Genomic DNA, 57,671 nt, shown 5'->3' with positions numbered 1-57,671 from the left:
GCTAGCGGCGAAAAAACGCGGCTAGTCGGGCGCTCACATCTTGCAGCAGTTGCGTTATTGCAATTTTTGTAAGGTGGGCACTGCCTAGAGTTCGCTCAAAACCTTATTTTTACGTTGTGGGCAGTGCCCACCCTACGGTGATTGAGAATGGTGCAAGATCTCAGTTGAAATGGACTGAAATTCTTACTCAGTCTTCTTTAGAAGACTTTAGCTATTAGCCTGGGGTTTAAACCCTAGGCGGGTAATGCGACTGGTGCAGGATCTGAGTTAGCGCAATGACGGGCATTCAAGCGGACATGATATGACTCAAAATTCCTTCTGGTGCGAGATGCACTCGCGCTCGGAACCTCACCCTGCCCTGTCGGGCATCCCTCTCCTTATTAAGGAGAGGGAAAGATTTTAGCGCAGCATTCCCTCTCTACGAGACGCACTCGCGTTCGGAACCTCACCCTGCCCTGTCGGGCATCCCTCTCCTTACCAAGGAGAGGGAAAGATTTTAGCGCAGCTAAAAGCTAGGGTGAGGTTTTGCAGCGAATGATATCAAGTTGCCTTCTGTTATAGTAATTTGTGGTTAGGGGAGATTGCTTCGCTGCACTTCGTTTCGCTCGCAATGACAGATGCTACGTTTGATTGCAACTTGGTATGAGTGGGTAAGTAGAACGGCGCAAAAAAACCGAAGTATGTAACGGAAAGTAAAGTTGCCCAAAAAGCTCTTCTCTTCTGCCTTCTGCCCTCTGCCTCCTGCCTTGTCATAACGACAATTTTCAACACCGACCTACTTAATTCAAGAACTTGTGTGTACACCGTAGCTTTTTAAGGGGAGCCAGTGCGCTGTTGTGGGCTTCGGCCGTGAGCTCAGCCAAACGGTTTCCTGACAAAGCAAACTTTGCAAGACGAATTTTGAATTGTTAAGCCATTTGCCTCGCCATCAACTGAGCAAACAGCCCCTCAACTTTAGCCAGTTCTTCAAAACGACCCTGCTGCAAAATTCGACCTTCTTGGAGTACATAGATGCGGTCAGCGTTACGGATTGTACTCAGTCGGTGGGCGATGACGATTCGGGTAACTTGCAGTTTATCTAAACTTTCACTGACGATCGCCTGAGTTCTGTTATCAAGCGCACTGGTAGCCTCATCAAATAACAAAATGCGGGGTTTTAATGCGAGTGCGCGAGCAATCAACAGCCGCTGTCGTTGTCCGCCGGAGAGATTACTACCTCCCTCACTCACGATTGTATGCATTTGCATCGGCATCGCCGCAACATCATCTGCAAAACCTGCCATTTGAGCTGCTTGCCAAGCTTCATCCATCGTAATCAATGCATTACTGGCAATATTCTCAAAAATTGAGGCTGACATCAAGCGACTATTTTGCAGTACTACACCTAATTGGCGGCGCACAGCATGGACATCTAACCCTGCCAAGTCTTGTCCGTCGTAATAAATCGTGCCAGACTTTGGGAATTCAAATCCCAAAAGTAACCTTAATAACGTTGATTTCCCGCTACCTGAAGACCCGACAATGGCAATAAATTCTCCTGGTTGGGCGTGGATACTGACATTCTCCAAGATTAATTGACCATCATCGCGGTAGCGGAAAGATAACCTGTCTACATCTAATTTACCCGATAGTCTTCCTGGATCTGCCTGATGAGACTTGACTTCTAGTTCACCTTGCAGTATAGGTTGAGCACGTTGCCACAAAGGCAAGATTTGTAAAACTTCCACAACTGTGCTACTTAAACTGGTGGCTCCGTTGACAAAAGTGCCAAAAGCTACGTTAAATGCTAAAAAAGTACCAGTTGATAAACCAGAGCCTCCAGGAACTTGGGACTGCCCAATTAAGCTAGTAGCAAACCAGAAGAGGGCAGCAGTTGTTAATGCAGGTAACACGTGATTGATAACGGTGACAGTGTCTTCAATGACTTGGGTACTTAGGATTAATTTCAATTGATGGGTATATTGTTTTCCCCAATAACCAAAGGCGCGGGCTTCAGCTTTAGCGACTCGGAGTTTGGTAACTCCATTAATTAACTGCACCATTACACCAAAGATTTGTCCTTCTTGCTCTAGCAGAGGGCGAACTTTGCGGACAATCAGAGTACCAGAGATGATTGTGACAGCAATATTTACGAATGCTACCACACAAGCTATCAAAGCTAAGGGAAGACTGTAGTAGAACAATAGTCCCAGATTGAGTAGCGAGAACAAACTGGAGAAGATTGTTCTTAAGATTGTACTACCTAGTCTTTGGCGAATTTGAGTAATCGCCGTAACTCTAGAATCCAAATCACCAACTGAGAAGGAGCGGAAAAAGGAAGCCTTTAACTTTAACAATCGATCCCACACTGCGGCTTGAGTAGAGGAATCGGCAAAAGTTTCTAGCCTAATGGTAGCAAATCCAAGGGCTAGTTGAAACAGCATTCCGCCAAAGGCAGCAGCTATCAAACCAAAAGCAATTTGGCTTAACAACCCCCGATTAGCATCTGGGATAGCTTTGTCGATCAGGATTGCTGTAGCTTGAGGTGTTAGCATTCCTAATAAGCTGATAGTCATGCCCATCACTAAAACTGTAATGAGTTCTTTGTAATGACCTTGAAGGGCAAACCGAAGCAAATCAAGAGTTTTGAGCTGTTTATCAGGCAAAGGTCGATAGAATACATAGGCAGTCGAAGCTAACACTCTTGCTATGGGGGTATCCACAGGAATGCGCCTTTGTTCCGAAGGGGCGTAGAGTTCGTAACGCGTAGCAGACACTGGTAATAGTGCTACTGGCAGTTTGTCCTCAATCGTAAATGCCAACATTGCCCCGGAATCCTTTTCCCACCACTTGTCTCGCAACTGAATTCGCCGCACACGGATATGGGAAGCACGGGCGATCGCTTCCACAGGATCTTGCACTCGTGATAAATCTTCTGATGCAGCTGGGGGACAAATCTTAATTCCTAATGCTCGTCCTACGGCACCAGCAGCAATTAGTAAGGCTTGATCTGGATCAGTTGAATCAAGACTACTACTGAATTCTGAAGGATTATTTAGTCTGTCTGAGTTTGGCTGTGGCAATACAGATGCTAATTCTGCTAACGTCTCTTGCATCACTTGCCTTTCAAGACGTTCTCTGGCTTGAAATCTCAGTAATTCTGCATCCACTTCCTGCCGTTGAAGCAGATTAATACAATAAAGAAAATAAGTTTGTAATTGGGACAAACCGCCTAATAAGGAATTGATATCTTCGATTTCTAAGGTGTTAACACTTTTTAGCTCAACAGCGTTATCTGCTTGTAGCCACATATTCGCACCTAAAGGCAAGATTGCTGATGCACGAGTTAACGAGAGTTCCTCAAACCCCATCCATCGAACACGTCCTTGCACGACTTGCACCCACGATATTTGATGCGGCTGGAATATTTGGTCTTTGACTAAGGAGATGTCGCGGGTTTCCGGAAGCGATGTTGGTATCGTTGGTGTAGTGATGCCAGCAAGCACTGAACCTAATTGATAAATCCAGTGTTCTATCAGAGTTACGACTTCTTTATTAGCGTTAGCAAACAATTGGTTAAAGTCGGCTTTGGATACTTTGAGAATTTCTGTCTCCTCAAGCGACACCGCTAAGATTTCTTGCTCGTTGTCTTGTAAACTTGGTGCAGTCGCAAATATCGCCTGTCCTGCTGTGCTACTAAATAAATAGCGACGGGTATCTTTTGGAATGCTATTGTTATTTGCAATCGCAAATAACGCCAAGCAACCAGATTTCACTAGCCAAATTGTCTCAGGCTCATTTAGCTGTAGCGATTCATTGCATCCTAAATAGTAGTGTTGTCCTTTGAGATTTGAAAAAGACAACAAGGAAGAATTTATTTCTCCCCGAGCTCCCCGGCTCCCTGCTCCCTGCTCCCTGCTCTCTACTCCCTGCTCCCTGCCCCCGGCTCCCTGCTCCCTGCTCCCTGCTCCCTGCTCCTCTCCATCACTGCGGATTAATTCTAAGTACAGCCCTTCAACTTGCTGTAATTCTTCATGGGTTCCCCGTTGGACTATCTTGCCGCGATCAAGAACAATAATTTCATCACAATCTCGGATGGTTGAGAGTCGATGCGCCACAATGATGCAAGTGCAACCACGCAACCGCAGATTACGAGTGACGTTCTTTTCTGTTTCGCTATCCAGGGCGCTTGTGGCTTCATCCATAATCAGAATACTAGGATTATTCACCAAAGCACGTGCAATTTCTAGCCGTTGTCGCTGACCACCACTCAAATTGGTAGCACCTTCCAAAAGGTCGGAATTGTACCCATTTGGCAGTGAAAGGATGACATCGTGAAGTTCTGCGTCTTGACAAGCCCGAACCAGATGACTGTCAGGAATAGTAGTATCCCAAAGCGTCAAGTTATCTCTGACGCTACCAGCAAATAACAAAATCTCTTGCTCTACAACAGAAATAGAATTGGCTAGTACTTGACGAGAAATTTCCTGTCTGGGGTTTTCGTCAAATCGAATTTCTCCTTCCCACGGTTGGTATAAGCCACACAAAAGTTTGGCAATGGTAGACTTTCCAGAACCACTTCCACCTACCAAAGCAACTCGTTGCCCTGGCCTGAGCAAAAGATTAAAATTTTCAATCTGCGGTGGAGCAATTTGGCTATAGCCAAATGTCAAATTGCGTAATTCTACGTACCCCCTGAGTTTGGGCAGAAGATAGGGGGATGTTTGCGATCCGACGAGCCGTAAGCTGGAAGACAAGGAAGGTACATAAGGCAAGGAAGAATTTATTTCTCCCTGAGATTCCCTGCCCCTGTGGTCCCTTACTTCCCTGCTTTCCTGCTCAAGCTGCCGATCAATTGGATTACGTAGGATATCATCAAGGCGAGTGAGATTACCTTCCATCTCTTGGAGTTGGCTTCCCAAGTTGATGAGATTACTTACTGGAGCGAAAAACCTTTCCATCATACCGAGAAAGGCGATTAACATTCCGATGCTCAAAGCTCCATCCATAACTCGCAAACCGCCCATAGCTAAAAGTAGCATGGAAGCGATCGCTTCGAGAAAACTTGGTAAAACACCAATTGTCTGGTTTGTTTCCTCTAATTCTTGGTCGGTGTTGATGGCTTTGGCATAGTGACCGGCCCAGCGGGAAAAAAAATCTGATTCTAACCCAGATGCTTTTAGCGTCTCCATACTCTGAAGACCAGAAATCTCTACGCCGCTGACTTTTCCTTGTTCTTGGATGAGTTTAATGTTGGCATCTACGCGCCGCCCTCTCACCCACTGCAAGGCTGCAAGGTTTATAATCACAAAAGCGATCGCAACTAAGGTTAGCACCACATCATATTGCAACATCACTATTACATATAGAAATACAGACGCTGCTGCAATGACTGTAGTCGCTAACTCACCCGAAAGCATATCAGCAACACTATTGTTGAGCTGTATACGGCTACTGATTTCCCCAGCATACCGCTGATCATAAAAACTCAGGGGTAGGCGTAAAATGTGCCACAGATACCGACTCTTCATCCCCACGGACAACTTGATTTTCATCTTCCGCAAGAACTGCAACTGTAACAGCGTCAAAAACCCATTCAGTGCAGCTGTAAATAGCATGCCTAAAATTAGCGGACGCAACCATTCATACCGATGCTCAATCAATACGTTGTCTACAAATACCTGGGAGAATGCAGGTAGCGCCAGTCCGGGAATGACTAGCAAAAATCCTGCCACCACGCAGTAAATCAATGCACTAATAGAACCTCGCAGCCGTGACCACAAAGCTAAGATTGTGCTGGGCTTGCGTCCTCCGCGTTTAAATTCTGCACTAGGTTCTGCAACTAGTACGACACCTGTGTAAGCACCACTAAATTCTTCTAGGGAAACAGTCCGCCGTCCCATAGCGGGGTCATTAAGAAAAACTTGCTGTTTGCCGAATCCCTCTACAACTAGGAAATGGTTAAAGTTCCAAAATATAATATAGGGAAATTTCAACGACTCCAACCCAGCTAAGTTGGTCTTAAAGCATTTGGCGCTAAGTTTATAGTTTCTAGCAGCCTTGAGGATATTTAAAGCACTAACTCCGTCCCGCGATACACCGCAGGCTTGCCTCAGTTCCGTCAGTGGGACAATACGATGGTAATAACTTAGAATAATTCCCAAAGCAGCAGCGCCACATTCTACTACCTCCATTTGCAGCAGAGTAGGAGTGCGACACCGCTTTTTTTTAGGCAATTGCGCTAATGTCTTTTTTAAATTTTCCCAGAACATAAAAATATTTTTTAAAAATTTGAACTGTGATTTAATTTTTAGTCATCAATTATGTAAGGGAACACCAAAAAATAAATTATCCAATTTAGTGAAGTGCGTTATAGCGATCTGCGCACCGCGCAGCAGCGAAGCTATCGCGCTTCTGATGCTGTCTATTTATATCAACATTGAAATGAAAGGGTATAATTTGTGTTCTGCTGGACATGATATTATACCAGATCACGAAATACCACTCCAGGATTTCAAAAGCGGCAGAACAAATGTAATCGGGGCGCGTTCTTCCACAGTGACTTGTACTGAGGTAGTAGTTCCTGAAGTGACTTTCATCTGTGGTCCAGTTGAAGAAGACCATTTGTAGCCGCTAAAGCTCGAAGAGTCTGATTGCAGTCGGGAAGTCATTAAGATTTGCGGTCCTTGTGACATTAAAGCTTCCACAAATTCGGAATTACCTACTACACTTAATGCACCCTGTTTAGTCACAGGAAAGGGTGAGACATCTGTGACACCACCAATGATGCCACCAAAGCGTTCCCGTTGCACTGTACTAGGCGTGACTTGTAACTTCATTCCCTTTTGAATTTTCTTGCCATCGCCAACAGGAAAAAATGCCACACTCATAGGTTGAGTTGATCGCTGTTGTGCGGCTATTGTTCCTATGGCTGTACCCTGTGAGACAACTTGTCCTGGAGTTGCCGAAATTTCTAAAATCCGTCCAGAGTAGCTACTCTTGATTAAACTGCTACTCGACAATTGCAGTGCTAATTGAGCAATATTGCGCCGGACTTCCTGAATTTCTTTTTTGCGAATGGTTACTGCTTCTAAATCTTGTTGCGCTGCGGTTGCTTTTTTACTATCTAGTTGTTTTAACTGCGCTTGCAAATCTTTAATTGAGTTTAGGTTCTCTAAATATTGTCTTTGTGCATCTGCTTCTTTGACATCCAGTTGCTTGAGTTGCGATTCGGCTTCATTAATTTGTGTCACAGCATTTAAATAATCCTGCTGTGCCTGTAGTACCATATCGCCAGCAATTGCTCCTTCGTTTAATAACTGCTGACGGTTGTTCAATCTCTGTTGGAAAGTCGGTAGCAGTTTTTGCAGTTGTTTTAAAGTTTGTGTTTGGTTAACGCGATCGCGTTGAATCGAATTTAGCCCTTTGTCTCTTAAAATTGGTGTTAATTTCTGTACTGCCTGGAGGTTTTGCCGCAAAGATTCGCTTTGCTGCTTCATCGCTTCTTCGTCTGCTTTTTGCCGCTGTAGTTGCACTAAACTAGCAAGGCGATCTTCTGTTTGTAGTTGCCCTAATTTAGAGCGTTGTAGTTGTAGCTGTTTGAGAAGTTCGCTTTGGTCTAGCGTTGCCAATATATCTCCTCTATTTACAAAATCGCCAACCCGGATGTTAACTGTTTGTAATTTACCACCAAGCGGTGACTGAAATGAGGTAATTGTACTGGGATAGACTATAATTCCAGTACCCGTGACCGTAATTGGGATTCGACCTAAAAAACTCCAAGTCAGCCCCATCGCCACCAACGAACCAACTGCAACTATAGGTAGCCACTTTTTCGGGCTGACTACCTGCATGATGTGATCTAATTCTTCAGGCGAAGAAGCACGGTCTAAAGCTTCTTTGCGGAACAAGTCGCTTCTTTGATTAATCACCACAGACTATCCCATTCTGCTACCGCAACTTTAGAAGTTGCAGCTTTAATTCAGCATAAACAAGCAGTGGCTCTTGTCAGAACCACATTTTATTGAATTATTTAGGAGAATATTGACGGGTAGGTAAGAAGTAAGGGATAATAGACGAAGGTCTCTTACCATTTGACCTTTCACTTTTATCCAGCTTACACCCGCCAATGTTTAAAGTAACATTGTAGCAGGTTTGGCAGCCAGAAAATACCAGATCACTATGTTATAAGATACTCGTATACTTATTCGTAAGGGTCGTTATTAGTCCTTTGTCAGTTGTTGGCAGCATCTGACAAAGGACTTCTGGTTAATAACTGTCTTAACGAAATAATCTATAACTTGCATATCTTCTAGCTTAGTGTTGTTTTGATTTGTACTGATGACACAAATCATGCATGATAAAGGAATTTTTGGCAATACAAACTGCTGTAATGGCTTTTGGTTGAGGTGCTCACTCAACATGAGCATACTATAAAGATAAGCTAGTAACCCTACCGAGTCAGTCAAAAGTCAAAAAATTTACAGTATAAGCTTTTCGTTGATTTTGTAGACATGGAGGAGCTTACCACAGGGTATGAGTGTTTTATCGGCGTTTCGGCTGAATAATCTTTTGAGTTACATCTTGTTTAACACTAGCTTTCCCCTCACCAATTACTACTGCAGTACCAACTTGAGTGGCTTGTTGGACGTTTACAACTGTGCCATCAATTTTCACTTTAGTGGGAGCTTTAACACCAACAGCGACGTCTGCACCTCCTCCTCCTACAATTCCATTGACTTCTTCATCAGTTAACTCGGTGAAAACTGCGAGTGTTTGTTGCTCAAGTGTTACAAATGACATAAAAGTTCCTTCTTTGTACAAAATAGTTTTGGGAGAGTGAAATTATTTTCTTTACTTAACCAATCATTGTTAATAACAAAAATCGTTAGAGCCTTCCATTCATGATTCTCTACTGATTTTTTCTTTTGTCGTTAAACATGATTTTTTTACATTAAACGACATTTTTTGGTTAAGTATTGCACTTTCACTACATTTTAAATATTACATCTTTTTCGAGTATCTTTTATAAAGTAACTATAAAAATAAGATATTTTTTTTATAGATTAGGATTGCTATAAAATTATCAGATACCAATCAGACTTTCAAAGTAAGAAAGATAGGAAAAGTAGGAATAGTAAACTATTAGAAAATTTTCCAGATTAATTTAGAAAGTCTAACCAAAAATTGTAAAATCAATTAATGTTTTCTGACAGACCTGAATAAGTGACTACCTACTTAGACCTAAAAGATCCCAAATGACTCATGAAAGTACATATTTCTGACTTCTAAAGAAGGCAGAAATATGTACTTTCATTGGATACCATAAAGTGTGAGTTGAAATGTAACCGTTTACGGGGAATAGGTCTTTTACCTAAATGCTTAAAACACAATTAGCCGCCCACTTAACACTGTTTTTTATATTCAACATCATCCAGAAAGCATTAAGTATAGTCTAGTTTTGGTAGTGATTCAGTGTCATTTCATGTTAGATATTTTTTATTCACTCCATGAACAGTTAGAGTTTCAAGAGAGTCGTCGTGAAACCTAAGTGGACACGGTTCTTTTATACTTAGTTCGTTTTTTAACTTTGGTTACAATTTTTTTTATGTTTTTTGAATCATTTTTTATGTCTATCTTCACGTCATTAATACTGACGTCATTTCCATCAGTTGAAACTGCAGTTACATTTGAAACCAACGTAGAAGTTACTCCTCCCACTATTCCTTCTAATTCATTTTCTATCAGTTCCTCAACAATAACTTTATCATTACTGCTGAGTCGTATATTCATTTTATTGACATTACCCATGACTTCACTCCAGAAAAATTATGCAATACAGGCAATTTCGTCACCGTGCCTTAGTTCTAATCCATATATGAACGGAAATGAACCTACCATTTAATGAGAGGTCGAAGGCTGAGGAAACAAAAAATTTTGATGCGTCAATAGCGGATAAACAAGGAACATTTCCTGTTATCACCACAAATTTATTAATTGTTCAAGGGGGAAGTTGACGGGTAGGTAAGAAGTAAGGAATAACAAACGAAGGTCTCTTACCCTTTGACCTTTGACTTTTATCCAGCTTACACCCGTCAATGTTCAAAGTAACGATGTAGCAATTTTTGCAGCCAAAAAATACCAGACCACTATTCTTATAAGATGCTCGTGCAGTTATTCGTAAGGGCCGTTATTAGTTCTTTGTCAGTTGTTGGCAGCATCTGGCAAAGGACTACTGGTTAATAACTGTCTTAACGAAGTAATCTATAACTTGCATACCTTTTAGGTTAGTGCTGTTTTGACTTGTACTGATGATACAAAATCATGATACAGGAATTTTTGGCAATACAAATTGCTGTAGTGACTTTTGTTGAGATGGTCACTTAACTAAAGCGTACTATGGAGATAACTTAGTAGTAGTACTTAACGACCGCAACATCGCGGCTATTATCAATTGATTGATTGTTACCTTGGTAAGAGCTAGCTTTTGTCTCGCTATATTTTCCACCACCATTTGCTACGTTAGTAGCAGATTGATTGTTAGATTGTGAGTTCTTACCTTCGGAACTGCTCTTACCAGAAGTATAGGCTTTTGTAGCACCACCAACAATTCCGCTGATTTCTTGTTCGGTTAATTCGGTCACAATTGTTACTACTGACATAAAGATTCCTTCCTGGTAAAAAATAGTGTTGGGACAGTGGGATTATTTCGTTTTGAACGTACTATGGAGATAATTTCTTATCAACCATAATACTTGATGTACGCTTGGTCTGCGCTATTATCAATCGATTGAGAGTTACCTTGATAAGAGCTAGCTTTTGTCTCACTCTTTTTTCCACCACCATTTGCTACGTTAGTAGCAGATTGATTGTTAGATTGTGAGTTCTTACCTTCGGAACTGCTCTTACCAGAAGTATAGGCTTTTGTAGCACCACCAACAATTCCGCTGATTTCTTGTTCGGTTAATTCGGTCACAATTGTTACTACTGACATAAAGATTCCTTCCTGGTAAAAAATAGTGTTGGGACAGTGGGATTATTTCGTTTTGAACGTACTATGGAGATAATTTCTTATCAACCATAATACTTGATGTACGCTTTGTCTTTGCTATTATCAATCGATTGATTCGACTCTTGATAAGAGCTAGCTGTTGTCTTGCTTCCTTTTCCTCCACCATTAGCTACGTTAGTAGCAGATTGATTGGATGATTGTGAGTTGTAACCTTCGGAACTACTGTAACCATTAGTCTTAGCAGTTGTTTTAGCACCACCAACAATTCCGCTGATTTCTGCTTCGGTTAATTCGGTCACAATTGTTACTACTGACATAAAGGTTCCTTCCTGGGAAAAATAGTTTTGGGACAGTGAAATAATTTGATTGACTTAACCAAATATTGTTAATAATAAAAATCTTTAGATAGCTTGATAATTATCTGCTGATTTTTTACTATCTTAATTGCTAGATTTTACTTTCATGTAACTTCTAACAAGTTTTTGTTTGGAAAAGCTTTGTTTTTCACTATGTTTAAATAATACTACGTTAATCATTTAAATAATATAAATTTAAGATGAAGATAAGCAATACTTTTATGAAGATTAGATTTTATCTAGTTATCAAATAGCAACAAAAACCTCAAAGAAAGAAAAGTAAAAAAGGTGGAATCAATAGGAAGAAAAACTCTTATAAAAAATAAAACCTTGATATGTAAAGTAGTGAATAAATCTACAAATAAAGTTTTTTAAAGTTATTTACAGATATTGCAAGCTTTTACAGCTTAAGCAAGCTAAAACATACTAAGTTATTCATAAAAAACAATATCCCCGACTTCTAAAGAAGCTGGGGATATATACTTTTCTTGGATGCACAAAGGCTGAGTTTAAATGTAATCGTTCACGGGCGGAGGTCTTTTGCCTAAATGCTTAAAAAACAGTTGGCAGGCGACTAAGGGCGGTTTTTCCTATTCAAAATTACCCAAAAAATCAAACTTAGGTTGATTTTAGTAGTGATTTCGTGGATTTCATGTTCGATTTTTTTTGCTCACCTCGTGAACGGTTACAGTTTAAACAAAGTTGTCGTGAATCCTAATGAATAATCTCTTAACCTCAAAGAGCAACGTCAAGGAACTTTAATATCAACATTTATATTGATACCTAAACTTTTGAGAAGTTCATTGAGCGATAGTCTGGGTCTTTTACCAGAATTTTTTCCAGATTGTTGACTAGAACTCTGAACGATAGAGTCACTTCCATTAGTTACCTGAACAGAATTTTGTGAAACTTCAGAACTATCTCCTCCCACGATTTTTTCTAATTCACTTTCGATTATTTCTTCAACAATAACTTTATAATTACTGTTGGATTGGAAACCAATTTGCTCGATATTAGCCATAACTAAACTCCAAAATTGTATGTAATTTGTGCCTAGGTTCTCTTTAATAACTAACAGTTTTTTAAAGTTTTGTCAACCAATTATAAAGATAATATTTTTCCTTACTTTTAAAATAAATTTTCCCACATTTTCTACTTTTATTATTAATAATTACACCAATACTTAACTAAAATACACAAGTTTTCTTAGACGTTTTATCATACAACAATATTATCAGTTATTTTTAGCTATTAAACAAAAGTAAACTATCGAGGCTTAGATAAAAATTAAGCCAACAATAAAGCCTAAACTGGCTTCAGAAGCAGTAAAAACATCACGATTAAGGATTAGTAAGCGTTAGAAATTGAAAAAATATAGCTGCTCTAAAAGCATCAATTGCTTCAAGAAAAGTGTTCAAAGAAATGCTCGCCGGTCTTCGTCAGTTATCAGAGCTTCTTTGGTTAGCTCTTCAGTAAGCATTTAGTCCTAAATAGGTAGATTAATTTTTGACATATGATATGATTTCCCAAATCCGTAAGTCTACGGTCATTATGCTACGTTTTTCACAATTCCAATACAATGCACTTTTTTTGGATAAGGAATCACATTTTTTTCGTACCACTCTTGGGAAAATTTACTTAAAATTTATGATTGTACATGCAAATGTATGTATAGCATAATACAACTGTCAGCATTGTAGTAGAGCACTCTCAATAGTTAATTAAACTTTTTTACACACCACAAATGATTCGTAAAAAAACAAACACCCCGACTTCGAAATCGAAGTCGGGGTTCTGAATAAAGTTAATTATCACAATAGATATGTAATAGCAGCCTACTTGAATGCAGATATACTTATAGATGCTAGACGATGGACGAGCAAGTAGGTACCGCCTACCTGCTAATATCAATAGGACTTACAAACTTGCGACGAAAAATAAAGCTTTGTGATTGCTGCCCCATGCCTAACGGCACACTACGCGTTCGCCTCCGGCGTGCGCTTTGCGCATATGATCGCAATGACAGAATTGCGTTATTTTTGCGCAAGTCCTCACTAAGTTACGGCTAAATTACCTCACTCACCTTAACAAGCCGAAGGCTTGACGCTACGCGTATCGCACTCTTTTGGGGCTTTCAATAATCTTTTGCTGCATTGAGACACATATAAGTTGCCTCCCACTACAATGCACAATCTTTTTGTGAGACTCACAATTTTTCGCTTTTATTCGACACTACACCCCAGAGTGCTGCATTTTTCTCCAAGCTTGGGGAGTGGTTCCGTGGTACTGACGAAACTGACGAAAGAAATGACCCTCATGTTGATAACCAACTGTTAAAGCAATGTGATTTACATTTTCGTTGGTTTTTAGCAGTAAGGCACGTGCTGCTGCCATTCGGCGCTCGATGATCCAATGATTGACTGTTTTTCCCGTCTGACGTCGCACCAAATCTGTTAAGTAACCTGCGGAGTAACCTACTGCCTGAGCTACATCGGAAAGGGCGATCGCTGAATTATAATTCTTCTCAATAAAATCAAATATTCGATTCAGTAAAGAATCAGTAGGATATATTGAGTTATGGTCTGCTGAGTCTGTAGTTTCAGCCGGAGATGGCTCAGACACGTGCTCAGACAGGGTAACACGCCAATGCTTGTTGAAAATACTTTGTTCGTCCAAACTAGCAGTGTAGATGGAGAGTTCCCTTAAGTTAGATATTTTCCTCAACAATTCCTCTATATCAGAAGACTTGTTTAGATATTTATCTATTTCCAAATTCATATCTTGGTGTTGTTCAAGGCTACTTGTATCAAGACTGACAAAATTGAAAGGAATAACCGCTCTGACAGAGCCTTGATACAGCACTTTTATGAAACCGTAAGCATTAAGTTCAGGCATTTTTATTTCACAAACCACACAATTTTCAGGAAACACTTCTCCTGTCTGTTTTGTGGTAATTACACTATTTTCTGAGTGGGAAGCATCAACCACTTTTGCCTCTAAGTTTTTGAAAAACATGTTACAGCCCTTGCACCTGATTTTTTATGATCACAAAAGTCATCTGATGTTTCCGATATTTAATTTGTTGCTCAGAGATATGAGCAAAAGAGACTTGTGTTGGTAGTAAGATGAAACATGATGATAGACACAAATCAATAAAATAACTTCAATAATTCATTGGTTATTTTAGACGATAATGCCGAAAAAGAATGAAAAGTTTTCTTTTTTTGCAAATTATGATGAATGAGAAGTTATTGTTATTTGGACATTTTTTACTGGTAGGTAATACGAAAGAAAGTCGTCTTAACAAAGGAATTTATAAGTTGACTTCATTTCTCAAAACATTTTTTTTGAGGAAAAAGCCTGAAAAAACGTAATTTCTTCTCAAAAATGTGTTTTAAACTACGTTGACATATAACATACATGAAAAATACCATATATAATCCGTATTTTACAAGAATCAACTTTAAAGATTTCTTAAAGAAGTATTGACATCATATTTTTTTATAAAATAAAAAAAAGCTTGAAAAATCACTTTGAAACGCACGGTAAATATATCTAAAAAAGTTTGACAAATCAATATTTTTATGGTCCAAGACGAGATTATTCATTTTTGAGTATTAAGCTAAAGTTTGCCAAATAAAATTACTTTTGTGGGTAGTTGTGCATTAGACATCAATTTTTCGGAGGCTCAGCACCTGCCATCAGATAGAGTTTTGAGAATTGAGAAAAGTAACAAAGTAACTAGACAATCGTACAAAAACCTGCTAAAAAATAAAATTCAAAATCGGAATTTTTATTGATTAATTTATTCACAAAATATACTGTTTCGTTTGTGCGATAAGCCCGCTTGCTGACTTCTTGTGCGTATCGCCAAAGTTAGCAGTATGCTTTACAAACGCTTCACGCACAATCTTTCGTATTATTCAGTTCTTTAGCTCAACGAGAAATAGATAAAGTTAATATGTTTGTGTAAAGTTATATTAGCAGGAGCGTAAAATTCACAAATATTGGATTTTGTCAATAATCTAAATTGGTCAATCAATTTTGGATTTTGGATTTTGGATTAACTTCACCCTAAAGGTGAGGAGCTTGAAGAATTTTGAATTTGGGATTGAGGAATTAATTCCGTCCAAGAAGGACGGGGCTTGTACCGACCAACAACGCCAAGTACCAAGTGAGGGAAACAAGGACTATGGCACAAAGTGCCACGCTACGCTATCAGTATTGGCTCCCCAATCTAAAATCTAAAATTTAAAATCTAAAATTGTTTCGGTCAATTAATGCCCCAATTAGAGCTACAGGTTGGTTTCAAGAGGCGCTTTGGAGCAAGGGAGCGCTTGGGTGCAGGGGAGCCAGTACTTGATGAGGGGAGCCACTGCGTTGGGCGGCGTGCCGCTCTTGTTGCATGTGGCGTTCTCCGTCCGTAGGTATCTGGTGACGACAACCGGCTGCAGGAGGGTTTCCCTACCTAGGCGACGGGCGTTCCCGATAGCCGTAAGGCGTGGCGTTAGCCATAGGGCGTGAGAAGAAATTACATCGGTAATCTTACACTCAGCAAGGGGAGTAAATCATTCATGAAAAACAAGATCCACGACAACTTCTGCGAAGTCGGGGATCTATATCTTCAATTTATGCGCTACGCGCAGGCACTTTCACCAAATCTATTAACGCCAGCCTAAAAAGCGTAACCCAGGGACAATAAGGTAATGACTCACCCCCAAAAAGAAGCTTAGAAAAACGCCGACAAAACCAAAAAAAGTTACTGGAAGCCAGAGTTCGTTCCAGTTGGGTGAACTGAGGAAGTCGAATATATTTGTTGGAAATCCTAAAAGAACGAAAACCGCGAAGACAACAGCGGTGCCAAACGCAGCAACTATAGCGTGAACGATATGATGGCTACGAAGACCCAAACTAATAGTGAGCAGAGAAACAGCTGCCAAAATCAATCCGAGTAATCTCTCACCACCCTGTTGTGGTGTGAACAATTGTAAAACTAGCCAAGCGAATCCATAACTGATAATGCCCATAATCGATGTTACAAAAAACCGTCGCTTCTGACCAAAACCCCGTGCAAGTGTTAGTCCCCATGCGGTTCCCAAGCCAGCACCTGCAAACAAAAGAAGCTCTAAGCCTGAAATAGCTGGGGTTGTGAGACTCAACTCGGGTAGTTGATCAGATATAAATTTGGTAATTTGTTCGTCTATGGTTGTCTGTGAAGCTAAAACAAAGCCACCTATAGTACCAAAACTAGCGCCGATACCAGTCAGAAGGATTGTCCAAAATGTGTCCAGACAAGCGAAAAAAATCTTGAAAATTGCCTTTAGTATAAATAGAGTTGTTTGACCGACGGCGTGAGCAGAGGTCGTAAGTGCTTGTCCTACAGAGTCCTCCACTTGAACCAAAATCCCCTTGGCTTGTCCAAATCCTTGCCCAAAAGATTGCTTAACTTGGGAAAGAACCCCCTGCTGTGGTGAAACTCGGGAAATTTTTTCTAAACGTTTTTGAACAGTTGCTGCATTTGCTGGACGCGATCGCCCATCTTCTTGCACCATCTCATCAAGCAAATCTGCCAGTTGGGAATTGACATTGACCACTTTGCGCCAAAGCAACTCCCCAGTTACCTGATTCTCCATATCGCTAAGAGATTTGCCCGTTAACATCTCAATCATCGTTCGACCAAGGGCATAAAAATCAGCACCCGGTCCAATAATACCCCCAATAATTTGTTCTGGGGGACTGTAGCCAGAAGAATACAACCTGGTTGAGGAAGGTTTTAAACCAAACAGGTTGGAACTATATTGTTTTGCTCCCCCAAAATCAATCAGCACCAGCTGATCTTTCCTCGTTCCCCCCTTATTTACGGAACCTTGCGAGGTACGCAGCATTAAATTAGAAGGTTTGATATCGCGATGAATTATCTTGCGACTATGTAACTCTTGTAAAATCTCCACAGCTTGGACAAGCCAGTTTAAAATCCACTCCTGAGGACAGCCTTGGGGATACTGCTGGAAAACTTCCTCTAAAGTTTGACCGTGAATTTTTTCCATCACCAGACAATTGAACTGGTAAGGCGTGAGATTGGTTTGTGGAGTTGTTACAGAGAATATCTCTACAGAAAAATATCCATCAGCATCAACTCTCGGAACACCCGGATGTCGCAAACTTTTTAAAACCGTCGCCTCTTGGGCAAACAATTCCAGCGCCTTGGGTGAACTTTCCATCAACACTTTCAGCACTTTTTCGGTTTGTGTCTTTTGATCCCAAACTGTGTAAATTTGGGCAAAACCACCTGATCCCAAACGCTGGAGTGGGATATAGCGGTCTAAAAGTTGTAGCGGTGCGCCACAGGTGTGGCAAAATTTGTTTCCCCAAGGCTGGGGATAGGGACGCGGACAGTCTGAATTGATGCAATGAACTGCATTTTGATTAGTGTGAAACACAAGCGCTCAAAGACATAGCCTGAGTCGATTGTACATAACTGGAGACGGGGAAATGGTTCGTAGTTAGTGGTTAGTGGGTGAGTAGTCCTTTTTCACAGCCAACTCGTAAGCAGCTAACTACTCACAATTCCCCATTTTCTAGCAGCGAGATCCATCCCAAGTCATAGGGAAGGCATATTCCGATGACGAGGATAAATCGTTATTGTTGCTCAAAGTTTCTTTATCCAAAACTTTGATAACTTTGTTATAAGTTTCTTCTGCCTGTTGTGGAGAATTACCTATACTTGTCAATCCCAACTTACCAAACTGGGAAAGACAACCCATCAAGTGAAATACCGTGCCTGTTTCGGTTCCAGTGTCAAAGTGTAGCCTATGACGAGCGATGATGTCCATGAAATCGTTGGGCAAAAGCCCCCGATAGCAGTCTTTTTGTAAGTTATCAGTAGCCATGTAGTATTTGGGACGGCCTTGCTGAGTGTAAAATAAACCCGTTGAGAGTTCATAGCGACCGTTAGTTAATAATTTCAGACTCATAAAGGGATGCGTCGTACCACCTTTACGTAGGTTAATTTCAATTGCTTGAATGTCCCACTGTCCATCACCGTTGTCAACGGCGATAAAATCAACTGCAAATCTTTCTAATGCACCTTTGTCTGCCAAATTTTTGCCAACTTTTAACCCTATCTGCTGCAATTGCAGTCGATACGTTTCATCGGCAGGAAATTCGCAACCCAGATAAACTTGACCGTCAGGTCCTCCCAGAATTTGGTCGTGGGTTGAGAGGATTTCCACCTCGCCATTGGGTGTAATAAGTCCTTGGACGCTGGGCGATCGCTTGACTTCTCCTTCCAGGAACGCCTCAACAATTGCCCCTAACTCAGGTATTTTTCGCGAAAATGTCTCCCAATTCTCTTCTTTGGCTTGAAAGCGCATAGTTTTCAAGGACTCGCTCATCGCTGTTACTCGTTCCTCATGAGAACTAGCAGGAGGTGCTAAATTCAAAATCGGTCTTAAGTCCAAGAGCGCATTTCCTTCTCCAGAGATTCCTTCGTTGAGTTTTACCACAATCCGTTTTAATGTCGGCTGGCGTTCCCACAATTCGGCTGCTGCTTGTGCCAAATCTGTATCATTCCAAACACTCTGGCAACCATCTGGAAACGGAACTCCGCTTTCTGCAAATATTTGCCTACTGCCACTTTTCGTCCCCCAAATTTGCGAATCTGGTGCGGCAGCGTACAGCGGCACTCCCAATTTTAAAGACAATTCTGCTTCTAATTCTGTGGAATTATAGCATACCATAAATGATTTTTCAACCCTTAAGGCTTGATGAATTTGCTTTAGCAAGCGGGGGCGTTCTAAAATCTTTTGAGTAAGGGGTTTGGGAGAGGAATCGTAAGTGGAAAGTAGCAGCAAGCGATTGCGAGCATGAGAAAAAGGAATTCCCGGTAAAAGTTGCAGATAGTAATCAATGACGCTGGGATGCATTGGCATTGATGTGATATAAATCAGTCGAGTGCAGGGATTCTGCAATTGAATCAAGTAAAACAGCAGTCGTTCCTCATAATGCTCAAAACCTTCGATTTTTTTGAGTTCTCCCTGGTCAATGCTCAAGGAGGGAATAACTAAAATATCCGCGTCGCTGTTCTCAAATTCCTGGACAGTTTTCCAGCGTTCGCTTAAAGTTAACTGAAGATTCCGAAACTTGTCAATTTGTTCATTAGAAAAAATATCAAGTTTTTGCATAAGTTAAATTCTGCCTTACTTTCTCCAGGATTGTTTTTCTCGGGTATATTTTAATGAAATTTTCGTTTGCCGCTGATGTACGACAATTCATTTTTTATACTGCCTCTCATTTCACCATTTATACTATTAAAGGAATAAATCAATCAGACTCTCAATAATTCGTAAAGAGTAGGAATGAGATGGAATGGAATGAGAAGTTCTTTTGAATGTGAAGTGCCAATGCCCTTAAATCGGGAGACCATCCACGGCATCTACGCTAGAGAAACCTTCAAAGCAGCAGTGCTTCACCTCAGCGTTAGCTCCTTGTGACCCTTAACTCTCGACTCTTGAACTACAGTTGCTATAGAAATCCGGTTTGATTTAGTGAAATTACTTGTGTACGCGTTTAACGCTTAATGCTTAACAGGGAAAAAGCCTCTTTAAGGTGTACCTAGCTTCGCAAAAATCAAATAGTAGTCCTATACAACGCAGGATAACCGTGCAACGCACTGTATACCCTCAACTTCATTTTGTAGAAATAGTTTTTACGTCTTAAGATTGATAAAAATTGAGTTTTTTTACATCTAAAGGGTGAGAAATAATCGCCACACAACAGATAACTTAATAAAAAGATGAAAGGCTTAAATATTTCCTTTCACGACAACAGCATAGCTGTGTTTCTTTGTCAGAGAAAGAGTATGTGTCTTGTGTGACGAAAATTAATAACAGTTACGTATAATTGCTATAGGACTCCTCTTTGATTTTGAAAAAAACTCAGTATACCTTTATTGCTTTTTCCCTGTTCCCTGTTAAGCTCTCTGAGGAGTTGTTCACCAAATCAAACCGGATTATATAGCAACAAGTACGAAAAGTATGAAAAGGAGAAAAGCCTAAACTGTTGAATGGCAATTGCTAACCAAAAAATAAAACCTTGGATTGATAGTTCAGTCCAAGGTTTAGTTTTGAAACAGTATTTTTTTAGTTCGTCTATTTTCAAGGAAGATTCTACTATGCCAGAAGAACAATTACAACCACCTCAATCTCAAGAAATACCGGGCGCGGAATCAGAAATGACGCCAAAACCCAAAGCAGATGATTCTCAATATAAAGGAAGTGACAAGCTTAAAAACAAAGTCGCATTGATCACAGGTGGAGATAGTGGTATTGGTCGTGCGGTGGCGATCGCATTTGCTAAAGAAGGAGCAGACGTGGCTATAGCCTACCTCAACGAACACGACGATGCTAAAGAAACAAAACAATTAGTTGAAGAACAAGGGCGTCGTGCTGTGACTATAGCTGGTGACATTGGTGATGAAGCCTTTTGTCAGCAACTTGTACAACAAACTATCGATGAATTTGGCAAGCTGGATATTTTAGTCAACAACGCTGCTGAACAGCATCCGCAAGAAAGCATCGAGGATATCAGCAAAGAACAGTTAGAGCGGACTTTCCGCACAAATATTTTCTCGATGTTTTTCTTAACCAAAGCGGCGTTGAAACACCTGAAAGAAGGTAGTACCATCATAAACAGTACATCAGTCACAGCTTACCAAGGTAGTAAACAGCTCCTTGATTACTCTTCAACAAAAGGTGCGATCGTTGCCTTTACTCGTTCCTTATCACTGAGTTTAATTGAAAAGGGAATTCGTGTGAATGCCGTCGCTCCCGGTCCAATTTGGACACCTTTGATTCCGTCAACTTTTCCTGAAGAAAAAGTGAAAAAATTCGGGAAACAAGTTCCAATGCAAAGACCAGGACAACCTGAAGAAGTCGCACCCAGTTATGTGTTTCTAGCATCTGATGACTCTTCTTACTTCTCTGGCCAAGTGTTACACCCCAATGGTGGTAATGTCGTCAACGGGTAATGAAGTTGTACAGACGCGCTATAGCGCGTCTATAACATAAGAATTTAATCCTAACTCTTAACTTTTTTAAACCATTAGGGGGATGAATTAACACTTGAATTGATAGATAATCTTATGAGGAAACCTTTATAAAGTCATAAAAACAGATATGGCATCCCAAACACCACTAAAAGGCACCGAATTAGTAGATTGTGCAAGAGCAAATGCCAAGCAAGGAATTGAAACCGCTGCTTACCAATGTGGCTATGGAGATGACCTTAGGACTTTTGCACAAGAATTACGACAAGCCTGTGAGGAAATGAATTTACAAGTTAAGGAACTCACAGATTTGATCACTGATCAGGACATAATTCTAAATGTGGGAACTGGCGAAATCGTTGCGCCAGATACGGCATCAAATCTGTGAAAATCAAGAATCATAAATGAGGAATTATGAGAAATGTCCATAATTCCTCATTTTCTCATTTGCTCACGATTTTGGCGAGAATATTACGTGTGATAGCTTGTGCATCAGCATTTAAAAGAGAAGGACGTACTTGTGGCGCGTTGTAATCATCTAGCCCCCAATTCCATTGCATAGAGCCGGTTGCAAATACTGTTGCTCCTGATTTTGCAGTATAAACTGTCATATCTGCATATCGGATACCTTTACGATAACGATAAGGTGAATGGGCAATGCGGATCGTATTGGGTGGCGCGTTGCTAAACATCCGATCAACTTCATAACCCAAAAGCCCCTCAAGACGGATTTCTTTGTCACCTACTTTCAGATTAGTATCTACAGAAGCTTGAGTCTTGCTTCGACTTAATTGCGTATTGGCAAGCAGCCAATCTGGGGCTGTATGATCAATGACAATATCCGCGTTCACTTGAAATGTCTGGTACATAACTCCAATGAGAGCTTCCTCCGGAAGACTCACAGGTTTTGATCGCCAAGTAGTTGTGACTAGGTAATCGTTGTTTGGATTACTGTCTCTAGCAAAGGGGTCAAGGGCAGCACCTTCTTTATATGTCACAATGGTGCGATTGAGCTGTTTTGTCAAACCACTTGCTTCAAAGCGAATTTGCCAATAGCAGGTGTTGGACGAAAAAAAGCCGAGACTCACCCCAGCGTCTCTTGCTGCTTTTACATTTTGGCGCATATTCCACGACCAGTATTCATCATGACCAACCGAAAGAAATGCTTTATGCAACAATAACATTGGTTTGCCACTGTATTGGTCAATGCGATTTTCGTGGGTGTCAATATCTGTGCAATAGGTGACATCATAGCCTTCCCGTTCTAGCCATCGCACCATGTTGTATTCCCACCCCGCGCTAGAGGTTCTCCTTTTGGGTTGAAAATTAGTCAAAAATTCTCCTGCACCTACCCCATAAGCCGCTTTCAAGTTGGGACTAAGAGCATATGGGCGGTTGAAGGAAACTTTATATGCTTGTTTCCCCCGACTGTTCCACCGATAAAGCGACATTCCACCCCAGTTGTTATATGCTTGATAAGTTGTAACGCTCGATTGAAAGAGAAAATCAGAAGTACGGCTATCATCACGTACTACAAAAATAATATAGCTTTGCTTGCCACTTTTACTTGTGGTTAGTTTGGCTAGGTAAAAACCACTTGCCCATTGTGTAGGATCTGCTGGATTGTAGGGAATTTTCAAAACATAAGGATCTTTCCAATTGCATTCAATTGATCCGGTGACTTGATCCACTTGTGGCAGCGGTTGTTTTACACTTTTGCGTGTCACTTGAGGTGCTGTTTGCCGTCCTCCAGCACCACCATACCAGCCCATACGGAAAATTTCAATCGTATAGCTGGGTTCTTTGGTACTCACAAAAAATTTAATTTCGTCGCCGCGATTGACACTAGTCAGGGAAGCATAACCTTCAATTTCTCGCTTAGTAGCAGGATTTATCAACTGCCAATGAGTCGTACCTGGTTTAGTATTTTCAATAGTTATGGAATTGCTTTTATGGCTAAGTTTTGGTACGTCTACAGCCTGATTAACGCCACTAAAAGGAACAATAGCGATAATGAGTATAAAAAGTGCTGGTAACAGGACTCTGGTAACTAAGTTAAACTGTTTTCGGAAGAATATTTGACTCACAGTTATTTTTGCCACTCAAATGAGAACTTATTGCATTTTTTCACTTTTATACATAAATCAGAATAAAAATCAGTAATGATTTGATTAAGAGTTACAAACGAGGATTTTCATAATTAAAATGAGTGATGAGTAGAACGCACAGACATAACAAGTCACCTCACGCATCACTCATCACTCATAACTTTCTACAGTGTAAGAGCCTTACGTTAGTCAGCTATTTGCCAAACCCTTTACCACGAGTCGTGGAAGGAAGACAAATGCACTTTTCAAGCTGGTTGAGCAAAGTTTCACGATCCAGATTTTGACCAATCAACACCAACTGGTTCTTCTTCTCACCTTTCCATTCATCATCATCCAAACTGAAGCGCTTGCCGCAAAGATGGAAAATATGACGTTGAGGGCTTTCGTCAAACCACATTATCCCTTTTGCTCGGAAAATTGTTTCAGGTAGCTGATTATCTAGAAAATATTGAAACTTTCTAATCGCAAAAGGTTTGTCAGTCTGGAAAGATATGGAAGTAAAACCATCATTCTCTAAGTGATCGGAGTGATGATGGTGATGGTGCTCATGATCATGATCATGAGTGCACTCAGAATGATCGTGGTCGTGCTCATGCTCATGGTGGTCATGATCATGAGCGCACTCAGAATGATCGTGGTGATGATCATGCTCATGGTCGTGATGATCATGACTATGGGAACTCGCAGTATCAGCGAAATACTTGTCTGACTCAAACAAGCCAACGCTGAGAATTAAGGGTAGTGGTACTTGTGATTTTGTTGTACGGATAATTCTCGCTCCTTCCTTGACTTCCCGAAGTTTGACTTCTAGCGTCTCTAATTCTGCTTGAGAAACTAAATCCGTCTTGTTCAGCAGAATCACATCACCATAGGCAATTTGACTGTGAGCCGCCTGAGAGTTGAATAAATCCAGGCTGTAATTCGCTGCGTCTACTACCGTAATGATTGAATCCAAACGGGTTAAGTCGCGTAACTCGGTACCAAGAAAAGTCAGAGCAACAGGTAGCGGATCTGCCAGTCCAGTTGTTTCCACAACGAGATAATCTATTTTGTCTTGGCGTTCCAAAACTTTGTAAACGGCATCCACCAAGTCATTATTAATGGTGCAGCAGATACAACCGTTACTCAACTCCACCATGTTATCGTTATTATCGTCAGTGGAGATAATTAACTCATTATCGATACCAATTTCGCCAAACTCATTCACCAGAACAGCAGTTTTCAGTCCCTGCTGATTGGTCAGGATATGATTAAGTAAAGTCGTCTTACCGCTACCGAGGAATCCAGTAAGAATTGTTACTGGTAATCCTTTCTTCGGTGCATCCATTGATTGAGATTCGGAACTAACTGCTTGCATAGCGATGCTGTGAAAAAATCAAAATAGTCAGAACAAAGAATGTAGCGCACAGAGGACAGAAAACACTAGCATAGGGTAGCTGGTTTTTCATCCCAGTTATTCTCCCCTATTATTACGTATCTTTATTTCACCAGTATCACACTTGTTATGACCCTAACAGTTTACAATACACTCACCCGCCGCCAAGAATCGTTTCAAACCGTCGAACCAGGAAAGGTTAAGATGTATTGCTGCGGCGTCACAGTGTACGACTATTGCCATTTGGGTCATGCTCGTTCCTACATCATCTGGGATACGATACGTCGTTATCTCGAGTGGCGCGGCTACCACGTGCACTATATTCAGAATTTTACTGACATTGACGACAAAATTCTTAACCGTGCCAGAGAACAAGGCTCGACAATGGAGGCGGTGGCAAATCGCTTTATTGATGCATATTTTGAAGATATCCGCCGCTTAAATGTCATGGATGCTGATGAGTATCCGCGTGTGACGGAGAATATTCCTGCTGTCATTGAACTGATTGATGCTTTAGAAGAAAAAGATTACGCTTACGCCGTTGGTGGTGATGTTTACTACAGGGTAGAGCGTTTCCCTGCGTATGGGAAGCTCTCTGGACAACAACTGGATCAAAAGCAAGCAGGTGCGAGCGGAAGGGTAGATTCTGAAGATCCAGAAGGAAAAAAGCAACATCCCTTTGACTTTGCCTTATGGAAAGCTGCAAAACCAGGAGAACCAGCTTGGGATTCGCCCTGGGGTAAAGGTCGTCCGGGCTGGCATATTGAATGTTCAGCCATGATTAAGGAAAGACTGGGTACAACTATTGATATTCATGGTGGAGGGAGAGATTTAATAAATCCCCATCACGAAAACGAAATTGCTCAGTCGGAAGCTGCGACGAACCAACCACTCGCTCGTTACTGGATGCATAACGGTATGGTGATGGTGGATGGTGCAAAAATGTCTAAGTCTTTGGGCAACTTTATCACGATTCGCGAATTGTTGGATGGAGTAGGAGCCCACAGTCATGCACCTGTAGATCCAATGGCGGTGCGATTGTTTGTGCTGCAAGCCCATTATCGTAAACCGCTTGATTTTACCGAACACGCGATCGCCACAGCTTCTGCACAATGGAAAACCCTTAAAGAAGGTTTACTATTCGGCTATGTACATGGTGAAAAACTTGCTTTTATTAATCATATTCATCAATTAGATAAAGATCTGATCCAAGAGTTTGAAGCGTCAGGAGATGATGACTTCAACTTCTCCAAAAGTTTGGCAGTGCTGTTTGAATTAAGCAAGAAGTTACAACGCGAGGGAAACCTTCTGGTGCATGATGGAAAAACAGAAACTCCATCAATAGAATTACAGAAACAGTGGTACACATTAGTGACACTAGCTCAAGTTCTTGGTTTAGAAGTAAAACAAGAAGTGGAAACACCTCAAAGTAGTGGTATAAGCGATGCCGAAATTGAGGCTTTCATTCAGAAACGGCAGGATGCGCGTAAAGCTAAGAATTTTGCCGAAGCTGATCGCATTCGTGAAGAACTACAAGCACAAGGAATTATCCTAATTGATAGTCGTGAAGGCTCTAAATGGCACCGCAACTGAGAATTCAAAATTCAAAATCACCGAAGATTGGAGCGGAGGTTTCCTCCGCTCCAACTTCTCTCAAAATTCAAAATGAATAACAAAATGCAAAATGACGAGTACAAATAAAGCAATTACTGATAGAACGTTTGAGTTTGCTATCCGTATTGTTAAACTATGTTAAGTACTAAATGAAAGTTCGGGAGTGGCAGAAAGACTTTCTAAACAGTTGATAAAGTCTGGAATGTCAATTGGAGCAAATGTTGAAGAATCCCAATCGGCACAAAGTACAGCCGATTTTATTAACAAACTAGAAATTGCTCTGAAAGAGGCTAAAGAAACAAGATACTGGCTCAGACTCCTAATTGCTACTGAATTAATGCCAGAAAGTCGCTTAATATCTCTTCTAGGAGAAATTAACGAGATAATTAGGATAATTGCTGTTATCGTTGTTAAAACTAAACAAAATCATCAAAAATAATTTCTGGAATTTGAAATCTTTAATTTTGAACTTTGAATTTTGAACTTTGAATTGTTATGTGGTCTGAACTAACAAAAGCGATCGCTCAAATAAATATACCTGCCGACTGGCTTGGTATTAGAGTCGTCAAGGAAACTTCATTTACCTGTCATGTCCGTGACGGCATACCCCAAAGTAACGGCAAATCCTCTACGATGGGGTTTATGCTGGAAGTTATGATCAACGGCTGTATAGGATATGCAGCTACCAATTCGCTTGCTATTCAAGACTTGCAAGCCGCCGCCCAAAAAGCATACAGACAAGCACTTGCTGCGACTGAGTGGTGGATACATTCGTTTGGTGTTGAGAATGAGCGCCCTAAAGTTGTTGGTCAATATATCTCGCCATTTCTAAAACCCTTTGATGCTTTGAGTCCTGGGGAAATCAACGATTTACTTGTTCGTGTCTGCCATACCCTAAGAGTTTCTGACCAAATTGTACAAACTCTAGCCAACTTGACAACAAGCGAGAGAGAGACTTGGTTTGTCAGCAGCAACGGCTCAGAAGTGTATCAAAAATTTATGTTTTTCGGCACACATTACGGTGCAACAGCACAAGATGGGGCGGTTGTCCAGCAACGCACTAACAACGGCTTGCAAGCAAACTGTTACCAAGGTGGACTGGAACTTTTCCAAGAAGCTGACTTGTGGGTTCGGGTGCAGCAAATTGGCGAACAAGCAGTAGAACTGTTGACAGCAGAAGAATGTCCAACGACTTGTACTTCATTAGTGTTAGCCCCAGACCAAATGATGCTGCAAATCCACGAAAGCATTGGACATCCCCTAGAAATTGACCGAATTTTGGGCGATGAGCGCAATTACGCTGGAGGTAGTTTTGTCAATCAGAGGGATTTCGGCACTTTGACCTATGGTTCTTCCCAGATGAACATTACCTTTGACCCCACCGTACTTGGTGAATTTGCCAGCTATGGCTTTGATGATACAGGTGCTGTGGCAACACGGGAGTATTTAATTAAAGAAGGCGTTCTCCAGCGAGGTTTGGGTAGTTTGGAAAGTCAAGCAAGAGCAGGTGTACCAGGAGTCGCTTGTGCTCGTGCTTGCTCTTGGAATCGACCACCAATTGACCGCATGGCAAACTTGAATTTAGAACCAGGGGAAGGCTCTTTTGAGGAAATTATTGCTGGTATAGAACGCGGCGTTTATATGGAATCCAATCGCTCCTGGTCAATTGATGACCGCCGCTACAAATTTCAGTTTGGTTGCGAATACGCTAAATTGATTGAAAACGGCAAACTTACCAAAACCCTCCGCAATCCCAACTATCGAGCCACAACACCAGAGTTTTGGCACAGTTTAGTAAAAGTAGGAAACTCCTCTACTTGGGAAATGTACGGGACTCCTTTGTGTGGCAAAGGAGAACCTAACCAAACGATTTGGGTAGGTCATGGTTCACCCATTTGTGTATTTGCTAACGTGGAGGTCTTTGGCGGCGGTTGAAGAGTATAAAAGGACAAAGGGACAAGGAGAGTCATTCTTCTCTCCTCAACTCCCCACCTCCCCCGCTCCCCTACTCCCTCTCGATTTACAATGCTTATGAAACACGAAGAACTATCTGCTTTAGAAGTCAGCTTTAACCAACTGATTAAAACTCTCTTAAATAAGAAAGAAGAAAGTGAACAATTTACTGTGAAACTTAGCAGTGAACGTAGTCAATTTACTCGTTTCAATCATGCCAAGGTGCGGCAAACAGGCTGTGTAACTGATGGTTGGATTGAACTGACTTTAATGCAAAATCAACGCAGTAGTTTTCGGCAGTTTCCCTTTACCGGAGATTCGGAAGTCGATTGGCAATTTGCATACCAAGCACTCCAAGAACTACGAGAAGAACTTCCTCTGTTACCTCTAGATCCATATTTGGTTTTACCATCAGGAACAAATACCAGTCGAGAAGTTCATTGTGGAAATCTATTGGCTGAGGAAGTTGTCGTGTCAACGGTGCTCCAACAGGTCGCTGAATTAGATTTTGCTGGGCTATATGCTGGGGGAGTTGTCATTAAAGGCTATGCTGATTCCAGTGGTCAAAAACACTGGTTTAGTACCGAAACTTTTTCCTTGGACTATTCTATATTCACAACTGAAGCACAAGCTGTTAAAGGAACTTTTGCTGGTAGCGAGTGGAATCAAGAAGCTTATAGCGAGAAAATTAGCGATGGGAAAAGACAATTACAATTGCTTTCTCGTCCAATAAAAGAATTGCCGCGAGGACACTATAAAACCTACTTTGCACCAGCAGCAGTTGCTGATTTAGTGGCAATGCTTTCTTGGGGAGGTGTGAGTGAAGCTGATTTACAACAGGGAGGGAGTGCTTTAGCGTCACTGTGGCGCAAAGAAAAGCAGTTATCTGTTGCATTTCATGTGAAAGAAAACTTTCAACGAGGGTTAGTACCGCGATTTAATGAATTGGGAGAAATGGCTCCCTTAGAATTACCTGTTATTGAAAAAGGAGTTTTAGTTAATACGCTCGTTAATTCTCGCACCGCTAGGGAATATCAAAAAACTGCTAATGGCGCTAATAGTTATGAGAGTTTACGTGCACCAGAAATTAGTCCAGGGAATTTAAGGTTAGAGGATATTCTTACTCATTTAAATACGGGTTTGTATGTCTCTAATTTACATTATTTGAATTGGAGCGATCGCCCCACAGGTCGAATTACAGGTATGACCCGTTATGCCTGCTTTTGGGTAGAAAATGGTGAAATTACTGCCCCTATCGAAAATTTGCGTTTTGATGAAAGTCTTTATCGATTTTGGGGAGAGAATCTGGTAGATTTGACCAATTTCCAAGAATTTGTACCTGAAGTCGGAACATATGATGGTCGTCAGTTGGGAGGTAGTATGGTTCCGGGTATGTTGGTAGAGGATTTTACGTATACCTTGTGATATTCCTACACCTCGTCACATTTTCCCAACTCCATGAGAATGGTAACTGTAACTGAACATTTTTCACGCGTTCGCGCACAGCCTGAAGCAAAAGGGGATTCACCAGGAAAAATACAGGCAAACGCCTAAGCCTGGTGGCTAGCGCAATCGGAGGGTGTTGCTGAGTGACGCACGTATTAAGCAACACAATTTTTTGTAATTTAAACTCTTGCTTTAGAAAGGGGTTTATAAATATGATGCTACTAATATTGGAACGAATACAAGTAATTCGACATGATCCCCTAGTAGCAGGTCTAGGGGTTTTTTAATCGTAAGCTGTGGCGCTTTCCGTGCCTGTGCGTTCAAACCGCAGACGTAGGGACTGCGGCGCAGTCGCGAATACTCCAATAGAAAACCGTTGACGTATTGGTCAACACAGTTGTTTGTAACCTAAACCCATGCTTTAGAAAGGGTTTTATAAAAAAACGATGCCTATAGTATTGGAATAGATGAAATACTTAAGGCTTATTTGGCATAAACCCTCAGATTATCACTGGGGGTTTTTTATTAACAACTGTGGACAAGGTCGCGGCGCGGACGGAAATACTCCAATAGAAACCCGTTGACGTATTGGTCAACACAGTTGTTTGTAACTTAAACCCATGCTTTAGAAAGGGTTTTATAAAAAATGATGCCTATAGTATTGAAACATATTGCATTTTTTTGAAGATCATTCGATATAAACCTCAGACCATCACTGGGGTTTTTTATTAAGAACAAAGCTATTGTCAGATATGTTTCGCCCAAGGAAGCGTCAGACATCCTTGGGGTCAATGAACGAACACTCCGGGGATGGGAAGAATCTGGAAAAATTCAAGCTATCCGAACACCGTCAGGACAGCGTAGATACAACGTTGATCAATATGCCAGTGGCGCAAGAACAACAGACAATCGATCACAAACATACTTACATATCTTCTAACTCCATTCCTTTGGTTTCCTTAATAAAAAACAGAACGAAGAATAACGAGATAGCCGCCGCAATTGTATAAATACCATAAGCAGAACCCAGCCCGAAATATTGCAGGATAGGAGGAAATGTTGTAGAAACGAGGAAATTTGCAATCCATTGCATTGCTGCAGCAACTGAAAGGGCAGCACCTCGAATCTTGTTATTAAACATTTCTCCTAACAGTACCCAGGTCACTGGTCCCCAAGAGAAACCGAAGCAAAACACATAGAGATTAGCTGCTAGGAGAGCTACAAGACCTGCTGATCCGCTCAAAGCTGGGTTGCCAGCAGCATCGAGCGTGGCGGTTGCAAAAATAGAAGCCATTGTCCCCAAAGTCACAGTCATGCCGACCGACCCTAGGATGAGTAAGGGCTTGCGACCAAATTTATCCACGAAGGCGATCGCAATAAGTGTAGTAATAATATTTACAGCTCCTGTGAGCACTGTGATTGTTAGGGAATCTTTTTCTGAATACCCAACCGCCCGCCACAAAACGCTGCTGTAGTAGAAGATCACATTGATACCAACGAATTGCTGGAGTACAGATAAGCCTATTCCGACCCAAACAATGGGTAGGAGTCCGCCACTTCTACTCAAAAGGTCAGAAAACTTAGGCTCGCGTTCTCGAAGCACTGTTTGCCGAATTTCTTCGATTTTTTCCAGTACATTACCACCCAAAATCTTGCTCAAAACGGTAGCAGCTTCTGGATCGCGTCCTTGAGCAACCAAGTACCGGGGGGATTCGGGAATCGTTAAAGCCGCCATCCCGTAGAACACAGCTGGCGGGACTGCTGTCCAAAACATCCAGCGCCAAGCTGCAATCCCAAACAAAAATGGTGAATCTGCTGAACCCGCTGACACAGCGATAAAGTAGTCGGAGAGGAGGGCAATGAAAATTCCAATTACAATCGCTAATTGCTGAAGAGATCCTAGCCTTCCGCGCAAATGGGAGGGAGAACATTCTGCAATATAAGCTGGTGCAATCACGCTGGCTGCCCCGATTGCAATCCCACCCAACAGTCGCCAAAAAATAAAATCCCAGATACTGAAGGCTAAGCCAGAGCCAATAGCACTGATAGTAAACAACACCGAAGCAACTACCATTGCCTTGACTCGACCATAGCGATCTGCAATTTGTCCAGCAAAGAAGGCTCCTACCGCAGATCCCAGCAACGCTAGGGACACTGCTAGACCAGTCACCCAACTACTGGTGTTAAAGGCTTTGGAGAGAGCTAAAACCGCGCCGTTGACCACGGCAGTGTCAAAACCGAACAAAAAGCCCCCGAGGGCAGCAGCACCAGCAATCAAAATGACATAATACGTGTTAGCTTTACGACGACTAGTAGTGGAAGTCATGGTTATATCTCATATATATAGTGAGAGCGTTTACTAAACTGGGTTAAAACTGAGCTAAGATTTGCGTTCGTTGCATGGGTTTATACTTAAAGAGTCAAGACCATATTTTTTGGTGTGCTTTCAGCTTTTATTGCGTAATCTTGGAAGAAAAATGCCCAGTTCAATCAGTTAGATTTTGGCTTGGTGATGGCGGGCATTTTTTTGAGGAACATTTTAAGAGGTTTCTCTCCCAGTAATAAAGGCGTTTTATTCTTCACTAAATCCACGTGATGGTTCACCGTCTGGAACGTCTGCGCAGGCGATCCATCGTCACCGCCAAAATAATGACTAATCCTTTGACAACTAATTGCCAGAAGTAAGACAAGTTCAACAAAGTCAAACCATTGTTGAGAATAGCAATGATCAATGCACCAAGAAGGGTTCCCCCAATCGTGCCAATACCGCCTGTAAAGCTAGTTCCACCAAGAATAACAGCAGCGATCGCATCCAACTCGTAACCAGTACCCACGATCCCACTAGCACTATAAAGACGGCTGGCACTCATTATTCCTGCCAAACCTGCCAGTAATCCACTGACGCCATACACAAATAGCAACACCCGATCAACTTTAATCCCAGTTAATCGTGCTGCTCGCTCATTACCACCCACTGCATATATTTGCACCCCCAAAACAGTTTGTCGCAGGACAAACCAACTCACTACTATACTCAGTAGCGCAATGATTACCAGCCAAGGAAGGGGACCGACATAGCTATTGCCTATCCAAGCAAAATTTATGTCACGGTTAATAACCGTTGTACCCTTGGCAACCAAAAAGGCAACACCCCGCAAGGCAGTCAGTGAACCCAGCGTGACGATAAAAGGTGGCACATCCAAAAAAGTGATCAGAGCGCCGTTAACTAAGCCCAAAAGCAATCCTGCAAGCAAACCAGCAGGTATAGCCGCCCAACCTATAGCGGGAAGTAGCGATACCAGCACCGTAACTACGGCAGAAACAGCCAATATTGATCCAACTGAAAGGTCAATACCTCCAGTCAGAATTACAAACGTCATTCCCGTTGCTAGGACAATATTGATTGATGCCTGACGCAATATATTAACAATATTAGCGCCTGTGAGGAAGCTGGGAGAAAGAAATGTAAATAAGATACAGATAATTATTAGAATCGGCAGAATACCTGCAACCTCAAGCAGAGTGCTGATTGATTTGCGGTTGCGCTGCGTTGAATTCTTGTCTGCTTTATTATTGGCTGGTCTTATTGTCTGACTCATGATGCTGATACCTCCGATGCTCCAGTTGCATAGTGCATAATATTTTCTTGGGTAATTTCTTTACCAAGACTGCCGTCAAGTTCGCCTACTAGCTGCCCTTCTCGCATCACTAAGACGCGATCGCTCAAGCCCACAACTTCCGGTAGTTCGCTCGAAACCATCAGAACCGCAACACCTTGTGCTGCTAACTCGCTGATAATTCGGTAAATTTCGCTTTTGGCACCGATATCTACACCGCGTGTCGGCTCATCCAACATCAGTACTCTCGGCTTAATCGCTAACCAACGTGCTAGCAGTAGCTTCTGCTGATTACCACCAGAAAGATCCACCGCTCTGATTTCCAAATTCGCCAGCCGGATATTGAAGTCTTCCACCGCTTGCGTCGCCAATAGATTGACTGAACCCCAGTTGACGACACCAGCCTTTGCATCCTGCTTGAGTGTGTTAATGGCTATATTCTTACGGGAACTCATCTCCAGAAATAAACCCTGGTCTTTGCGGTCTTCTGGGACGTAACCAATTCCAGCATTAATGGCATCACCGGGGCTATTAATATTAAGTTTCATACCATTGAGGAAGACTTCACCACTTACCTTGCGATCAGCACCAAAAATCAGCCGGCATACTTCCGTTCGTCCTGCACCAACTAGCCCCGCTAGACCGACAATTTCGCCAGCGCGAAGTTGAAAACTAGTTGGCTCAACCTTGCGTCCATCACTGATATTTGTGACTTCCAATCTCACTGGACCGGGGTTGGTTTGCCGTTGATGTTCGTAAAAGTCCTGCATCGAGCGACCGACCATCATTTGTACCAATCGCTGTGCAGAAATTTCATCCCGTGTCAAACTGCCAATGTATTGACCATCCCGCAGCACGCTAATCCGGTCAGCCAAAGCATATATTTCTTCCATGCGGTGACTGATGTAGATAATGGCAATGCCGTCGCTTTTTAGTCTGCGAATTACCTCAAACAAGCGCTCTGTTTCGCGGTCAGATAGTGCTGCTGTTGGCTCGTCCATTACCAAAACGCGGCTATTGTCCTTCAGCGCCCGCGCAATTTCCACCTGCTGTTGTTCGGCGACTACCAAGCTACCAACCACTGTTTGTGGTGTAAAACTCGCTCCGAGGCTTTGAAGCACTTTCTGTGCTTCCAGTTCCATACCTTTGCGGTCTAAAAGCTGACCTCGGCGCAACTCGCTACCCATAAAAATATTTTCGGCAACGGTTAAATTAGGTGCAACGTTCAGTTCTTGATAAATGAGATTGATACCTGCCTTGCGTGCTGAAGCTGGATCGGTAATTTTTATAGGGCTACCGTTGATGCGAATCTCGCCTTCATCAGCAATGTAAGCCCCAGCAAGGATCTTCATCAATGTGCTTTTGCCTGCTCCGTTCTCACCCATGAGGGCGTGAACCTCTCCTGGGTAAATCGTGAGATTGACATTTTGGAGGGCAGGTACACCATTAAATCGTTTAGCAATCCCTTGCATTTCTAATACAGGGGTAGCAGTTGGTACATGAGGAAAAGAGGTTTCAATATTTGTTGTCATGATCTGTTCCTCTAAAAACAATTGAAAATTTGCGTTTTTGAGTTAAAAATTTCAGCAAATCACATTTGATGTGAAATGAAAGCCGTTACAAAATCATCTTTGGAAAACTCAGCACTGATGAACAGTGACTTTCACAATTTTGATTACTTACCAACCTTTTTCTGTGCTGACGTTGTCTTTTGTAATCAGCTTGGGTGTCAGCAGAATGGTGGAACTGCTAGGTTTTTTACCATGCAAGATGTCGTTACCAACCTGAACTGCTTGTGTAGCCATACCTCGGGGATTTTGAGTAGCAGTCGCAGCATATATACCATTTGTGTCAGCGATCGCTTTGATTGCTTCTGGTGCACCATCAACCCCAACAATAAAGAAATCTTTACGTCGTGCTTGTTTAGCTGCTAGTTCTGCTCCCACCCCGCTTGGATCGTTGATTGCAAAAACAGCATCAATTTTCGGAAAGGTTGTCAGTAAATCAGTCATGACTCTAAGTCCTCCATCCCTACTTCCTTCTGCATTCTGGTTTTTAGAAAGTATTTTTAGATCAGGATATTTGGACAATACCTTTTCGCAACCACTAACTCGCTGAAGCACCGATTCCACGGGAGGACCGTTAACTATGACTACATTGCCTTTGCCTTTGAGGCGATCGGCAATATATTGGCAACCCAGTTCTCCAGCTTTGACATTGTTAGTCGTAATGGTGGCGTCCACACCTCCGTCAGCACCTGTATCTACCGCGATCACAATTTTGCCTGCTTGTTTCGCCCTTTCAACTGCTGGCTTAATGCCAGCTTTATCAGCAGCATTCAGAACAATGATGTCAGTATTTGCCGCAATGAAATTTTCAATTTGGTTGGTTTGTTGGTTGAGGTCATAGGCACTGGAAGCCACAATAACTTTGACATCATTTCCCCCAATTTTCTTCGCTGCTGCCTCAACTGCCTGCCCCATAACAACAAAGAAGGGGTTACTTAGATCGCCAACGGTGAAGCCAACTCCTCGTAATTTTGCATTCTCAGTTACACCTTTACTCTCTGCACTAACATTGGTAGCAGTGTTGGTCTCAGTATTGGTATCAGTGTTAGTAGCAGTGTTGCCATTTTGAGAGTTATTTGTGCAACCAATAACAGTACTACTGACTAAACCGAATATGCTAGCTAGAATCGCAATCCTTTTCACATTCATCTATCTCCTAGAGGTAATTTTATTTTTATGAATTACCAGCCTTTGTAAGTACCAAGGTTCTCTCGGGTTACCAAGTTGACTGGAATCAGAATCTCGGAATGACTGGGTTTTTTGCCCTGGATAACATCGTTGCCAATCTCAACGGCTTTTTGAGCCATTGCGGCTGGATTTTGGGCAGCAGTTGCAGCAAATACACCATCTTTGTCTTCCATTGCTTTGGTTGCATCTGGTGAACCATCAACCCCAACAATAAAAAAATCTTTGCGTTTTGCTTGCCTAGCTGCTAAATCTGCGCCTACACCACTTTGATCGTTAGTGGCAAAAACCGCATCGATTTTGGGGAAAGTTGTCAGCAAATCACTCATGACTCTAAGTCCTCCATCCCTTGTCCCTTCGGCGTTTTGGTCTTTAGAAATGAGTTTGATCTCAGGATATTTGGACAATGACTTTTCGCAGCCACTCACTCGCTGATTTATTGAGTCCATCGGCGTACCGTTGAGGATGACTACATTACCTTTGCCTTTGAGGCGATCGCCAATATATTTGCAAGCAATCTCTCCAGCTTGCGTATTGTTAGAACTAATCATCGCATCCACATCTGCATCAACGGCTGAATCTATCGCAATCACAACTCTACCTGCGTTCCTGGCTTGGTCAATTGCTCCTTTTATTCCTTTTTTGTCAACAGCGCTCAGGATAATTAAGTCAGTATTCGCAGCAGTGAAATTTTCAATTTGGTTGGTTTGTTGGTTCAGATCAAAAGCACTGGAAACCGCATTAACTTTGATGTTATTACCCCCGATTTTCTTGGCTTGTGCCTCAGTTCCCTTATGTACTGCTACGTAGAAAGGATTACCCAAGTCGCCAAGGGCAATACCGATTGTTTGCAATTTTCCTTTTGGAGTATTACCCTGACTCTCTAAACTCATGTTAGTAGCAGTGTTAGTAGCGGTGTTTGTACCAGTATTAGTAGCAGTGTTACTTTTTTGAGAGTCATTTGTGCAACCAATAACACTACTACTGACGAAACCTAATACGCTAGCTATGAGTGAAATTCTTTTCATATTTATCTGTATTCAACAACGCATTTAAATTTGAGGAAGGTCAGTAGAATATAGATCTGCAAAGTCATCCAAACACTAACTAGGTCTGAAGTTTTCAGACCTAATATAGTGACACTGCTAGCTTTTACAATTTCAACTTTTCTCAAACGTCTTATGATTTTATGTGATTTGAGTTAGTACTATTAGCTCCACTCTATTTGATGTTTTGTTTGTTCAGCAAAATTATGAACGCTACACTACGTCAAAAAATCACATATTTTTTCTGTGAAAATCGATTTAGAAGTGCGTGGTCTGAAAACAGCTTACTAAATTTTTAAGAACTTTATGTTATCACAATTGCGTCTTTCTTATTTGAGTTTATATTATTTTTTCTGCAACCTTGCCAAAATAAACCTCCTTGAGCAAAACACCTTTACTACAAGAAGCATACTTATGTCATTCAAACTCTTTTTATCAAAGTATTTGCGACAGTTAAGCTGCTTTTAACTTATGTCTAATTTAACTATAATTACTACCCTACATGAAATGACGTTCATAAAATTTAACACCCTATTTGGAAAAAGTTTTCTTTTCAATTCTATATTTTTGGGAGGGGTAGGAACTTGGAGTACAGCACCATGTGTGAAAATCATTCTTCCTTGTTTTAAAATTTTACCCAAATATACTTGTCAATATAGTCCAAGTGAGGGATAGTTTGAATCCGAGTACGAGGCATTACTGTCCTTAAATAATACTATTTCTGGCAACTTGGTATTGGAAGTCGCTTTAACTGAACGATGTCAGTGGTTAATGAATAACCCAATGGTTGTCAAAACAGAAGTTGGGTTTGCTTAGATCTATTCAATGTAACGATATGTACCAAAGCTAACTTTGGCAAAATGATAGAAAAGCAAAATTTTTCTGCCTGATTTTTGATCAAGAACATTTGCACACTTGTTTTATACATTTACAAATGTCAATGTGCTGTTCAGATTTGAAGAAACACTCCACCCACTCTAAGTTTACTGAAGAACTTTTGCTCATCATTATAAGCAAATAATAATCATGTTCTCTACAAACGCGCATCAAATATGATGGCTGTACGGTGTTTTTTAAATCCCTGCCTTTGCGACTACCGGATATTTAGAATTTTAATGTTGAAGGCAAATACTTAGCCACTAAATCTTCATAGTATGGTCTTAGTTCTTGCCACTTTGGAGGATTGGGGTTTTTGGAATACAAATCGTAGGGATTGAATAACTTCACCCATTTAAACATTTCTTTATCGTGTTCATCCATTAAATGTTCGTAGGCATTTTCACGGTGTTGAGGATAAAATGAGTGATAGCGGAAGATATACAATGCGGGTTCGGGCAAATAGGGTTTCATTATGCGATAAAAATACTCATCATGGCCCCACGACATGTGCACATTACGAAATCCACAATGTGGCTGGTAAACACCATATTTAGTGTTATATTTCGGGTTATTGTAATCAGGATTCTCTTTGAAAAGTTCAAAGAAAACAATTTTATCAGAGAATGCACAACCCACAGGATAGGTATCACCTACGGTGCCCCATTGAGGTTCCCCAAACAGACAAAGTACCTTCCCCATATCGTGCAAGAAGCCGGTAAGTATCATCCAGTCAGGATGACCATCAGCGCGAATAGCTTCTGATGTTTGCAACAAGTGCTGTAATTGGTCTAGGTCTGTATCAGGATCTGAATCATCAACCAATTGATTCAAAAATTTGACTGCCTCCCAAACAGGCATTTCTGCCTTATCAAACTTTGAAAACTCTTCTTCTTTCTGTAGTACAAAATCATATGTTTGATTCATATGATTTAACCGATAAAACTCTTTGACTGTATCTCGCTTAGGCGTTTCGTAATTCCTGTACTCAACGGTAGTTTTACCTTTTTTAACTATCGTATCCGCATCAGGATAGCAATTCAGTAAGTCTTCTTCCCATTGTTCTAATGAATGTAAGGGATTGTTTTGAACTTGATCGATAAAATTATTCAGAAGTTGAGACATATCTTCTCACTTTCTACTTTTTGATCTTGATTTGTTAAATGAGACTTTAGCACTGCGTTGATGCACAGGTGTGCATCAGAATGATTATTTTTATTTTTGCACACGTGTGCAAAAGCGTATATTAAGTTTCTTTTCCTCTTTGTATACTTGTGCATCAACAGCATACGTGTCCATCTTGCCAACTTTACTTTTCTTTAGAGAAAGCCTCTGAGAAGATTTGTATGAAAATATATCAACAAAATGATGAAAACTCCCTTATTACTTTATAATTTATCTTATTATGCACACGTGTGCAAAAAATATGTAAGATAGCAAATGAGCAAACGAAGAATTTCAATCGAAGATATTGCTAAAAGAGCAGGCGTTTCTCATTCCACGGTTTCACGCGCTTTGCGAGATAACTCTCTGATTAGCCCAAAGGTGCGAGAGGAAATTAAACAACTGGCACAGGAGATGAACTATGTGCCTAATGCTATTGCCCAAAGCTTGCTTTCTTCACGCACCAATACCATTGGGGTAGTAGTAACTTCAATCGCAGATCCCTTTTACGCCGAGGTAGTAGAGGGAATCGAACAGGTAGCCAGATCGGCAGGGCTGAGTGTTGTATTAAGTGCTTCACACCGAGATGTTGAGCAGGAAATAGCCGCTATTGATCGTTTTCATCGCCGCAGAGTGGATGGTATATTGCTAACCGACTCGCGAATAAGTAAACAGCATACGCAGCAACTAGCACAAATTGCTGTGCCAACAGTTCTGATTAACAACCAGACTAAAGATCAATCAGAAATGTTTTACTCAGTAGAAATAGACGATCACTTAGGTGCTCGATTGGCCGTAGAGCATCTAGTAAGTTTAGGACACAATTCTATAGGTTACCTGGGTGTGGGCGATCGCAGCAGGTCAAACCAACACCGCCTGGAAGGATATCAAATGGCTCTTACTGAAGCTAACCTACCACAAATTAGTGATTGGGTTGCAATCAGTGATGAAGACTATGCAAGAACAAACGATGTTGTTATTGGCCAAAAGATGCTACCTAAACTATTCACTACCGGGGTAACTGGCATCTTTTGTTACAACGATATGGTAGCAGTTGGCGCTCTCTTGGCTTGCCGGGAACTAAGTATTTCTGTACCGCAAGATTTAAGTCTAGTCGGATTTGATGGTATTGCTGTGTCTGGTTACGTTACGCCGCCACTGACGACAATTTGCCAGCCAATGTTGAAAATTGGTTCTGATGCTATGCAAATGCTACTCGATTTATTGGAGGAAAAAAGTGTGGAAAACCGCGTTTTGTCTCCTTTTCTGTTAAAGCGGGGTACTAGTGGGGCATTAAGAAATGACCACACATAATTTAGTGGTGCTATCACTTCTTAATAAATTTTAAGCAAACAAAAATTGGAGAGCAAAATCGAGATTTACTCCTAAATGCAGATGGAAGTTTGAGCGATCGCGGACAAAAAATCATTCATCATACCCCTGCTGGACGTTTTGGAGAACCGGACAAATTACTCAGCACCTTGATTTGGTTATGCAGTTCTGGTTCTAGTTTCGTCAACGGAGTCGTTGTGCCAGTAGACGCTGGGTTTAGTATCTAGAGTGGAGTTTGAAAATGCATTCACTAGCTGTAAGGAGTGGAACACTTTATAATCTAAAATAGATATTTTTATTTTCTAAAAAATAATTTAACATTTTCTCTTTGCTCATTTATTTTTTAGAAAATAAGGCGTATGAGCTTGAATGATTCTATCATATTTTTTTGTTAAAATCAAAAAACTTTTGAGTTAATACATCTTTACTTTTCAAAAGCAAAAAAAATAAAAATAATCCAAAAGAAATGGTAAGCTAATGAAAATTAAATAGAATGCATCATTAAAAAAATGAAATTGACTTACTTAAGAACCTGCTGAATTAAACAAATGAAGCGTTGAGAGATTGAGTTATTCATAAATATGCTAATTGCAGGATAAAGATAACGGCGATTAGTACATAGTCAAAAGTTTGATGACTCTTCGACTGAAAGTTAGATTGAAGAATTAAGCGTATAAAAAGAAAATACTTGGCTGAAAGCTTCAGTCAACGGACTTTGATTTAGCAAGAATACAAGAAAGTATGCTTGCAACAAAGTAAGGCGATTGAGACATTTTTGAAAAACAACAATACTGTGAGCCACTACTATGTTACGGCGGAAATAAAGCTACCCTAGTGGGAACGGCCACGCCTTAAGGTGAGACCAGCGCTGCGGGAGGGGAGCCAGTGCGGTCTTGGGGTCTCCCCAAGTAGAGCACCTGGCGTTTTCCCTCCGCAGGCGACTGGTTCACAACTCCAAATCAACGAGAAGTTTATAATGTAAGCTTTTTGACTTTTGAACGTTGGAACCAAACCCAATAATATCAAGCGTTTGTTGGGTTTTGCTTACGCTCCAAGCGACACTTTGTATCTGCTTTAAAGACACTACGCCAACAACGGGGCGGCAGTTGCTATCCCTATGGAAAACCTTCTGGCGGGCGTCTACAACGGGAGTAACTCCCTTCAAAAATACAAACCAGCCGAGCATGCAGTTTTATTAAGGCAACAACCACCAATGGCACATTTAAAACTGATGACGGCCTGATCACGGCAAAGTAGTTGAAAAACAATGATGAAAAAATTTTTATACAGTTTTGTGCTTCTGTTTTTGACATGCCCAGCAGTCTGGGCTGCACCTTTAGAAAATACTTCTAATACAGCAAATGTTAACTCTGGAAACTCGCAGGAACAAGTCACCTCAGTTTCCAAGCTTTCTGATGTCAAACCAAGCGATTGGGCATTCGCTGCATTGCAATCGCTGGTAGAACGCTACGGCTGTATTGCAGGTTATCCCGACTCTACCTATCGCGGCAATCGTGGCTTGACCCGTTATGAGTTTGCAGCTGGTTTAAATGCTTGCTTGAACCGGATTAATGAGTTAATTGCAACAAGTACGAACGAGCTAGTCAACAAGGAAGATTTAGCAGTGCTGCAAAAGTTGCAGACAGAGTTTACCACAGAACTAACAACTCTGCGTGGGCGGGTGGATGTGCTAGAAGCACGTACTGCAACATTGGAGGCGCAGCAGTTTTCCACTACTACCAAATTGAATGCTCAAGTTATTACCGCTATTAGCGATACCTTTGGTAACGGAGTGGGTGGCAATCGCGATCGCTCGAAATTCTACTTTGCGGATCGTGGTCGTCTCAACTTTGAGAGCAGCTTTACAGGCAAAGATTTGTTACGAGTCCGTCTGGAGTTCGGCAACTTCTTTGATTCTAATGGCAAGAGTCAGATTGAGTTGGCGACAGGTACCGGGATGACGAGGCTGAACTTTGATTTTGATAGCAGCAATACCGTCACTATTCCTCACATTCGTTACTTTTTTCCTGTGAGTGATTCTGTTTCTTTTGTCGTTGGACCCACAGGTATTGGCTACACCGACATCACAGACACCGTGACTCCTGCCACTATTGCCGATGACGGCAACGGGGTTCCGTCACTGACTGCGGAATACGATCCCATCTTCCGGCGAGGTGGTGGCGGTGCTGCTGTGAATTGGAACATCAATAAAGACCTGATTCTAACTCTGGGCTATTTGGCTGATAACCCCAATATTCCATCTGAAAAAAATGGGTTATTTAATGGTGGCTACAATGCGTTGGCACACCTGGTGTATTACGGTAAACAAGGGGCGGTTGGAATCGCCTACTCTCATGGATATGCCGCACCTGGGGGGGTTAATCTCACAGGCGTGACAGGTAGTATTCTGTCAATTTCTCCCTTTGGAAACCGCATTCCTACTTCCAATAACATAGTGAGTGGACAGGCATACTATCGCTTTTCTCCAAACTTCCAGATACATGCTTGGGGCGGATATATTTGGGCAAATGCCGAGAACTCTAATTTCAGTGATATTTCTAATGGTAGGGGTCAAACAGATTCACTTTTCGTCAGAAGTGGTGACAATGCCAATCTCTGGTATGGGGCGATCGGTGTGTCATTTCCAGATGTCGGGGGTAAGGGTAACCTACCAGGAATTGTCTTTGCTGTGCCACCACATGTGTCCAGCAGCGATGTCCGTAAAGAGGGGGACAACGCTTACCACATCGAAGCATTTTACCGCTGGCGGCTAAACGACAACATCTCGGTAACTCCTGGTTTTTGGGTAATTATTAACCCGGAAAACAACAGCAAAAATGATACGCAATACGTGAGCGTGCTTCGCACTACGTTCGATTTCTAAATCCATTAGGACTTACGCACCATCTGCTGTGAAACCCGGTTTCTTCGTTCGTATTCGGTTGCGAAACAGACTATTTTTGGAAGACACCGGATTTTTTTTCAAGCGGAAGCTTTCACTGCATAATATGAAATGAGCAGTTAAATGCGTAATTATTAGCTGGTTACAACGTTGTTTTACCATGCCAGACGTTCGGTTCGATAAATATTACGGTTATGAAGATTTAACACGTATCCTCCATGCTTATGCTCAGGAATTTCCCACACTTGTGGGTATTGAAAGCATTGGCAAGAGCTACGAAAATCGTGACATTTGGCTGCTTACAGTCACCAATTTTGCCACAGGTTTGGATAGTCAAAAGCCTGCTTTCTGGGTTGATGGCAATATCCACGCTGCAGAAGTGGCAGCGTCGAGTGTGTGTTTGTACTTGCTACAAACATTAGTAATAAGCTACGGAACTCACCCAGATGTCACTCGTTGTCTTGACACACGCACCTTCTACATTTGCCCCCGCGTTAACCCTGATGGAGCTGAGTTGGCATTGGCGAAGTCGCCGAAATTTATTCGCTCCAGTACCCGTCCCTATCCCTATGATGAGGAAGGTGACGACGGTTTAATCGTTGAAGATATAGATGGCGATCACCGCATATTGATGATGCGAATTCCTGATCCCAACGGAGTCTGGAAAATCTGCCCAACTGAACCACGCCTATTAGTACCCCGTGAACCAACAGAAACAGGTGGTCAGTATTACCGTGTGCTGCCAGAAGGGCGTATAGAAAATTACGATGGAGTCCAAATTCACCTCCAGCCTACTAAGCAGGGGTTAGACTTAAACCGCAATTTTCCCAATATGTGGCGACAAGACCATGAACAGGCAGGATCTGGTTCTTATCCTACATCTGAGCCGGAGGTGCGAACGCTTGTACAATTTATCAGCACTCATCCAAACATCACAGGAGCGACTACGTTCCACACCTTCAGTGGTGTTTTATTACGCCCCTACAGCTATGAGAGCGATGAGGAATTACCTGTTAAAGACTTGCGTACTTACCAACGCATCGGCAGAAAGGGTACTGAGCTAACTCAGTACCCTGCTATTTCTGGATTTCATGAGTTTCGTTATCACCCCAAACAGGTTATCGGCGGTACTTTCCACGACTGGGTTTATGAACACCAAGGTCTCTTTGGTTGGACGGTAGAAGTTTGGAGTCCACAGCGCCAAGCCGGTATTACTGAGTACAAATATATTGAATGGCAAACTGAACACCCCTTAGAAGATGACCTCAAGCTACTACAGTGGAGCGACGAAAAATTAGGAGGAAAAGGCTATGTAGAATGGTATCCATTCGACCATCCCCAACTTGGTTCAGTTGAACTGGGTGGTTGGGATACTATGTATGCTTGGTCAAATCCACCACCAGAATTTCTGGAGAAGGAAATTGCCCGTTTTCCTGACTGGCTAGTGTGGCATTTATTAATCTCTCCCTACTTGGAGATTTACGAAGCTAGTGTCCACAGCTTGGGTGATGGTATTTATCGAGTAAGGCTAGTTGTACATAATACAGGCTGGCTACCCACCTACATCACCGAAAAAGCTCTAGAGCAAAAGCTGGTACGAGGTTGTATCTGCAAAATTGAGTTGCCTGTTGGTGCAACTTTAGAGACAGGTAAGCTGCGTGAAGAGTTGGGTCAATTAGAAGGACGCGCCTATAAACCCTCAGCTCCGATTAGGCGACATGCAGACTCTACCCAAGACAGAGCAAAGGTAGAATGGGTCGTGCGTGCGCCTCAAGGTGGTATAGTTAAACTGTCAGCCCGTCATGAGCGTGCGGGAGTTATACATACTGAGTTGAATTTGCAGTAAATATACGGAATTAATGTGATGCCTATCATACAAGCGGCTATCCAAGGCAGCAATGAGCAAAAAGTCGTCGAATTATAACTCCACTTTAGCCTACCTACAATTGTTTTCAACTCAACTTTATCGAACTATAACCCAATAGGGTTGCTGTTAGTAGTGTTTAGTTTTGTTAAGATCCCCCAACAGAGTTAAAAAGCTTGCTCAGTTCCCTCCTTTTTAAGGAGAGCCAGCGCGTTGCGCAGCCAGTGCTGCAGGAGGTGAGACCAGTGCTGCGGGAGGGTTTCCCGACAGCCAGGCATCTGGCGTTAGCGCAGCGAGACCGGAGGTCTTCCCCGAAGGGGTTTCCCTCCGTAGGCATCTGGCGTTGAGGTTCCCTCCGTTGTAGCGACTGGCGTGGGCTAGGGAGGATCAATCCTTAACTCAACTATTTTGAACTATACCTATCAACCATGCTAATATTCCCGCTCCCAACAATAACGGCGTCAACCAATCACCCCAACGCACGTATAAAGTTTGAGTTTGTCGTCGATAAATCGTTTCTGCATGCACTTCATACGTGTTATGTCCAGATATCCACACTGTTTTGCCGTGGGGATTAACAAAAGCTGAATATCCTGTATTAGTTGCCCGTACCGCCCATCTATCAGTTTCTATTGCCCGCATGATATCCTGTGCGTGGTGCTGCGCTGGCATAGCTGCACTGTAATGAGCATCGTTTGAAGGACTCAATATAAATTGCCCACCCGCTGCAGCTTGACGGCGAAATTGCCCAGAAAACGCAGATTCGTAACAGATACCAACAATAGCCCGACCAAAAGGTGTGTCAAATAGCTGATTTGGCGAACCAGGAACTTGATGTTCATCCAAAGGCGATAAACGGCTAATAATACCACCTAAAATTGATTCAAACGGAATGTATTCCCCAATCGGAACCATCTTTGCTTTACCATAGCGACTTTTGATCTCACCGTCGCCAGCGACTGTAAATAAACTATTTGTATAGCTGGTTCCCTGTTTGTAAAAACCGCCAATCCATGCAACCACACCTTTTTCCCGCACTGCTGCAACCATTGAACTACGTATAACTTGATTTTGGAAAAAAGGTAAAGCACCTTCTGGCGTTAGTACTGCATCTACATTTTTATTTGCTAGTTTCAAATATCCGGTGGTGTAACCTTCAATGGCGCGACGAAAGCCTTCGGGGTAAAGCTTGATTTCATTGGGGACATTTCCCTGAACAATCCCCACTTTTAGTGCTGCTTCTGCTGGTTGGGTAAGAGGACGGCTGTATAAACCAAATCCGATGAGGTGGAGAGTGATCAAGAGTGCTGTAGCACTTGATAAATAAACGAACCGCTTTAGCGCAGGGTGTCCCCAGGACATAGACGAGGCAGTGCGTTGCGGAGCCAGTCCTGCAGGAGGGTTTCCCGACAGAGGGATCTGGTGAGACAGCGCTGCAGGAGGGTCTCCCGACCTAGGCGACTGCGAACCCGAAGGGCGTTGGGGTTCCCCCCGTTGTAGCACCTGCCGTGCCAACAACGCAGAGGAGAAAATAAAGTTTTTCTCTGCGTTCTCTGCGTCTTGGCGGTTTATGAAAGCTTCAGCAATTAAGCCATTCACTGCAACAATAGCAGCTGTCACTACACTAGGTCCAGAAAGTTGACCAAGGTGTAAAATAACAAGATTATGCGGACTTTGAGTGTAAGAAAGAGAACTCCACCAAAGAGGTCCCGCACTCCAAAGCGCTTCTAATCCACACCATAAAGCTGTGCCAATTAAGACACGCGCCAAGCCATTGTGAATAGAACGAGAAATCACTCGCATTCCTGTTGCCCAACTCGCCACTAATGCAGCTCCCCAAAGGGTAATGAATAGCCAGCAAAAAAGGGCGATCGCCAAACTTGCCAACCAAGGAACACCCATCCAAGTCATCGGGTGAATCCCGGTAATCCAGGATAGGGCAATTCCGTGATATCCAATACCCCAGGCAAGGGCGAGGGTGAGGGAGGGAGATAGGTTTTTGCGTTGTGCAGAACGAATAACTAATATCCACAGGGGAGCAAGGGAGAACCATGCGAAGAACCATGCACCAAAAGGTGCAACACTCAGTCCCATCAAAACTCCACTACATAGAGCAATTATGTAAGGGATCAAGTTGGTAAACTTGTTCCCCTGTTTCCCCTGCTTCTTACTCTGCTTCTGCTGCATCTCCACTATCGGGGGGAACTATTGCCACTCCCGTGATCACGTCATCTTCGTCTAGACGCTGCACTCGTACTCCTGTTGCTGATCGCGATTGGACGGATATCGCATTCACTGCCTGACGTATGATAATACCGCGACTGGTAACCATCATAGTTTCATCGTCACTGTTGACAATATGCAGAGTTGCGAGCTGGTCTTTGATTTTACGATTTTTGAACTTAGTTGCTGTTAAACCCTGACCAGCACGGTTTTGCAGACGGAACTGGGCAACTGGTACGCGCTTGCCGTATCCTCCCATTGTAATCACTAACACCCAAGGTCCTATACTGCCGTTGGCTGGAACTTCGGTAGACTCTTCATTTTCAATCTCTTCCGTTTCGACTTCCTCAATTTCGGGTTCTGTTTCTGTATTCAAAGTGGCAAGAATGGCAGCGGGGAGAATATCCATTCCTACTAGTTCATCTTCTTTCTTGAGTTTCATGGATTTCACCCCACGAGTTGCCCGACTCAAAGGACGCAGTTGTTCGTGGTCGCATCTAAAGTGAATTGCTACACCCCGACGGGAACCGATGATCACGCTGTCTTCAACTCTGGCGCGTCGCACCCAACGGAGTTGGTCGCCTTCTTCCAAGGAAATGGCAATCAAGCCGTTAGCACGAATGTTGCTAAACGCTGCTAACTCGGTTTTCTTGATATAGCCACCCTTGGTCAACATGACCAAATACTCATCACTGCTAAATTCTGTAACAGGGACAATTGAAGTGATTTTCTCCTCTTTGGGAATGGGTAGCATTTGCACAATTGGTGTGCCGCGACTGGTACGGGAACTAATGGGGATTTGATACGTTTTTAGGCAGTAAACAACGCCTCGTTCGCTAAAAAATAGAACGCTGTCATGGTCACAGCAAGTCAAGAAATGCTCAACGTTATCATCTTCTTTCATCTTGGCAGCTGCTTTGCCTCTGGTTGCACGGCTTTGTGCCTCAAAGGTATTCACTGGCATTCGTTTGATGTAACCTTGCTCAGTCAGCAGAATCAGAGCTTTTTCATTGGCTATGAGGTCACGCTCATCAATTTCTCCTTCCAGGGGTGAAATGACCGTGCGGCGAGGTGTGGCGTGTTTTTCCCTAAGTTGCGTAACTTCGTTTTGAATGATTTCTAAAATCCGCTCTCGCCGTGCCAAGATATCCTGCAAGTTAGCAATTATTGCCTGCAATTCCTCGTGTTCTTGACGGATTTTGTCTGCTTCTAGAGCTGTTAAACGCCGCAGTTGCATTTGCAATATTGCATCTGCTTGCGCTTCGGAAAGTCCGTAGGTTGTCATCAACTCGCCTTTGGCTGTTGGTGCATCAGGTGCGTGGCGAATTAAGTTAATAATTTCATCTAAATGCCCTAAGGCAATCAACAAACCTTGCAGTATGTGGTCACGTTCTTCGGCTTTACGCAGTTCGTAACGGGTGCGTCTGGTAATAGCTTCAACGCGGAAATCCAAAAAGACTTGCAAAAAGTTCTTCAGGGTAAGTATCTGGGGTTCGCCATTCACCAGCGCCAGCATGTTTGCCCCAAAGTTGGCTTGTAGTGGCGTTTGCTTGTAGAGGTTATTTAAGACAACTCGGGGATAAGCATCACGCTTGAGTTCTATAACGATTCGCATGCCATCGCGATCGCTTTCATCCCGAATATCGGCAATTCCCTCGAGCCTTTTTTCGTTGACCATTTCGGCGATTTTTTCTATCAACGCCGCCTTGTTGGTTTGGTAAGGCAATTCGGTGATGATAATTGCGTCTCTGTCAGGACGTCCACGCTGTTCAATTGTTTCAATTGTAGCCACGCCGCGCATGGTGATTGAACCGCGCCCGGTCGTATAAGCTTCTTTAATTGCTGTCATCCCTAGAATCTGACTTCCAGTAGGAAAGTCAGGTCCGGGGATATACTGCATTAACTGAATGTCGGTTATTTCTGGATTTTGAATTAGTGCTACCAACCCATCAATCAATTCAGCCAAGTTATGCGGGGGGATGTTGGTTGCCATACCCACGGCAATCCCAGAGGAGCCATTGAGCAGCAACTGCGGGATACGTGCTGGCAAGACTGTTGGTTCTTGCTGGGAAGCGTCGAAGTTGTCGATGAAATCTACTGTTTCCGATTCGATATCTTGCAGAAGAGCATCGCTGGTTAAAGCTTCCAAGCGGCATTCTGTGTATCGCATTGCCGCTGGTGGATCGTTGTCTACCGAACCGAAATTTCCATGCCCTGCGATCAGGGGAGATCTCATGGAAAAATCCTGCGCCATCCGCACCAAAGCGTCATAGACTGCTGTGTCGCCGTGGGGGTGATATTTACCCAACACTTCCCCTACCACACGAGCGCATTTACGAAAGGGGCGATCGGCACTCAACCCGAGTTCATGCATTGCGTAGAGAATGCGACGATGCACAGGTTTCAGACCATCCCTGGCGTCTGGTAGTGCCCTACCTACAATGACGCTCATTGCGTATTCCAAATATGACCGGGACATTTCAATCCGCAGGTCAGTAGGGATAATCCTCTCCTGAGAGGTTGTCATAACCCAAAAAACTCCAAAAATTGCAAATTTTAGGCTTTTTACTGGGAAAAAATGATTTTTTTTCCCAGTTATTGCTGAATCACTGCTATAATCTGATACAATTATAGCATCTTTTGCCCTTTTCTGGGTTGTACGGTAAGCAGTAAGCAGCTATGCTAAGCTGTTTTTAAGCTGTTAATTGATATCTAATAACTAAATTATTGATTAGTGATCACTGTTTGTTGTTCAGACTTGAGTTGAGAAGCAATAAAGGGTACCTTAGGAGCAAGAAAAAATCCAATCAGACTGGCAAACAGAATTGGAGTCAAAGGACTAAAATTTGTCAATTTTGACAGTAGCAAGGTTGTACTGATAGGTGTGCGTGTGACAGATACATTGATAGCCGCCATTGTACAAATCATGGCAAGGGTGGGATTGAGTCCAGGAATCAAGGCTGCGACAGCTTTACCAATACAAGCACCAATGAAAAATAACGGAATGATAAATCCACCGCGCCATCCACCACCTACAGTTATGCTAATGGCAGCCATTTTAGCTAAGGCAAGTGTAAATAAGAAAATAACAGGAAAGCTTTGATTAACAACCTCATTTAACTCCTCATGTCCAAAATAACGGGTGAGAGGTAAGAAAGTTGCTAAAATGCCCAATCCCAACCCCGCTATGGTTGTGCGTAGATAAATTGGTCCAGGAATCAAGGCAAAAATTCGGTCACATCCGCGAAAAATGCCCATAAAAATCCATCCTGCCACGACTCCTACAATCCCAAACATGATAGCTACAGCTAAATCATCAATGCTATCTAGGTGGTACTGGGGAAAATGCCAGGTTGGTGCAATTCCCAAATGTGTAATAGCTGCAAAGACGAGATAACTTGCGCAACTTGAAACAATAGCTGGCATCAGCGCTTCGTAGTACTCCACAATATGCTGATGGTGCAAAATTTCTAGGGCGAACATTGCACCACCAAGGGGTGCGCCAAACAAAGCAGTAAAACCCGCAGCCATCGCTGCTAAACTCATAGATCTGACATCTTCACCTTCGAGTCTTAAACGGTCAGCTACCCAAGTGCCAAAAGAACCTGTAACCTGTACCAGTGGTGCTTCTGGTCCGGCGCTGCCGCCAGCTGATATACTAACTAAGGAAGCAAGAATCATTGAAGGATTTTTGCGAGCATCCAGCCGTCCGCCCCGAAAATGGATGTTATCGACAACAACGGCAATTTCACCAGGATTACCAAGGAAATGAATCACTAAACCAATGGCTAAACCGGCTAATGGCATGACTAACAAAAGACTCAAACCCTGAAATCTTTGCAGTCCGTGAGTCATCAGTTCTAGAATATTCCAGTACAGCCCAGCAAATAAACCACAAAAAGTTCCCACAATAGCCCAGCTTAAAACCCAACGTGAAATCATGAAAGGATGACGTCTTGCTCGTCCGAAGAGTTGAGAAAAAGTCCAACGTTGAGTTGATTCAGTAGGAGGGCGCTTGTTTGGTAGCACTGCTAATTTCCCTGTGTAAGTGAAACGAAAAATACAAAATTTGTTCTTTTTCTATGCTAAATCCCAGTAGCACCTGACTTTTTACGGAATTGACGAAAAAGGGAGATTTGAACTATTTAGCTCAACCTGTACTATGATTTTTTCAGGAACTGCAAGACTCGGTGAGACAGCGCTCCCTTGTCTACGCAGTTTTTAAAGACACTTGCTCTAAAACACGTCCTGCGGCTTTAATCAAATTGGCTGCCTTTTCGGCAATCATAATTGTGGGTGCATTCGTATTTCCCGTAGTGAGGGTTGGCATAATTGATGCATCCACAACTCGCAACCCCTCAACACCATGTACCCGTAGTTCGGGATCTACAACTGAATCGGCGTCAGTTCCCATTTTGCAAGTGCCGACAGGGTGGTATACAGTGTCGCAGGTTTCTCTGATATAAGCTCGCAGTGCTTCATCGCTAGTTACATTGGCACCAGGAGCAACTTCCTCGCCTCGGAACTCATCAAATATACTTGAGTTAAACAACTGGCGGATAATTTTAATTCCTGCAACTAGCTTTTGCACATCGGATTCACTCTGGAGATAGTTCATTCGGATTATCGGTGAATCATTGGGGGAAGCAGAACGCAGACTGACACTGCCGCGACTTTGGGGATTAGTCACACACACTGTAGCTGCGAATCCCGAACCTTCGCGGGCATAAGCAGGATGTGTCCACAATACAGGAGCAGAGTAAAACTGTAAATCTGGCGCAGCATCTAAACGACCTTCAGTATACAGAAACAATCCAGCTTCCGCGATATTGCTGGTTGAGGCAGGTTGCGGCAGATCCTGGGTGGCTTGATGTGCCACAGCGACGTGAAGGTGATCTTGAAGATTCTGACCAACACTAGGTAAATTAACAACTACGGGAATGTCGAGCGCTCGCAGGTGTTCTGCATTCCCAATTCCAGAAAGCATCAACAGTTTGGGCGAATCGAACGCGCCAGCAGAAAGAATCACTTCCTGGTTCACAAAGGACTGGTGTATCGTTCCCTGGTGTATGTATTCCACCCCAACTGTGCGCGTCCCCTCAAATAATAACCGAGTCACTAACGCACCAGTAGTAACTGTTAAGTTAGGGCGATCCAAAATAGGTACTAAAAACGCTGCCGCTGCACTGTGTCGCTTACCATCTTTGATGGTTAATTGATACAGTCCTGCGCCTTCTTGTTGCTCTGCGTTGAAGTCGAGATTGCGTTCGTAGCCAAGTGCGACGGCAGCTTCTACAAATCTTTGTGATGTCACCGCTGGGGCAATTGGATCGCTAACGCTCAACTCCCCATCGACACCGTGAAACTCGGATGCTCCCCATTGCTGGTTTTCAGACTTCTTGAAGTATGGCAATATATCTTGGTAACTCCAACCAGGATTACCTAACTCTTGCCAGCGATCGTAATCATGACGGTTGCCTCGGATGTAGATCATGGCGTTGATCGAACTACTACCGCCCAGGACTTTACCACGCGGACAGTAGATTTTGCGCCCATTGAGGTGTGGTTCTTCTTCTGTAAAATATGCCCAATCCATCTCACTACCCCAGAGTTTGATCCAACCTAGAGGAACTTCGTGTTCTGGTAAGTTAGGCGGATTGCCTGCTTCCAGCAACAACACAGTTGTTTTACCGTCTTGTGTCAAACGATTGGCGACGACACAGCCTGCTGAACCTGCACCAATGACAATATAATCGTATTGAGTCATAACATCCTCACTTGTGTTTTGGTATCAGCTATTTTTGCACTTTAAATAAGCTCAGTTTATTACTTTTATTGTATAAAATTTCATTTTTTTGAGTTTTCCTCTGTATTATTAACTTTCAATTTATTAGTAATAAGCTTTGATTCACATTTAACAAATATCATGTGACAACCATTACATTTATTATGAGTTTTTTAAAAATTACTTCCTTCCCGAAGAATACCTAAGTGTAGTAATAAGTAGGTCAACATAAAAAAACGTAAAATCTATAAACCCGGTTTCTTAAAGAAACCGGGTTTATGACACCACGTATTTTATGTTTTATTTGGTGGTTCTACTTAACTGCTAATAAAGTCTTTCATCACTTGGGAATCGTTAGCTATAGCTCTGAGTTTTTCTGCTTCAGGATTACTGGTAAAATGCAACTGAGCATTAGCAATCAACTTGGCTAATACTGTTTCACTTTAACGTTTATACAAATAGGAAGCAGGGGGAAAGAATTAGAGATTAATCATTTGTATCAGAATTTTCGTGAAATGGTATAAGTAGCCTTATAGCAGCTTCATCAATGGCACAAATTTTGAATATAGCGTTTCTCGGTTGCGTGCAATACACCAGTGTAATGAAAGTGCATACACTTTCATTACACTGGTGGTGGTGTATGTGATTCAAATGACAATCGCTATATTAGGGCGGGGAGTGTCAAAGCTGATTCACCTCAAAGGCATATTCCTTTACAGAGTTCTATGTGGATAAAATTCTGTAAGAGGCGCTCTGCTTTGTACTTTTTTCATTTACAATCGCCAGCCTAATAAATGCCATTTACAGATAAACGTCCTTTCAATTGGTTGTTGCAGCAGTTTCAACTCAAGCCAGGTAAGCCCGCGATTTTCTCTGGATTGCGTAGCCTTATTATACTGGGTGTGCCGATTGGAGTTGGAGTGATTACAGGTCATGCTGCTACGAGTGCGATCGCCACTATGGCAGCTTGGTTCGTTGGTATGGTAAATGTTGACGGAACCTATCGCCAGAGAGCAACTGCTATGATAGCAGCCACTGTGGGGCTGACTACGGTGTTCCTGATCGCGAGTCTGGTTAGCAGTCATCTTTGGTTAGCAGTTCCAACGACGTTCGTTGTGATATTTATAGCAGGTTTAGCAGGATTGTATGGCAGCGTGGCTGCATCTGTTAGCTTGGTGACTTCGATCATGTTTGTGATCTCGCTTGCTAAATTTGCTTCATTTTCCAATTTCTCTACTCTTATTCAACACTGCGCGCTATGTCTGGCTGGTGGAACATGGACAACTGTGTTGTTATTAGGAGTATGGGTGGTGCGTCCTAACGTACCTGCAATGGAGGTAGTCGCTAACTGTTATCTCTCGTTGAGTAAATTTATAGACTTGGCAAGCCAGAGAACATTAAATCCAAATAACCGTCAGGAGTGGAAACAGCGATTTTTGCAAGCGCAAGATACTGTTATTCAAGATTTGACATCTGCCCGTAGCGTCTGGACAGCTATATGGACTAGGCAAAAAGGAGCTGATTTGCGGGGAAATAGCTTACTGTTGTTGATTGAGGATGTCAATCAAATTGTGAATTCTGTTGTAGCACTGAGGGAACTGTTGGTGATTGCATCCGAACATCAACTATTTTCTCGGTTACACAAAGAAATTCAGCAAGTCATACAACAGTTGGCAATTGCTTTGAAAATGTTGTCAAAAGCGATCGCCAAAGGAAAAAACTCATCTCACCTGGGGGATCTGGATCGGACGGTTGAAGCACTAGAACATCAGTACAAGGTTCTACGTTCTCAAGTCCTCAATCAAAAGATAAATGTTCAGACTGATGAATATTCCGATCTACTCAACCTTGAAAAGATTACAGCCAGTCTTAAAAATCTGGCACAGCAAATTTATACTGACGCGGAAATTGTTACAGATTTAAGACAGGGAAAACAGCGTAGCATTGCCCAGCGAGACATTTCCCCTCCAGCACAGTCAGAGCGTTCTACAATTATTGATACACTGCGGAATAACTTTACTTTTGATTCAGTTTTGTTTCGTCATGCGTTGCGCCTAGCACTGATCACAACCCTGGCTGAATTACTTGCTTCACTATTGCAACTACCTAGAGGTTACTGGATAACCCTAACAGCTTTAGTTGCGCTTAAGCCCAACTATGGTGGAACATCCGAGACAACAATACAAAGAGTCATCGGTACTATTTTGGGTGGAATTATTGGGATTATTCTGGTCTTATTAGTTAAGAATTCTTTGGCGATCGCAGTCTGCTTCCTGCTGCTCGTGTTTACTGCTATGTCAGTGCGACCATTAAGCTATAACATATTCACTATACTGCTCACTCCTGCAATCATCTTGCTACTTCATCTTATTAGTGCAGGTGGTTGGCAAGTTGGAGTTTTGCGTATCGTTGATAGCCTAGTTGGGGGTGTTTTAGCAGTGCTTGGCAGCTATTTGCTTTTTCCCCGTTGGGAACGACACCAACTTCCTGCACAACTGGAAAAGACCATTCGAGCAAATCTTACCTACTTTCAACAGGTCATTGCTAACTATCTCCATCCACACCAGGATGCATCTGCTGATTCTATCAATATGCTACGCCATCAAGCGGCATTAGAAAACGTCAATGCTACCGCCGCCGCTCAACGATTGTTCAGCGAACCTCGTCACGTCCAGGGAGAAATCGAACCTGTAATGACGCTGATGGTATACATTCGTGGCTTTTTCAGTTCGGTGACAACTCTGGCAGAACATCTGCGGGAATTCAGTGGTGAGTACCAATTTACTGAACTCAAACCACTTGCCGATACCATTATCCAAATTTTGGAAAACTTAGCAGATGCCCTTAGACAAGGACAGCCACCCCAACCATTACCAGCGCTGGATAGCTATCTTGAAGCCATTCACAACCAAATTGAACAGCTACATACCGCTCGTTTATCAGAAATTGCCACAAATTCCAACACTTTAACTCCCACATTACAAGCCGTTCGAGAACAAACTCCTCTATCCATAGAACTAGATCGAATTGTTAAAGAAATTAAAGTTATGCACTGTGTAATTGCCCGTCTGGAAGAATAGTTTTATAAGGAAAATACCGAAAACCTAGTTCATTCCTATGCCGCCACAGCCGTTATATAAAGCCTACCCAAAGTTACCCATCGCTGGAAATATTTACCTTGGGCTTTGTTTACTTCCTGCTTCATTCTGGTAACGTCGGCGTTATCCAGTCCACAGGCTATCACTGCCTAACTGGCAGCTTTAGACAAATTGATTGCAGCGTTTAAATCGCGGTCAATGACAAAACCGCATTCGGAACATTCAAACACTCGCTCGTTCAAGGTAAGTGTTTCTTTTTTGGTTCCGCAGTTAGAGCAAGTTTTACTAGATGGAAACCATCTATCAACTACGACAAGTTTAGAACCGTACAGTTCGCACTTGTAGGTTAACTGGCGTCGGAACTCGAAAAACGACATATCAGCAATCGCTTTAGCCAGTTTGCGATTCGCCAACATTCCAGACACGTTGAGGTCTTCAATGACTACTGTACCGTGGTTCTTAGCCAGTAGTGTTGTGAGTTTGTGCAACGTATCTTTGCGGATGTTGGCAATCTTTCTGTGAAGCCTAGCAATTTGTAACTGTGCTTTCTTCCAGTTAGCCGAACCAATAACTTTATGACGATTCAACCATTGCATCCTGCTCAACTTGGCTTCATACTTCTTGTACGATTTTGCGCCTACGATTACCTCGCCAGTACTGAAAGTAGCCAAAGACTTAACACCAAGGTCAACACCTACAACGTCTATATGTTCTGAGTTTTGTGTTTCTACCTCAAACCGAAAACTAATAAACCATCTTGTTGCCTCGCGGCTAATTGTTATAGATTTTGGTTTGACCTGTGGCAATCGCTCATAAGTTTTAAGGACACCAATCACAGGCACTTGAATCTTGTTATTACCTAGAATTTTGACAGTACCTTCCAAGGTGAAAGAGTCACGCTTACCTTTTTTCTTAAACAATGGATGACCAGCCGTTTTGTTAAAACAACGTTTCCAAGCCTCGCGTAACGCCATCAATGCTTGTTGTGGTGTGGATTTGCTGACTTCGTAATACCATTCATGTTCAGATTTCACTAGCGCTACTAACCACCTATGCAAGTCAATAGCTGAGGGAAGTGCGATTCGTTGCTTAGTGAATCACGGTAATCAGCCCGTACATAACTA

Annotated in this window: 37 protein-coding genes and 1 pseudogene; 12 read left to right on the top strand and 26 right to left on the bottom strand. The window is 42.3% G+C overall.

Annotated features, from left to right (window positions below; genetic code table 11):
- Window positions 1–908: 908 nt before the first annotated feature.
- The 13 genes and pseudogenes from AC5JM2_RS02705 to AC5JM2_RS02645 form a co-directional block, all read right to left on the bottom strand.
- The gene (locus AC5JM2_RS02705) at window positions 909–3,845 is read right to left on the bottom strand and encodes an NHLP bacteriocin export ABC transporter permease/ATPase subunit (protein ID WP_495833395.1); all 2,937 of its coding nucleotides are present in this window, start codon (window positions 3,843–3,845) and stop codon (window positions 909–911) included.
- A 114-nt stretch (window positions 3,846–3,959) separates the two neighbouring features.
- Window positions 3,960–6,251: pseudogene (locus AC5JM2_RS02700) on the bottom strand (NHLP family bacteriocin export ABC transporter peptidase/permease/ATPase subunit); the annotation flags it as partial.
- 219 nt (window positions 6,252–6,470) lie between these two features.
- Window positions 6,471–7,913: an NHLP bacteriocin system secretion protein gene (locus AC5JM2_RS02695; RefSeq protein ID WP_495833373.1), complete on the bottom strand. Its 1,443-nt coding sequence runs from the start codon at window positions 7,911–7,913 to the stop codon at window positions 6,471–6,473.
- Window positions 7,914–8,201: 288 nt separating this feature from the next.
- Window positions 8,202–8,447, bottom strand: a complete 246-nt coding sequence (locus AC5JM2_RS02690) for a hypothetical protein (protein WP_495833372.1) — start codon at window positions 8,445–8,447, stop codon at window positions 8,202–8,204.
- A gap of 76 nt (window positions 8,448–8,523) precedes the next feature.
- Window positions 8,524–8,781, bottom strand: coding sequence for a hypothetical protein (locus AC5JM2_RS02685; protein ID WP_495833371.1), 258 nt, complete (start codon window positions 8,779–8,781; stop codon window positions 8,524–8,526).
- 744 nt (window positions 8,782–9,525) lie between these two features.
- Window positions 9,526–9,789 carry a hypothetical protein gene (locus AC5JM2_RS02680; RefSeq protein ID WP_495833370.1) on the bottom strand — a complete coding sequence of 88 codons (264 nt, stop codon included), beginning with the start codon at window positions 9,787–9,789 and terminating at the stop codon, window positions 9,526–9,528.
- A gap of 599 nt (window positions 9,790–10,388) precedes the next feature.
- Entirely contained in the window at window positions 10,389–10,640 is a 252-nt protein-coding gene (locus AC5JM2_RS02675) for a hypothetical protein (protein ID WP_495833369.1), read from the bottom strand.
- Window positions 10,641–10,720: 80 nt separating this feature from the next.
- Window positions 10,721–10,972, bottom strand: coding sequence for a hypothetical protein (locus tag AC5JM2_RS02670; protein WP_495833368.1), 252 nt, complete (start codon window positions 10,970–10,972; stop codon window positions 10,721–10,723).
- A gap of 80 nt (window positions 10,973–11,052) precedes the next feature.
- The gene (locus tag AC5JM2_RS02665) at window positions 11,053–11,307 is read right to left on the bottom strand and encodes a hypothetical protein (RefSeq protein ID WP_495833367.1); all 255 of its coding nucleotides are present in this window, start codon (window positions 11,305–11,307) and stop codon (window positions 11,053–11,055) included.
- A 787-nt stretch (window positions 11,308–12,094) separates the two neighbouring features.
- Window positions 12,095–12,367, bottom strand: coding sequence for a hypothetical protein (locus tag AC5JM2_RS02660; RefSeq protein WP_495833366.1), 273 nt, complete (start codon window positions 12,365–12,367; stop codon window positions 12,095–12,097).
- A 1,211-nt stretch (window positions 12,368–13,578) separates the two neighbouring features.
- Window positions 13,579–14,361, bottom strand: a complete 783-nt coding sequence (locus AC5JM2_RS02655) for a helix-turn-helix domain-containing protein (protein WP_495833365.1) — start codon at window positions 14,359–14,361, stop codon at window positions 13,579–13,581.
- A gap of 1,649 nt (window positions 14,362–16,010) precedes the next feature.
- A complete protein-coding gene (locus tag AC5JM2_RS02650; RefSeq protein ID WP_495833364.1) occupies window positions 16,011–17,786 on the bottom strand; it encodes a serine/threonine protein kinase in 1,776 nt (591 codons plus the stop codon).
- Between the two features lie 138 nt (window positions 17,787–17,924).
- Complete coding sequence (locus AC5JM2_RS02645) at window positions 17,925–19,529, bottom strand: peptide ligase PGM1-related protein (protein ID WP_495833363.1); 1,605 nt, start codon at window positions 19,527–19,529, stop codon at window positions 17,925–17,927.
- 989 nt (window positions 19,530–20,518) lie between these two features.
- Here AC5JM2_RS02645 and AC5JM2_RS02640 point away from each other — a divergent pair.
- Both AC5JM2_RS02640 and AC5JM2_RS02635 read left to right on the top strand, forming a co-directional pair.
- The gene (locus AC5JM2_RS02640; RefSeq protein WP_495833362.1) at window positions 20,519–21,373 is read left to right on the top strand and encodes an SDR family oxidoreductase; all 855 of its coding nucleotides are present in this window, start codon (window positions 20,519–20,521) and stop codon (window positions 21,371–21,373) included.
- A gap of 148 nt (window positions 21,374–21,521) precedes the next feature.
- A complete protein-coding gene (locus tag AC5JM2_RS02635; RefSeq protein ID WP_495833361.1) occupies window positions 21,522–21,779 on the top strand; it encodes a hypothetical protein in 258 nt (85 codons plus the stop codon).
- A 55-nt stretch (window positions 21,780–21,834) separates the two neighbouring features.
- On the opposite strand, the gene AC5JM2_RS02630 is transcribed toward AC5JM2_RS02635, so the two are convergent.
- On the bottom strand, window positions 21,835–23,478 hold the full coding sequence (locus AC5JM2_RS02630) for a N,N-dimethylformamidase beta subunit family domain-containing protein (protein ID WP_495833360.1): 1,644 nt from the start codon (window positions 23,476–23,478) through the stop codon (window positions 21,835–21,837).
- A 214-nt stretch (window positions 23,479–23,692) separates the two neighbouring features.
- On the bottom strand, window positions 23,693–24,856 hold the full coding sequence (locus AC5JM2_RS02625; RefSeq protein ID WP_495833359.1) for a CobW family GTP-binding protein: 1,164 nt from the start codon (window positions 24,854–24,856) through the stop codon (window positions 23,693–23,695).
- 147 nt (window positions 24,857–25,003) lie between these two features.
- Between AC5JM2_RS02625 and cysS the strand changes: the two genes are divergently transcribed.
- From cysS to AC5JM2_RS02600, 5 genes are all read left to right on the top strand, one after another.
- The gene (cysS, locus tag AC5JM2_RS02620; RefSeq protein ID WP_495833358.1) at window positions 25,004–26,467 is read left to right on the top strand and encodes a cysteine--tRNA ligase; all 1,464 of its coding nucleotides are present in this window, start codon (window positions 25,004–25,006) and stop codon (window positions 26,465–26,467) included.
- A 184-nt stretch (window positions 26,468–26,651) separates the two neighbouring features.
- Entirely contained in the window at window positions 26,652–26,927 is a 276-nt protein-coding gene (locus AC5JM2_RS02615) for a four helix bundle protein (protein WP_495833357.1), read from the top strand.
- Window positions 26,928–26,983: 56 nt separating this feature from the next.
- Complete coding sequence (locus tag AC5JM2_RS02610) at window positions 26,984–28,423, top strand: TldD/PmbA family protein (protein ID WP_495833356.1); 1,440 nt, start codon at window positions 26,984–26,986, stop codon at window positions 28,421–28,423.
- Window positions 28,424–28,519: 96 nt separating this feature from the next.
- Window positions 28,520–29,866, top strand: coding sequence for a metallopeptidase TldD-related protein (locus AC5JM2_RS02605; RefSeq protein WP_495833355.1), 1,347 nt, complete (start codon window positions 28,520–28,522; stop codon window positions 29,864–29,866).
- 718 nt (window positions 29,867–30,584) lie between these two features.
- A complete protein-coding gene (locus tag AC5JM2_RS02600; protein ID WP_495833394.1) occupies window positions 30,585–30,827 on the top strand; it encodes a MerR family DNA-binding transcriptional regulator in 243 nt (80 codons plus the stop codon).
- Here the strand turns inward: AC5JM2_RS02600 and AC5JM2_RS02595 are convergent.
- From AC5JM2_RS02595 to AC5JM2_RS02570, 6 genes are all read right to left on the bottom strand, one after another.
- Window positions 30,813–32,213, bottom strand: a complete 1,401-nt coding sequence (locus tag AC5JM2_RS02595; protein ID WP_495833354.1) for a sugar porter family MFS transporter — start codon at window positions 32,211–32,213, stop codon at window positions 30,813–30,815. The genes AC5JM2_RS02600 and AC5JM2_RS02595 overlap by 15 nt on opposite strands.
- 274 nt (window positions 32,214–32,487) lie before the next feature.
- A complete protein-coding gene (locus tag AC5JM2_RS02590) occupies window positions 32,488–33,486 on the bottom strand; it encodes an ABC transporter permease subunit (RefSeq protein ID WP_495833353.1) in 999 nt (332 codons plus the stop codon).
- Entirely contained in the window at window positions 33,483–35,036 is a 1,554-nt protein-coding gene (locus AC5JM2_RS02585) for a sugar ABC transporter ATP-binding protein (protein WP_495833352.1), read from the bottom strand. The genes AC5JM2_RS02590 and AC5JM2_RS02585 overlap by 4 nt, the downstream gene beginning before the upstream one ends.
- A 147-nt stretch (window positions 35,037–35,183) precedes the next feature.
- On the bottom strand, window positions 35,184–36,221 hold the full coding sequence (locus AC5JM2_RS02580) for an ABC transporter substrate-binding protein (RefSeq protein WP_495833351.1): 1,038 nt from the start codon (window positions 36,219–36,221) through the stop codon (window positions 35,184–35,186).
- A gap of 32 nt (window positions 36,222–36,253) precedes the next feature.
- Entirely contained in the window at window positions 36,254–37,285 is a 1,032-nt protein-coding gene (locus AC5JM2_RS02575) for a substrate-binding domain-containing protein (protein WP_495833350.1), read from the bottom strand.
- A gap of 1,122 nt (window positions 37,286–38,407) precedes the next feature.
- On the bottom strand, window positions 38,408–39,304 hold the full coding sequence (locus tag AC5JM2_RS02570; protein ID WP_495833349.1) for an inositol oxygenase family protein: 897 nt from the start codon (window positions 39,302–39,304) through the stop codon (window positions 38,408–38,410).
- A gap of 315 nt (window positions 39,305–39,619) precedes the next feature.
- Here AC5JM2_RS02570 and AC5JM2_RS02565 point away from each other — a divergent pair, with 315 nt between their 5' ends.
- From AC5JM2_RS02565 to AC5JM2_RS02550, 4 genes are all read left to right on the top strand, one after another.
- Window positions 39,620–40,657 carry a LacI family DNA-binding transcriptional regulator gene (locus AC5JM2_RS02565; protein ID WP_495833348.1) on the top strand — a complete coding sequence of 346 codons (1,038 nt, stop codon included), beginning with the start codon at window positions 39,620–39,622 and terminating at the stop codon, window positions 40,655–40,657.
- An 89-nt stretch (window positions 40,658–40,746) separates the two neighbouring features.
- Window positions 40,747–40,902, top strand: a complete 156-nt coding sequence (locus AC5JM2_RS02560; RefSeq protein WP_495833347.1) for an SDR family oxidoreductase — start codon at window positions 40,747–40,749, stop codon at window positions 40,900–40,902.
- Between the two features lie 1,040 nt (window positions 40,903–41,942).
- Complete coding sequence (locus tag AC5JM2_RS02555) at window positions 41,943–43,559, top strand: iron uptake porin (RefSeq protein WP_495833346.1); 1,617 nt, start codon at window positions 41,943–41,945, stop codon at window positions 43,557–43,559.
- A 178-nt stretch (window positions 43,560–43,737) separates the two neighbouring features.
- A complete protein-coding gene (locus AC5JM2_RS02550; protein ID WP_495833345.1) occupies window positions 43,738–45,423 on the top strand; it encodes a M14 family metallopeptidase in 1,686 nt (561 codons plus the stop codon).
- Between the two features lie 417 nt (window positions 45,424–45,840).
- Here the strand turns inward: AC5JM2_RS02550 and lnt are convergent, their stop codons facing one another.
- From lnt to AC5JM2_RS02530, 4 genes are all read right to left on the bottom strand, one after another.
- The gene (gene lnt / locus AC5JM2_RS02545) at window positions 45,841–47,628 is read right to left on the bottom strand and encodes an apolipoprotein N-acyltransferase (protein ID WP_495833344.1); all 1,788 of its coding nucleotides are present in this window, start codon (window positions 47,626–47,628) and stop codon (window positions 45,841–45,843) included.
- On the bottom strand, window positions 47,609–50,191 hold the full coding sequence (gene gyrA, locus AC5JM2_RS02540) for a DNA topoisomerase (ATP-hydrolyzing) subunit A (RefSeq protein WP_495833343.1): 2,583 nt from the start codon (window positions 50,189–50,191) through the stop codon (window positions 47,609–47,611). Before gyrA ends, lnt begins: the two co-directional genes overlap by 20 nt.
- A gap of 197 nt (window positions 50,192–50,388) precedes the next feature.
- Window positions 50,389–51,693, bottom strand: a complete 1,305-nt coding sequence (locus AC5JM2_RS02535) for a chloride channel protein (RefSeq protein ID WP_495833342.1) — start codon at window positions 51,691–51,693, stop codon at window positions 50,389–50,391.
- Window positions 51,694–51,874: 181 nt separating this feature from the next.
- A complete protein-coding gene (locus AC5JM2_RS02530; RefSeq protein WP_495833341.1) occupies window positions 51,875–53,431 on the bottom strand; it encodes a GMC family oxidoreductase in 1,557 nt (518 codons plus the stop codon).
- An 812-nt stretch (window positions 53,432–54,243) separates the two neighbouring features.
- Here AC5JM2_RS02530 and AC5JM2_RS02525 point away from each other — a divergent pair.
- A complete protein-coding gene (locus tag AC5JM2_RS02525) occupies window positions 54,244–56,529 on the top strand; it encodes an FUSC family protein (RefSeq protein WP_495833340.1) in 2,286 nt (761 codons plus the stop codon).
- Window positions 56,530–56,696: 167 nt separating this feature from the next.
- Here AC5JM2_RS02525 and AC5JM2_RS02520 read toward each other — a convergent pair whose 3' ends face one another.
- Entirely contained in the window at window positions 56,697–57,581 is an 885-nt protein-coding gene (locus AC5JM2_RS02520; RefSeq protein ID WP_495833339.1) for an RNA-guided endonuclease InsQ/TnpB family protein, read from the bottom strand.
- Window positions 57,582–57,671: the final 90 nt, after the last annotated feature.

This window comes from Brasilonema angustatum (genome assembly GCF_059505445.1).
The sequence above is the reverse complement of the archived record's forward strand: the minus strand, read 5'-3'. Positions and strand labels throughout refer to the sequence as shown.

Coding starts and splice junctions, on each gene's coding strand:
- AC5JM2_RS02685 (WP_495833371.1), bottom strand. CDS start 8,781: ATGTCATTTGTAACACTTGAGCAACAAACACTCGCAGTTTTCACCGAG.
- AC5JM2_RS02680 (WP_495833370.1), bottom strand. CDS start 9,789: ATGGGTAATGTCAATAAAATGAATATACGACTCAGCAGTAATGATAAA.
- AC5JM2_RS02675 (WP_495833369.1), bottom strand. CDS start 10,640: ATGTCAGTAGTAACAATTGTGACCGAATTAACCGAACAAGAAATCAGC.
- AC5JM2_RS02670 (WP_495833368.1), bottom strand. CDS start 10,972: ATGTCAGTAGTAACAATTGTGACCGAATTAACCGAACAAGAAATCAGC.
- AC5JM2_RS02665 (WP_495833367.1), bottom strand. CDS start 11,307: ATGTCAGTAGTAACAATTGTGACCGAATTAACCGAAGCAGAAATCAGC.
- AC5JM2_RS02660 (WP_495833366.1), bottom strand. CDS start 12,367: ATGGCTAATATCGAGCAAATTGGTTTCCAATCCAACAGTAATTATAAA.
- AC5JM2_RS02655 (WP_495833365.1), bottom strand. CDS start 14,361: ATGTTTTTCAAAAACTTAGAGGCAAAAGTGGTTGATGCTTCCCACTCA.
- AC5JM2_RS02645 (WP_495833363.1), bottom strand. CDS start 19,529: ATGCAAAAACTTGATATTTTTTCTAATGAACAAATTGACAAGTTTCGG.
- AC5JM2_RS02640 (WP_495833362.1), top strand. CDS start 20,519: ATGCCAGAAGAACAATTACAACCACCTCAATCTCAAGAAATACCGGGC.
- AC5JM2_RS02635 (WP_495833361.1), top strand. CDS start 21,522: ATGGCATCCCAAACACCACTAAAAGGCACCGAATTAGTAGATTGTGCA.
- AC5JM2_RS02625 (WP_495833359.1), bottom strand. CDS start 24,856: ATGCAAGCAGTTAGTTCCGAATCTCAATCAATGGATGCACCGAAGAAA.
- cysS (WP_495833358.1), top strand. CDS start 25,004: ATGACCCTAACAGTTTACAATACACTCACCCGCCGCCAAGAATCGTTT.
- AC5JM2_RS02610 (WP_495833356.1), top strand. CDS start 26,984: ATGTGGTCTGAACTAACAAAAGCGATCGCTCAAATAAATATACCTGCC.
- AC5JM2_RS02605 (WP_495833355.1), top strand. CDS start 28,520: ATGAAACACGAAGAACTATCTGCTTTAGAAGTCAGCTTTAACCAACTG.
- AC5JM2_RS02595 (WP_495833354.1), bottom strand. CDS start 32,213: ATGACTTCCACTACTAGTCGTCGTAAAGCTAACACGTATTATGTCATT.
- AC5JM2_RS02590 (WP_495833353.1), bottom strand. CDS start 33,486: ATGAGTCAGACAATAAGACCAGCCAATAATAAAGCAGACAAGAATTCA.
- AC5JM2_RS02585 (WP_495833352.1), bottom strand. CDS start 35,036: ATGACAACAAATATTGAAACCTCTTTTCCTCATGTACCAACTGCTACC.
- AC5JM2_RS02580 (WP_495833351.1), bottom strand. CDS start 36,221: ATGAATGTGAAAAGGATTGCGATTCTAGCTAGCATATTCGGTTTAGTC.
- AC5JM2_RS02575 (WP_495833350.1), bottom strand. CDS start 37,285: ATGAAAAGAATTTCACTCATAGCTAGCGTATTAGGTTTCGTCAGTAGT.
- AC5JM2_RS02570 (WP_495833349.1), bottom strand. CDS start 39,304: ATGTCTCAACTTCTGAATAATTTTATCGATCAAGTTCAAAACAATCCC.
- AC5JM2_RS02565 (WP_495833348.1), top strand. CDS start 39,620: ATGAGCAAACGAAGAATTTCAATCGAAGATATTGCTAAAAGAGCAGGC.
- AC5JM2_RS02555 (WP_495833346.1), top strand. CDS start 41,943: ATGATGAAAAAATTTTTATACAGTTTTGTGCTTCTGTTTTTGACATGC.
- AC5JM2_RS02550 (WP_495833345.1), top strand. CDS start 43,738: ATGCCAGACGTTCGGTTCGATAAATATTACGGTTATGAAGATTTAACA.
- lnt (WP_495833344.1), bottom strand. CDS start 47,628: ATGCAGCAGAAGCAGAGTAAGAAGCAGGGGAAACAGGGGAACAAGTTT.
- gyrA (WP_495833343.1), bottom strand. CDS start 50,191: ATGACAACCTCTCAGGAGAGGATTATCCCTACTGACCTGCGGATTGAA.
- AC5JM2_RS02530 (WP_495833341.1), bottom strand. CDS start 53,431: ATGACTCAATACGATTATATTGTCATTGGTGCAGGTTCAGCAGGCTGT.
- AC5JM2_RS02525 (WP_495833340.1), top strand. CDS start 54,244: ATGCCATTTACAGATAAACGTCCTTTCAATTGGTTGTTGCAGCAGTTT.